A 42,871-nucleotide genomic window follows, 5' to 3' on the forward strand; every position below is an offset into this window, starting at 1 on the left:
CGAAGCTTGATTGTGCTGACGGTCTGGGGTGGCTTGTCAAGGCGGGAAAGATGCCTTGACAAGCCACCCCAGACCGCAGGAGAGCTTCGTATCGGGGTGCGGGGGTGGGCTGGGTGCACCGACAGTTGGGTGCACCGGCGGCGGTTTCTCGCAGTGTGGGGCTAGCGCCCCAATGTGGCATTGGGTGCATGTGACGCACCCAATGTGGCGTTCGGTGCGTGGGACGCAACCAATGCCACATTGGGGCGGCATCCCGAGCGGGCGCGGGGCGAGCGGGCGGGCCGTGAAGGGCTCCTTGAGGGAATCCAGGTCCGTGAAGGGGTCCCTCACGGACCGTCGGCTGGTCGTGAGGGGAACCCTCACGGAATCAGAGTTCCTCAGGGTGGCCCTCACGTACGCGAAAAAGCCGTGAAGGGCTCCTTCAGGGAATCTAAGTCCCTCAAGGAGCCCTTCACGGCCAAACAGGGCTCAGTAAGTCGGCAGGCTCGGGTCGATCTGCCGTGCCCAGGCCAGGACTCCGCCGCCTAGGTGGGTGGCGTCCTTGAAGCCTGCTGCGTGCAGCGCGGCCAGCGCCTCGGCCGAGCGGGCACCGGACTTGCAGTGCAGAACGATGGGCTTGTCCTGCGGCAACTCCGCCAATGCCTCGCCGGACAGGATGCGGTCCTTCGGGATCAGCGTGGCGCCCTTGATGTTCACGATCTCGTACTCGTGCGGTTCGCGGACGTCGATCAGGGCGAAGTCCTCGCCCGCGTCGAATTTGGCCTTCAGTTCCGCGGGGGTCAGCGTGCTGCCCGAGGCGGCCGAGGCGGCTTCGTCCGACACGACGCCGCAGAAGGCTTCGTAGTCGATCAGTTCGGTGATCTTCGGGGTCTCCGGGTCCTTGCGGATCTTGACCTCACGGTACTTCATCTCCAGCGCGTCATAGGAGATCAACCGCCCGAGGAGCGGCTCTCCGATGCCGGTGATGAGCTTGATCGCCTCGGTCACCATGATCGAGCCGATCGACGCGCACAGCACGCCCAGTACGCCGCCTTCGGAGCAGGACGGGACCATGCCGGGGGGCGGCGGCTCGGGGTAGAGGTCCCGGTAGTTGAGGCCCTTGCCGTTCGGGGCGTCCTCCCAGAAGACGCTCACCTGGCCTTCGAACCGGAAGATCGAACCCCACACATACGGCTTGCCCGCCAGCACCGCCGCGTCGTTGACCAGGTAGCGCGTGGCGAAGTTGTCCGTGCCGTCGAGGATCAGGTCGTACTGGTTGAAGATCTCCAGCGCGTTCGCCGATTCCAGGCGCTCGGTGTGCAGGTGCACCTTCACCAGCGGGTTGATCTCGGCGATCGATTCCTGCGCCGACGCGGCCTTGAGCTTGCCGAGGTCGGACTGGCCGTGGATCACCTGGCGCTGCAGGTTGGATTCGTCGACAACGTCGAAGTCGATGATGCCGAGCGTGCCCACGCCGGCGGCCGCCAGGTACAGCAGCGCCGGGCTTCCGAGGCCGCCCGCACCGATGACCAGGACCTTCGCGTTCTTCAACCGCTTCTGCCCGACCACCCCGACGTCCGGGATGATCAGGTGACGGCTGTACCGGGCCACCTCTTCCTTGGTGAGCTCGGCTGCCGGCTCGACGAGCGGCGGCAGTGCCGTGTCTGACATCGGGTCCTCCATACTCGCGCGGGTCGCGTAGTCGATCCCAGTATGTTCAACGCCCGCCCGCAAGGGACACTTCCCTGCTCTCAGATCGTGGGACGTTGTTACGGGCCCTGCGGAGTCGGGTTCGGCCACCCGTTCGGCTTGCACACGTGGTGGTCCGCGGCGACCTTGCCCTTGTCGCCGCCGGGGATGTCGTTGAGCTTCGCGACGTAGTCGTCCGCGACGCCGAACGTCTGCTGCATCATCACCGGGGCCGGTTTGCCGTCTCCGGGACAGCCCACGTGATGGTTGCCCAGCGCGTGCCCGACCTCGTGGTTGATGGCGTACTGCCGGTACCCCGTCATGTCCGGGCCGTAGGCCTTCGCGCCGCGCACCCAGCGCGACAGGTTGATCAGCACCCGGCCCATGCTGCTCCGGTAGCACGAGGCCTCGAATTTGATCTGGAACCCGCACGCGTCCGGCCGGTGCGTGGTGTCCGGCGTGGTGAGGCTCACCCGGAAAGTCGGGTTCGGATAGCTCGCGTCGACCCGCTGCAGCCGGAGCTCGCCATTCCAGGTCCAGCTGCGCGGATCGGACAGAATGCCCTGCACCGCGGTGCCGAAGCTGTCGTCGCCCGCGTAACTGGCCGGGTCGATGCCGTCCTCGACCTCGACGGTGTAGGTGTAGAGCTTCCCGCCCTTGCCCACGACGTCGCCGGACCCCGGCACGACGTGCCAGGTGCCCTTGCCCGTCTGCGTGTAAGGGCCGCCGGCGGGCAGATCCGCGGTGGGCACGTTGAGGTCCACCGGCTGCGCGGGGTTCTCCGGGATGCCGCCGCCGCTGTCGATCGCGCCGGAGGACGTGTCGCCGGACGCGACCTCGCCGCTGCTGCCCGCGACCCCGGCGTCGGACGGGCCGGAGGCGGTGTTGACCGCGACCAGCACGGTGATCACGGCCAGGATCGGCAGCGCGTACACGCGCCAGCCGTAGGTCTTCACGAACCGCGCGAACGGCGACTGCTTCTTCTTCGGCGCCGGGCGCTTCTCGGAGCCGCCGTCCTTGGGTTTCCAGGAGGCGGCGAGCGGCTCGGCGCTGGTGCGTCGCCCGCCCGGCCGGTACCGGTCGTCGCCTACGCGCTGGGCGGGCTTGCGCGCGGGCCGGTACTGGCCGACACGCGGAGAGTCGGCCTCCGCATCGCCGGAGCCCGCCGACCCCGAGGACGCTGAACGCCGGGCCGACCCGGCGGTCGGGCCCCGCCGGTCCTTCGCTCGCGCGTCCTGCTTCAGCCGGTCCACCGACCCAGGGTGCCACACGACGGCGACGTTCCCGGCAGCGACTGGCGGGCTCCCCGGCGATCCGCGGTCCCCCGTCCGGGCTACCAGGAGCCCTTGTCCGCGCCCTCCCACAGACCCAGCACGGCCTTGGCCACCACCTGCGGACGTTCCATCTGCGCAACGTGTCCGGTGCGCGGGAGGACCAGCATCCGGGCGTGCGGAATCGTCTGCGCGGTCCGCAGCGCGCGCTTGACCGAGATCACCCGGTCGTGGAGTCCCCAGACGACCAGCGTCGGGGCCTGAACCTGTTTGGCGACCGACCACAGCGACGCGGCGCCGAGCGCGGTCCAGCGCCGGAAGATGCCGAACGTGCTGCGCTCCATCGCGGCCAGCGCCCACGGGAACCCGGCGCGCGCGGCGTGCTCCTCGACCAGTTCGTCCAGCCGGGCGTCCGGGAAGCGGGACGGATCGTGGAAGCACAGCTTGATGACCTGCGCGGCGCGTTCGCGGGCGGTCATCCCGGCCATCCGGCGGCGCACCCGCGCCCCGACCACCGGGAGGTAGGCCAGCGCCATCAGCGGATCGGACAGCCGGCGCGGGTCCGGGCGGCGGTCCGGCATCGCCGGGGAAATCAGGGTGAGAGTTCTCACCAGCTCCGGCCTCCGCGCCGCGACCAGCAGCGAGATCGCGCCGCCCATCGAGTTGCCGAGCAGGTGCACCGGCCCGCCGAGCCGTTCCAGCCTGCTCGCGATGACGTCGGCGTGGTCGTCGAGGCTGTAGGCGAATCCTTCCGCGGGCTCCGAATAACCGAATCCGGGCAGGTCAACGGCCTGTCCGGCCGCGGTCGGGGCGAGCAGCGCGGCGAGGTCGGTCCAGTTCGTGGACGACCCGCCGAGCCCGTGCACGTACACCGCGGGCGTGCCGTCCGGACCGGGCGTGTGCCGGATGTGGAGGCCGTCCTCGACCGTTCCCGGCCAGGCAGGCAGCGCCCCGTCGAGCGGCGGAAGGGGCGTAGTCGACAATGGCACCTGGGTCACCGGCGGGCGGACCGCCGCCGCGGCGGCGGGGCGGGAGGTCGTGGTGGTCACCGGTCCAGGATGCCTGACCCTTGGCATTTCGGGCGTACCCACGGGTAATGTCAGATTCACTTCACGCGGTGGTGAACCCGCCCGGCGAAGGCTGCGGACGGAGGAAGAATGACGGAGATGGCGCGACTGCAACGAGGCGTCCGGTTGCCCCGGACGGAGCGCCGGGCCCAGTTGCTGACGGCCGCGCAGCGCGTCTTCGCCGAGCACGGCTACCACGCGGCGGCGATGGACGAGATCGCCGAGGAGGCCGGGGTCAGCAAACCGGTCCTCTACCAGCACTTCCCCGGCAAGCTCGACCTGTACATCGCGCTGCTGGAAAGCCACGTCGACGACCTCGTCGGCCGCGTGCAGGGCGCGCTGAACTCCACCACGGACAACCGCCAGCGCGTCCCGGCCACGGTCGGGGCGTTCTTCGACTTCGTGAACAACGACGCCGGCGCGTTCCGCATGGTCTTCGAATCCGACCTCCGCGGCGAGCCCGCCGTGCAGGAGGCGGTGGACCGCGCGACCTCGGCGAGCGTCGAGGCCATCACCGAGACGATCACCTCCGACGCCGGGCTGGACGAGGAGAAGGCCCGCCTGCTGGCGGTCGGCCTGGTCGGGATGAGCCAGGTCAGCGCGCGCTACTGGCTGCAGCACAACCAGTCGATGAGCCGCGAGGACGCGGTGGCGCTCACCGCGAACCTCGCGTGGCGCGGCATCGGCGGCGGTTTCCCGCTCAAGGACAACTGACGCCCGTGCGCGTGGTCGCGGTGCCGGGCACGTTGTGCAGCCCGCTGATCTACGCACCGCTGGCGGCCGCGCTGCCGGGAGGACTGGACGCGGTCGACTGGATGACCGCACCGGGTCCGTGGCGGATCGAGGACATCGCGGCGCGCGTCGCCGACCGGATCGAACAGCACGGCGGCCCGGTCACCCTGATCGGGCACTCCACGGGCGGCTGCGTCGCGGCGACGGTCGCGGCGACCCGGCCGGACCTGGTTTCCGCGCTGCTGCTCGCGAACACCGGCGCGCACATGCGCGGCCACGGCGACGTCGACCGGATCCTCGCCACGATCGCCACCGAATGGGGTCCCGACCTGCACGCAGCCGTCCTCGACCGGTCCTTCGCCGCGCCGTTGCCGCCGGATCTGCGGGCTCAACTGCTCGATTACGCCGCCCGCGTCCCGGCCGAAGCCGCGCTGGAAGTCCTGACGAGCCAACGGGATCTGGACCTCACGCCGCGGCTCGCGGCGATCCGCTGCCCGGTCACGGTGCTGCACGGAATCCGCGACCGCGCCCGCACGCTCGCGGACGCCCAGCACCTCGTCGACCACCTGCCGGACAGCGAACTCGTCACCGTCGAGACCGGGCACTCGCCGATCTGGGAGGACGTCCCGGCCACCGTCGCCGCGCTCGAACGGCTCCGCTAGCTCATTCGCGCGGTTTTCGCTGGCGGGGCACCGATCTCGCCGCTCCGGGCAGTTCGACCAGCAGCTGTTCGAGATGGTCCGGCAGCGCGCCGTGCGGATCGGTCAGCCAGGCGTCGGCTTTGCTTCGCCGCGACGGTCGTTCACTGTCTGACAACAAGGCGACGTAACAGCCGTAGTCGATGGCGAAACCGTCGTAGAGCGTTCCCGGCCGCTTGCGGTTGACGATCCCGCGCCGCACCAGGTGAACGAGCCGGGCGTCGTGCAGATCGCGCATGGTCTCGTCGTGTGCGCCGCTGGCGTGCTCGAGCAGGAAAGTACGCGAGCGGCGCCGGCCGACCACCTCGTCCACCAGCCAGCGAAGCGTCGTCAAGGCCGGTTCGTTCCCGGCGATGGCGGCGTATTTGTCGCGCAGGTACCAATCTTGCGCGGCCTGCCGGACGTGCCGGATCCCGATCGTCGCGGTATTCGCGTGCTGCGCGGCCAACGCGGCGATGTTGATCGCGTCGCGGGGCACGCCCTCGGCCGCGCGCACGAGTTCGGGAAACGCGGTGCGGCTGAACGCCGTGGCCACGAATTCCGCCGGGTCGTCGGTCATCGGCATCCGCGGTCGTACGTGATTGAGGAAGAGTTCGGCGAAAAACTGTCTCGACTGGGTCCGGCCGTGATCGAACAGGAGCACGTCGTCGAAGCTGACCGCGGAGGCCGCGTCCGCGCCGACCTCGATGCCGACGTAATCGCCGTCGCGGCCCGGTTCGCGGAACCGGGACCGGCGTTCGATCGCCGCGATCTTGACCGTCGTCCCGCGCGTCGGCAGCACGCTGCGGCGCAGCAGATCCGCCAGCAACGGTTGCAGCTCAAGGGGAATCGAGCTCCACTCGTCCAGCAGCAGCCACAGCCGGGCCGGCGCCAACGCGGCCGTGACCCGGGCCAGCGCCCGGCTGAGCGGCCCGAAAATGACCTGGTGATGCTCGGTTCCAGTGCGCCGCAAGCGATCCGAGGCCGTCACCGATTGCCGGCTGCTGCCCGACATCGTCACCCGACCGCGCGGACCGCCCGGTCCCCAGGACGCCGAAGCCCCGGCGCTGGTCGCCTGCTCGGCTGAACCGCCGACGGTCGTCTCCCGCTCGACATTGCCGACGACCTCGACCGTCGTCGCCGCCTCGGTCAGCTCGTCGAGGCCCTGCAGCAAGCCTCCTTGATCGGACACCTGTGTCTCGATCGCCGTGGTCAGCAGCTGTTCGTGCACCGCCTCCAGCGTGTCGACCAGCAGCTGAGTGCCTCGAAGCGACACCGGCAGTTGCTGATTCGCATACAGCCCGCTGGTGGACCCGATCGTGCGGAGATCCAGGTACACCGCGACATCGTGCGTTTCCTCGACCAGATCGGCCAGGTACAGCAAGGCGTGCGTTTTCCCGGTGCCGCGGCGGCCGTAAAAGATCTGGTGGTCAGCCGAATGCAGCATCGCCGAAAACGACCCGGCCACCACGAAGGTCTTGGCCAGCGTGTGCCGGTCCACGCTCTCCGCCCGCCGGGAAATCGCCATCAGGCTGCGGTTGACGTGCGCGCTCAGCGGCTGGCCCATGCACCCGTCCTGTCTGTCGGCGACATCCCAGCCACCCAGCGTGACAGCGCCGAGCGGCCGGGAACAGCCGACAGACAGGTATGAGCGCGAACGCGAAGGGTCACGAAACCCGCAGCAGCGCCCCGATGCGTTTCGCGACCTCGCCCGCTCGCTCCTGCGGCAACATGTGCCCAGCGCCGGGAAAACGGACAAACTCCGCGTCCGGCAGCTCGTCCGCGATCACTTTCGCGTGCGGCAGCGGGCAAAGCCGGTCCTTCTCCCCCGCCAGCACCACGGACGGCGTACCGCGCAGGGTCGCCAGCGCGACGCGGCGGTCGTGCGTCGAAATCGCGTCCTGGAACGCGCCCAGGCTCGCCGGATGCGCGCACAACAGCTGATCCGCGACCAGCCGCAGGTCCGCGCGGCGCGGATGCTCCCCGAACACGAGGAACCGCGCGCCCGAACGCACCATCGCCGGGCTCAACGGCAGCCGCTCGCCCTTGCGGTGCGACAACGCTTTCGCCAGCCTGCGCTCGAACCGCGCGGAGAACTGGCCCGCCATTCCGGGCAGCCCCAACGTGATCCGGTCCATCTGCCCCGAGGACGTCGCCACGAACGCCGCCCCGACCACCCGGTCCCGGACCAGTTCCGGATGCCGTTCGGCCAGCGCCATCATGGTCATGCCGCCCATCGAATGCCCGGCGAGCACCAGCGGACCCGACGGCACGCGCGCGGCGATCAGCTCGGCCAGATCGTCGGCCAGCCGCGGAATCGTGCCGGTTTCCTTGGTCGCGGGCGCGGAACCGCCGTGCCCGCGCAGGTCGTAGCGCAGCGTCCGGACGCCGGGGCCGAGGTGGTCCATGACGCCGTCCCACGTGCGGTGGTCCTGCGTCCAGCCGTGCACCAGCACCAGCGTCACGGCGGCATCGGCCGGACCGCTCAGTTCGACGTGCAGCGCACAGCCGTCACTGGTCACGAACCGGTGCTCACGAGCCGGATTGCGCAGCCGTTCTACGGTAGTCATTTGCCCTCCGGCAACAGGAAAGACTTGCGCCAGAACGGTTTCCCTGGCAACCCGACCAGACCGGACTCCTGCAGGAACGGCATGATCTTCTCCCCGGCCCACGCGATCGTCGCGCGCCAGTGCGGGTTGTTCAGCGCCGTCTCGACGCCCTCGCGCGGCCGGATCCCGACCGCCTTGTAGACGTTCGGGTTGATGAACGCCCGCGTCACGAAGTACGAGATCAGCGCGATGCTGAACTGCTGGTAGGCGACCTCCGCGCGGCCGAGTTTCGCCATCCCGCGGGTGACTTCCTCGCGGGCGAAGGTGACGTGCCGCGCCTCCTCCAGCACGTGGATCCGGTTGACCATCCGGACCAGCGGCTGGATCTGGTCGTCGTTCATCTGCTCGCGCTGCAGCCGGTCGAGCACCTCCTCGGCGACCAGGATCGCGCCGTAGCGCGCCGGACCGTAGGAGATGGTCGGCATCAGCTTCGCGAACTGCCGCAGCACCGGCACCGGACCGTAGGTCGGGCAGCCGATCCGCGCGGACATCCGGGCGAACATCGTGGAGTGCCTGCACTCGTCGGCGATCTCGGTGAGCGCGAACTGCGCGTGCGCCGTCGTCGGGTCCTGCGCGTAGACCTCCTTGAGCAGCATCTGCATCAGGAGGATCTCGAACCACAGCCCAGTGGTCGCGATGCTGGCCATCTCGTGCTTGCCCAGCTCGATCCGCTGTTCCGGGCTCAGCCGGTCCCACAGCGGGGTGCCGTAGAGCGACGAGCGCTCCGGCAGGATGTACCGCTTGCCCTCGACCAGCGGCGCGTCCCAGTCGATGTCGACGTCCGGGTCGTAGAACTTGTTCGCCGCCGACTTCAGCAACCGCTGTGCCGTCGCCTCCCGGTCGGTCACCTTGAGCGTCCGCGTCATCATCAGCCCCTTCCAGCGCCTGACTCGCCGTTGAATCGAGAAGCCGCGTCCCGCCTGCCCCCACGGACTCTGTGGCCTAGAACATGTAACCCGTGGTAACAGTTACCTCTGGTAGCATGACCGCCGTGATCGAACGTGTCAAGCGCTCCAGCAAGCAGTCCGGCAAGCAGGCGGCCGACACCGAAACGAGCACCGGGGACGCGCGCCGCGATCGCTGGCGCAAGCACCGCATCGCCCGTCGCGCGGAGTTCGTCGAAGCGGCCCTGCGCGCGCTCGACGCGCACGGTCCAGACCTCGGCATGGAGGACGTCGCCGCGGAAGCGGGCGTCACGAAACCCGTGCTGTACCGGCATTTCGAGGACAAGGCCGACCTGTACGTCGCACTCGGCCAGCGCGGCACGGAGATCCTTTTCGAACGGTTGATCCCGGCGATCAACGCGGAACTCGCGCCGGTGCCGCGGATCCGGATGGCGCTCGACGCGTTCTTCGGCGTCATCGAAGAGCACCCGAACCTGTACCGCTTGCTGGCACACGGCGGACTGCCGGGCAAAACCACCGATTCGGACGTCGTCGCGGAGGACAAGGAGGTCATCGCGACCGCGCTGACCGCCCTGCTCGGCGACTACATGCGGATGTTCAACATGGACTCCGGCGCGGCCGAACCGTGGGCGCACGGGATCGTCGGCATGGTCCAGAGCACCGGCGAATGGTGGCTGGACCGGCGTTCGATGGGCCGCGATTCGGTGGTCGAGTACCTCACCCAGATCATCTGGGCGGCGATCGACGGGCTCACCCGCCAGCAAGGCGTGGTGATCGACCCGAACCTGCCGCTCGAGGAGAACAAGGTCGTCCAGCTCGGACGCACCGAGAACGACACCGCCGCCGGCGACGAGGCCGGCTGACGAGAGGACCCCGGATGAGCGACGAAGACGGCTACACGGGCTCGGCGACGCTGGTCGTCGACGGCACGGAGATCGCCGCGGACCTCGATCTGCGCGGCTATTTCCAGCCGATCGACGGTTACTACCACTGGTACGGCCGCGTCGCCGCGAACCCGAAGCTGGCCGAGGCGGTCGGCGGGCGCAAGAAGGCCTGCGAGGTGCGGGTCGGCGAGCACACCGCCGAGGGCGAGCTGTCCGATCCGGACCCGTGGGGCCGCTACCGGCTCACCGGCACGTCCACGCCCCCGTTCTCGGTCCCGAAAACGCTGGCCGAGGTCGAAGAAGCAACAGCCTGACCACGAAAAAGGCCGCTCCGGAAGCTGTGCTCCGGAGCGGCCTTTCGCGTGTACGGCTGAATCAGTCGCCGACGCCGAACCCGACCTTGCGGACGTCGGACGGGGCGATCTCGACGTACGCGATGCGGTCGGACGGGACCAGGTACTTGCGGCCCTTCTCGTCGTTGAGGCGGAAGAGCCCGTCACCGGCCGTCAGCGCCTCGGCGACCAGCTTCTCCACCTCTTCGGGAGTCTGGCCACTGGACACCACCAGCTCGCGCGGCGTGTCCTTGATGCCGATCTTGACCTCCACGTGGGACCTCCGCTGGAAACTCGTTGTGACTACGCCCGGCAAGGCTAACCGAAGCGGGCCGCCGCGGTGGCGCGCGACCAGCAGGTGATTCGCGACCACTCGCTCAGCCCAGCCCCAGCGCCTGCATGCGCTTGGTGTGCCCTTGCTGCAACCGGCGGAACAGCGCGCCGATTCCCGCGAGATCGCCGGACCCGGCGACGATCAGTTCGGCCAGGCCATCGCGCTCGGCCACCACGTACTGGGCCTGCGTGAGCGCCTCGCCGAGCAGCCGGCGGCCCCACAGCGCGAGCTTGTCGCGGGCCTTCGGATCGGCCTTGATCCCGGCGGCGACTTCGCGTTCGGCGAACGCGGAGTGCCCGGTGTCGGCGAGCACGGTCAGCACCAGGTCCTTGGTCTCCGGATCGAGCCAGTTCGCGATCTCGCGGTAGAGATCGGCCGCGAGCCCGTCCCCGACATACGCCTTGACCAGCGACTCCAGCCACGATTTCGGCCGGGTGGAGCCGTGCCAGGCGTCCACTTGCGACACGAACGGGGCCATCGCGTCCTCGACCGCGACGCCGTTCGCCGCGAGATGCTTCGTCAGCAGGTCGAGGTGCCCGATCTCGGCGGCCGCCATCGACGCGAGCGCGGCGCGGCCGGCCAGCGTCGGCGCGCTGCGGGCGTCCTCGGCCATCCGGTCGAACGCGGACAGTTCGAGGTAGGCGATCACGCCGAGCAGGTCGACGACGCCTTCGCTGATCGCGGGCGGGGAAGTTGCGGGCGCGGCTTCGGCGGGGTCGGTCACGGCGACGAGGGTATCGCCGAACCGCAGGCCCGCGCCGCGAAGAGACCGATCCCACGCCGCGCCGCCCGCTCCCGGTATTCCCCGGAAAACACCTGACCAGGTACAGTGGGGTCGGATAAACAGAGCTTCGCCGCGCCGGACCGCCCTTTTTCGAGGGCCCCGACAGCGGCGGGAACCAGGCGAACGGCCGGTGCCACCAGGGCGGCCGGGGTTCGCCGCAAGTGTGCGTGCACGCCTCCTAGCGGCATTCCCGGGAGGGCGGCTCCGGCGCCACAGGCCTCCGCAGACGAGGCCGCGGCGTGAGTCAGGCCCCCGGTCGAGTGTCGAGTGACAACCGGCCTGTGCGCGCTGGTCACGAGAGAGGCGATCACCCTGACCGCAGAACAGTCCACAACCGAACAGACCGAAACCGCGCAGGCCACCGCCGCTGTCGCTCTCGAGCACAGCGAAAACGGACCGGCCGCGCTGGACACGTCGCACCCGCTGCAGGCCGGTGCCCCGGTGACCGAAGAGGCGCCGACGTTCGAGTCCTTCGGTGTGAAGCCGGAAATCGTCAAAGCGCTCGCGGAAGCGGGCATCGTGCACACGTTCGCCATCCAGGCGCTCACCCTGCCGCTCGCCATGGCCGGCGACGACCTCATCGGCCAGGCCCGCACCGGCATGGGCAAGACGCTGGGCTTCGGCGTCCCGCTGCTGCACCGCGTGCAGGTGCCCGGCGACGGCACCCCGCAGGTGCTGGTCGTGGTGCCCACGCGCGAACTGTGCATCCAGGTCGCGAACGACCTGAAGGGCGCCGGGAAGCACCTCGGCATCCGCACGCTGGCGATCTACGGCGGGCGGCCGTACGAGCCGCAGATCGAGGCGCTGCGCAAGGGCGTCGACGTCGTCATCGGCACGCCGGGACGGCTTCTCGACCTCGCCGAGCAGCAGCACCTGGTGCTGGGCAAGATCCGCGGGCTCGTCCTGGACGAGGCCGACGAGATGCTGGACCTCGGCTTCCTGCCGGACATCGAGCGGATCCTCCGGATGGTGCCGGACGAGCGGCAGACGATGCTGTTCTCCGCCACGATGCCGGGCCCGATCATCACGCTCGCGCGGACGTTCCTGAACCAGCCCACGCACATCCGGGCCGAGGAGAACGACGCGGGCGCGATCCACGAGCGCACCTCGCAGTTCGTCTACCGGGCGCACTCGATGGACAAGACGGAGCTGATCGCGCGGGCGCTGCAGGCCGAGGGCCGCGGGCTCACGATGATCTTCAGCCGCACCAAGCGCACCGCGCAGAAGATCGCCGACGACCTGGTGGAACGCGGTTTCGCCGCGGCCGCGGTGCACGGCGACCTCGGCCAGGGCGCCCGCGAGCAGGCACTGCGCGCGTTCCGCTCGGGCAAGGTCGACGTCCTGGTCGCCACGGACGTCGCGGCGCGCGGCATCGACATCGACGACGTCACGCACGTGATCAACTACCAGTGCCCGGAGGACGAGAAGACCTACGTGCACCGCATCGGCCGCACCGGCCGCGCGGGCCGCACCGGTGTCGCGGTCACGCTCGTCGACTGGGACGAGGAACCGCGCTGGAAGCTGATCTCGGACACGCTGAACCTCGACCTGGCAGAGCCGGTGGAGACGTACTCGTCGTCGCCGCACCTGTACAGCGACCTGGGCATTCCGGAGGGCACGAAGGGCCGCCTGCCGCTGTCGAAGCGCACGCGAGCCGGCCTGTCCGCCGAGAAGGAAGAGGACCTGGGCGGCAAACGCCGAGGCCGTCGCGGTGGTAATGGTCCTTCGTCGCCCGCCGCGGAAGAGGAAGCCCCGCGCAAGCGCAACCGCGCCCCGCGCAAACGAACCCGCGGCGGTGCCCGCTCCGCCGCGGCCATCGAAGCCGCCGACGCCGCGTCGGCTGCCTCGGACCAGCAGGAAGACCGCCCCCGGACCCGCCGCCGCACCCGCTCGGGAGCAGACGCGACGGGCCCGGCGACCTCCGCGGGCAACGCCACCCCCGCGACGACGTCCGACTCCGGAGAAACCGGAGACCGCCCGGCACGCCGCCGCCGTCGCCGTCGTCCGTCCGCATCTGATACACCTGCGTCGGCAGACTGAGCGACACACCGGGAGTCAGTTACGTGAACGACCACGGGAACGGCACCGACGAAACGCCCCCCGAACCCGGATCGAACGTAGCGGGCACTCCCGCGAATCCCGACGAACGCCCCCGGCCGGATAATCCGGCCGGGGAGCACGTCTCGGACGAGGCCCCTGCTGGGGCGGGCGGGGCGCCTTCCGCTGAGCGGGGCGTTTCGCTGTCTGGGGATTCCGCTGTTGTGGGCTCTGATTTTGGTGGAGACGCTTCGGGGTCGCAGGCCGGGGGCTCGGCCGCTTCCGCTGCCGACGGTGCTTCCGCCGCGGCAGAGGAGCCGTTTGCGGGCTCTACCAGGGCGGCTTCGGGTGCTGCTGGAAGCGCTTCCGCATCGACTGCTGCTGGCTCGCAGTCTGGAGACTTCGTCGCGCGTGATGCCGACGAAGCTCCCGCCGAACCCCAACGGCCCTCCAGCACCGCCGGAAACACTCCCGCAGCACCGGCCGCTCCCGGCACACAGCCCGGAGACACCGCCGAGGAAGCTCCCGCTGAGCCCCGCAGGTCCTCTGCAGTCTCCAGCGCTGCTGGAAACACTCCCGCAGCATCAGCCGTTCCGGGCTCGCAGGCCGGAGACTCCGCCGCGCACGCCGCCGACGAAGCTCCCGCCGAGCCTCATCAGTCCCCCGCAGCGGCCTCCCGCCCGGCCGGAGACACTCCCGCCGCGGCAGGCTCGCAAACCGGCCAGCCGATCGAGCCTGCGCACGAAAAGGCTTCCCCCGCCGGTGCCCACGCCGCGATCCCCCCGGTCACTCCCGAGGAACAAACCGGCCCGATCGCGCGCGTCACCGACGAACCCGTCGGGGTCAGCAGCACCTCCGCCGAGTCCTACGGTTCCGAAAACCTCCTCCCCCGCCCGCCCGCCGCCGCGGATTCCGTTGCGCCGACGGGGAAAGCCCGTCGCTCGCCGTGGAATCGGGGGCGGGACCGGGTGATCGCGGGGGCGATCGTGGTCGTGGTCGCGGTGGTCACCGCGATCGTCTCGGTGAACAGCGACAATCTGCACACCAGCCGTGCGCTCGCGGATCCGCCGCATGCCCTCCCCGCGCCGCCGACCTCCGTGCCCGGGTCGATGACACAGCTGTGGCAGGCCCCGAGTTCCGCGACGCCGATCCCGATCGGACAGTCCGACTCCGTCGTGACCGCGGACGGCAGCGAGGTCGCCGGCCGTGATCCGCTCACCGGGCAGATCCGCTGGCACTACACCCGCGAAAATCTGCAACTGTGCACTGTGGACACCGCATGGGGCCGAGTGAACGCGGTGTACCACAAGTCCATGGGCTGCAGCGAGGTCACGCAGCTCGACCCCGCCACCGGCCGCATCACCGCTCAGCGCAACGGCGACGCCGAACTGGGCACCCGCCTGATCAACGACGGCAGCCACGTCACGACGACCGGCAAACATCTCCTCGACACGTGGCGCGACGATCTCGTGAAGAGCATGGAGTACGGCAAAGTCCCCTTCCTGCAAAACGCGAACAAACAACCCCGCCCCAACTGCACTTACGGCACGGTAGCAGCGGGTGCCGACAAAATCGGCGTGATCGAACGCTGCCCCGGCGATCGCACGGACCGCCTGACCGTCTACAAGGCGACCGCCGAGCACGAGGACGAACCGAAGGTCACCTACACCGCCCTGCTGGCCGGCAAACGAGCCCGGGTCATCGCGATGTCGGGCGACCTCACCGGAGTGCTGCTGCCCGACCAGAAGCTGTATGTCGTGTACGGCGCGGACGGTTCGCAAAAAGCCGCCTACCCCATGGATCTCCCCGCCGCGGACACCGCGAACGACCCGGTCGGCGGCACCGAGGCGACGACCCGCACCGCTGCGGGGATCTACTGGTACACCGGCTCCAAAACCGTTGCCCTGTCCCGAGACGACCTGTCCCCGCGCTGGACCTTGGACGGCACGCTCGGCCCGGGAATCACCTTCGCGACCCAGTTGGTCGTGCCCATCCGCGGCGGCCTGGCCGTGCTGAACGAAACGAACGGCGCAACGCTGCGCACAGTCGGCATCGACCGCGGTGCCTACGCGGGCCCAGTCCGCCTCACCGCACTAGGCCCGGTGCTGCTGGAACAACGCGGCCCGACCCTCGCCGCCCTGCGCTGACTTCCCTCAGAACCACCACAACAGAATGAACGCCGCTCCCGCGACGACCAGCACCCCGACGCCCGCCCCGACCGCCACTTTCCCGACGCGACGGTCGGCAACCCGTTGCAGCACAAGCGCAATCACCGCGGCGACGGGATGCCCGACCAGCTTAAGCGGGCCTGGCCCGGGTGCTCCGTTGACGAGGCACAACACGCCGACCACGAGCACGCCGAGGGCCAGGACCGCCAGCCCCGCGGCGACCGACCCGGTGAACCCGCGCCACCACCGCCCACGCGGCTTGCGTGACGACTCATGGCGCTCGGGTGCCGCCTTGACTGGCGCTTCGTCTTCCCCGGTCGCGCGGTCGCGCGCGGGCGATTCATGGATAACCGCATCCTCGCCAGGCACAAGACCATCGGCGGCGGTCGAGTCATGGATAACCTCGAACCCGGCGCTGTCCTCTGCCGCTGAACTCCGCGACGCCATCGCAGCGCGCTTCGCCTCAGAACCAGTCAGAGCAGCACCCTCCGCCACTGAACTCCGCGACGCCATCGCAGTCCGCTTCGCCTCAGAACCAGTCAGAGCAGCATCCTCCGCCGCAACACCGCTGCCCCATGCCGCGCTATCGCTTCCACCATGCGACATCGCGGCACCGCGCGTGTCCGCACGGCCGTTCCCCGCCGTGCTGACCGCATGCGAGCTGGCGTCCTTGACACGACGACCGTCACGAACCCCGCCAGATCCCGCGGCAAGATTCGTCGACACAGCAGCAGAATCCTTCCTTGCTACGCCGTGAACCGACCCGTCGCCCGCGACGCCACGGCCCCGGCCAGCGTCGCGACCATGCGCAGCACCAGCCCCGCCGCGGGACGGTTTTTCGATGTCCGGTGACGCCACGATCCTCGGGTCCAATCCACGTCTCGGGAAACCCCCTACGGCGCAAGCAAATCCCACGGTTGCGCGGCAGGGGCGGTCTGCTGTCCCGCCACGCAGCTCGGGCGGAAGTCGCACCATGCGCAGCGGCGGTCGGGGCGGGCGGGGAACAACGTGTCTCCGTCGCCGCCTGCGTCAAGGGTATCTGCTGCCAACCGCAAATCCCCCGCGGTCTCCTCGGCGCGTTCCAGGTGGCGCTTCAAGGTTTCCGGCGTGTGTTCCGCCGCGGCGATCGTGCCGGACGGCAAATGGTGCAGCTCGACCTTCGTGCACGGCATGCGCAACGTGCGCGTGGCCGCCACGGCGTACATCGCCAGCGCTTGCGACGCGCGGGCCTCGTGTTCGTCCGGGGCTCGGCGGCCGGTTTTGTAGTCCACGATCACCAGTTCGCCGCCGCGCTGGTCGATCCGGTCGGCTCGGCCTTCGATGATCATCGTCGGACGGCCGCCGGTGGTGCTGACCGGGGCGGACACCCAGCGTTCCAGGCCGACCGGGTCGTCGCTGACGTCGTTGTCCTCCACGTACTCCGCGACCCAGCCCTTCGCGCGCGCACGATAGCGCGCGGCCTGGTCGTCGTCGGCGAAACCGGCGTCTTTCCAGTGCTCGGCCACCAGCGCGATCCCGCGCTGCGGCGTCCGTTTCGCCACCGGCAGGTCGAAAAGCGCCCGCAACGCGTTGTGCACCACCGCGCCCAGCGTGCTGTGCGCCCACGGCCCGGTGCGCTGCGGTGTCGGCCGGTCGAGATAAGCCAGCCGGTACCGGCGCGGGCAATCGTCAAAGGTGCTCAGCCGTGCGGGCGAGACCTTGGTGAGCCGCTGCGGTTGCTCGACGCCGAAGTCGAACCCCATCTGTTCTTTCACGCCGCCCCCTTCCATCGACGCCCACGCTACGCACCACCACCGACACTTTCCGGCGTGGGCTAGCCGCCCGCGATGAAGCCCTGCACGGAATTCGCGACCAGCTCGACGGCGATCGCGGCGAGCAGCAGGCCGGCGATCTTCGCCAGCAGCGTGATGCCGCTTTCCTTGATCAGCCGGATGACCACGCCCGAGAACCGCATGCAGGTGTACAGCACGAAATGCACGGTCACGATCGCGAGCGCCAGCGCGATGTACGCGCCGAGGTGCCCGTCGGCCTGCCGGACGAACACGATGGTCGCCGCGATCGCGCCCGGACCGGCCAGCAGGGGCGTGCCGAGCGGAACGAGGGCGACGTTGACGTCCTCGGCCGCCTCGGGCTCGTTGCTGCCCGCGTTGCTGGTGAGCAATTGCAGCGCGATCAGCAACAGCAGCAAGCCGCCCGCGCCCTGCAGTGCCGGGATGCCGATGCCCAGATACGCCAGGATCGCCTGCCCTGCCACCGCGAACAGCGAGATGACCAGCAGCGACACCAGCACCGCCTGCCGGGCCGCTTTCACCCGCGTCGCCATCGGCTTGCGGCCGACCAGGCTCAGGAACACCGGCACGGTGCCCGGCGGGTCCATGATCACGACGAGGGTGATCGTCGCGCTCATGAAGAGCTTCGCGTCGAAGAAATCCGAGACGGCCATCTCAGCCTTTCACCACTTGGAAGCCGGTCGCCCGCCCCACCAATTCCTCCAGCTGGTCCGGTTCGGTCGTCTCCTGGCCGAGCCCGATGGTCTTGTTCGTGCCGTGGTAATCGCTGGACCCGGTGCGGACCAGGCCCAGCTCGTCGGCCAGTTCCCGGGTGCGCACCCGGGTGGCCGGATCGTGGTTGGGATGGTTGACCTCGACGCCGGTCAGCCCGCGCGCCGCCAGGTCACGCAGGGTGTCCTCGCTGATCGTCGCGCCGCGGCTGAAGGCGAAGGGGTGCGCGATCACGGTAACCCCGCCTGCCGCGGTCACCATGTCGATCGCGTCCTCGACCGGGGTGTCGCGGCGCGCGACGTAATAGCCGCGACGGCTGTGCAGATAGTCGCTGAACGCCTCGTCGACGGAGCTGACCAGCCCCGCGCGGACGAGCGCCTGCGCGAGGTGCGGCCGCCCCGCGGGCGAGTCCGCCGGCAGCAGACCCAGGATCTCGTCGGCGTCGACCGGGAGGCCGTCGGCGGCCATCCGCTCGGCCATCCGCCGCAACCGGGTGCGCCGCTCGATCCGCAGCCGCGTCTGTTCCGCGACGATCGCGGGCGCGGCCGGGTCGAAGAGGTACGCGAGCAGGTGCACGCTGATTTCGTAGCCGGTGTCCGGGTCGATCGAGACCGTCGACAGTTCCGCGCCCGGCACCAGCGTCAGGCCGGCGGGCAGGGCCTCGGCGGCCGGTTCCCAGCCCGCGGTGGTGTCGTGGTCGGTGATCGCGACGACGTCGAGACCGGCACGCGCGGCAGCGCCGACGAGCTCGGCAGGGCTGTCGGTACCGTCGGAGGCCGTGGAGTGGGCGTGCAGGTCGATGCGCATCGGACCCATTCTCGACGATGCGCTGCGTCACCTCGGCACCGGGACCAGGGCCGACGCGCCCGGAGGTCAGCCGACCGGCTTCTTGCCCCGCGCCGCGCGCTGCGCCTTGATCATCGAGAACCGTTCGGCCTGCTTCTGCTTGTCGCCGAACACGAGCTCGGAGATCGTGTCGTAGAACTCCTCGGGCCGCGGCAGGTAGTCGATCCGGTTCAGCGCCTGGATCTGGCCCGCCGATTCGACGACCATCGTGCCGTAGCCCAGCATCCGGCCCCAGGCCGAACGCTGGTAGGTGAGGTCGGTGACCTTGCTGATCGGCATCATCAGCACCTTGGTGGTGAAGACGCCGGTGGTCATCACGAACCGTTTGTCGGTGACGACCAGCCGTTCGACCCACCACTCGATGATCACGTAGGCGAACCGCAGCACCACCGCCAGCGCGACGTACCAGAGGATGTTCTGCACCACCCACAGCGAGGGCGGCAGCAGATACGACACCAGCACGCACACGATCAGCAGCGCGGCTGCCTCGAACGTGTCCCAGAGGAGCACCGCCCAGTGGCGGCGGATCCGGATGACCCGCCGCTCGGTGTCGAGAAGGTACTCGTCAGGGTCGCGTGGCGCGAACATGGTTCGAGGGTATCCCCTGTCGTCAGTGGAAGATGTTGCTGACGAACGTGATCACCGATTCGGCCGAGCTGCGGAGGAAGTCCACGATGTTGCTGACAAGACCAGCAGCATGGCCCGGCTGAGCGATCACGAAGAACAGCACCAACGCGATACCCACGAGTCCCGCAAGCTTCTTCGCGTTCACAGCGATCAATCCCGTCTCTTCCATGACACCCGGAAAACTGACTTTCTACGTTGTACCGCACTGACCACTCACGCGGGAGGAAAGTCCCGCGCATGGGTCAGCCAGGCGCTCGAAGTGTACCGTACGGCTACTCTCCGTGTACAGGTTCCCGAACGCTAGGGGGCGCGGCCGGGTTCGGCTACCTTCGTGGCATGGACGGCCTCGAGCGCTGCGTGGGCGGAATTGTGTTCGACGACCAGGGCAGACTCCTGCTCATCCGGCGCGCGAACGATCCGGGCAAAGGCCAGTGGTCGCTGCCCGGCGGCCGGGTGAAACCGGGCGAAACGGACCACGAAGCCGTGGTCCGGGAGCTCCGCGAGGAGACCGGGCTCGACGTGAGACCGCACACACTGGCCGGCTCGGTCGTCCGCGGCAACTACGACATCCACGACTACGAATGCACGTGGACCGGCGGAATCCTCACCGCGGGCGACGACGCCACCGACGCGCGGTGGGTCAACTCGGCCGAACTGGTCAATCTGGACGAAGCGGGCCACCTGGTGGACCAGTTGCTCATAACGCTGCGTGACTGGAATGAGTGGCCCGCCGCGTAATCCGGAGCGGTTATTTCCGTATTGCCTCCGGCGGCGTCCGCGATTGCGAACGCATTGCGGAGTTGTCGGAAAGTTTCCCCATCGTTCAAGCATCCGCGATGAGCACGGAAAATGCGCGGAACGCGTATTCGATATCGCGGGACATGCATCAGTCCTGCGGCGCGGGCGCGCACGGGACAGTGTGACTGATGGGGTGAATGTGACACACGTTACTCACGGCGCCCGAGCGATGCCGAGCGCCACCGAGCGACGTCGTGCGCGGCGATCACGGTTCCAGCCGCGGTCGCCGCGCACGAATCAGCTCACGGCAGCCAGGTCATCCGCTGCCCGTGCGGCGCCGTCCTGGCCAGCGCGCGGGCCTCGGGTTCCCCGCCGACCCAGCTCGTCAGCCCCAGCACCGCCATCGCGGGCTCGCCGGCGGCCGCGTCGTCCGAGGACAGGTCGTCCCGGCCGGGCAAGACGGTCTCCAGCCCGGCCCGGTAGAACTCCTGGCTCACCCACCACACCGGCCGGGACGAGGACAGCCGCGCCAGCTCGGCCACGAAGTCCGCCCGCCGGTCCCCGAGATACGCCAGCGCGTGACTCGTCAGCACCACCAGCGGCAGTTCCTCGGGCAAGCGCGACGCCGCCGAGGCCAGATCGTCCACCGCATCCCCGGCGATCAGCTCCGGCGCGTGCTTCCGCTGTTCCGCGGCAGCCGTGCGCAGCAACCGGATCCGATCGACCTGGTCGGCCCAGACGCATGCCTCCAGCCACGCCAGTTCGTCCTCGTCCGAGAGGTCCACGGGTGCCCGGTCCAGGCCCGCTCGGGCCGCCACAGCGACCTTCTTCGGCAGCTTGGGCAGCTTCGCGCCAGGCGCGACGTCGATCGCGCAGTGCAGCCCGACAGCGGCCTTCGCCGGACCCGCCGCGAGCTGTTCGCCGCCGTCGCACTGGTAGCGGTAGCCGAACCGGTCGAGCCCCAGCAGCAACCCCGCGCTGCAGCCGACCTCGAGCAGCGCGATCTTGCCGCCCGCTTCCTTCGCCGCCGCCGTGACCGCCGGGTACAGCAGCGCGGCGCGGCGCACCTCGTTCGTCTGCGTGTAGCGGGTCGAGATGATCTCGCGGGCCTGGTCCGCGCGTTCCAGCAGGAACGAGCGGAACAACGGCCACGTCTCGCTGTCGACGCCGTCGAAACCGCCGACCGACGGGTAGTACCGCGACAGCGGATGGATCGGATCCGCCTGCACCAGCCGGTGCGCGGCGGCGAACAGCAACGTCCCGCGCGCTTCGCCGCCGCGAGCGTCGGTCAGCAGCGCGGCGACGTCGTCGTCCTCGGCCGCGTGCGTGGCGAGGTGGTCATACAGCGGCGAAACCCCGCGCGCCTCCACCTCGGCGAACTTGCGCAGCGTCTGCTTGATCTTCTCCAGGGCGATGGCCACCCGTGCTCCCCTTCGGCGGATCGATCACTCGTGCGGCGTCGGACGGCCGGGCTGCTCCCCGCCGCGGGTGTCGCCGTAGGACCGCTTCGGCACCATCACTTTGCGCCGGAAAATGCACACGATGGTGCCGTCCTGTTTGTACCCTCGCGTCTCGACGTACACCACTCCCCGGTCGTCCTTGGACTTCGACGGGGTCTTGTCGAGCACCTCGGTCTCGCCGTAGATCGTGTCGCCGTGGAACGTCGGCTTGACGTGCTTGAGCGATTCGACCTCGAGGTTCGCGATGGCCTTCCCGGACACGTCGGGCACCGACATGCCGAGCAGCAGCGAGTAGATGTAGTTGCCGACCACGACGTTCTTGCCGAAATCGGTCGTCTCGCCCGCGTAGTGCGCGTCCAGGTGCAGCGGGTGGTGGTTCATCGTGATCAGGCAGAACAGATGGTCGTCGTATTCGGTGACGGTCTTGCCGGGCCAGTGCTTGTAGACCGCGCCGACCTCGAACTCCTCGTAATACCGGCCGAATTGCACGCTTGCGCCTCCTGTCCGGGTAACACCTGCCGAACCAGGTGCGACACGTATCCGTGGTGAGGAGTACCCTCGACCATCGGTGATCGCGCGTCAACGCGACCCCTGCCACTTCGCACGCCCTGGCGTGTCCCGGCCGAAAGGAGGTGAGGAACCGCTCATGAGCAGTGGTGATAGTCCGCTCCCTAGTAGCCCGGCTGCCGCCCCACCCCCGCCCTCAACGGTGCGGCTGCGCCGCGCAGCTTTGCCCAGTGTTCCCGCCTCGCCGGCCGGCCTTTCCCCTTCCTGGTAGGCCCGCGTCCGGGAACTCACGGTGCCGCCGGACGGACCCCCGCAGTCCGCCTGGCCGTCGTCTTCGTGCTTCACGACGCCTGCCCAGGAGAACCCATGCCTGCCATTCCCTCGCTAGGCGGCCTTCGCGGCCGCGGCAACAACCGGGCCAAGGCCAATCTCGACCGGCCGATCCCGGTGCCGCTGTCGGCCTATGTCGTCGATTGCGCGGTGTATGTCGACGGCAAGCGGCTGCCCGGGCGCTGGACGCACGCCGAGGCGATCCGCGAGGTGCGCAAGCGCCACGCGGGTTTCGTCTGGATCGGCTTGCACGAGCCCGATTCCGACCAGATCCAGGGCATCGCGGACACCTTCGGCCTGCACGAACTGGCGGTCGAGGACGCGCTGGAGGCGCATCAGCGGCCGAAGCTGGAGCGCTACGACGACACGCTGTTCCTGGTGCTCAAGACTGTCCGTTACGTCGAGCACCAGTCGCCGACCACGGCGAACGAGATCGTGGAAACCGGCGAGCTGATGGTGTTCCTCGGCCGCGATTTCGTGATCACCGTCCGGCACGGCAACCACTCCGGGCTCGCCCGGCTGCGCCGCGACCTCGACGACGACCCGGAGCGGCTCGCCCTCGGCGCGGCGGGGGTCGTGCACGCCATCGCCGACCACGTGGTCGACCACTACCTGGAGGTCACCAGCCGGATCGAGGCGGACATCGACGAGATCGAGGCGCAGGTGTTCGCGCCGCGTTCGTCGGTGAGCGCCGAGCAGATCTACCTGATGAAGCGGGAAGTGCTGGAACTGCGGCGCGCGGTGGTCCCGCTCGCCACGCCGGTGTCGCGGCTCGCCGAGGGCTACACGCGGCTGGTGCCCGACGAGGTCCGCTCGTATTTCCGCGACGTCGCCGACCACCTCGCCACCGTGTCCGAACGCGTGGCGGCGTTCGACGAACTGCTCAGCACCCTGGTCGACGCGACGGTCGCGAAGATCTCGCTGCAGCAGAACACCGACATGCGCAAGATCACCGCGTGGGCGGCGATCATCACGGTGCCCACGATGGTCGCGGGCATCTACGGCATGAACTTCGACTACATGCCCGAACTGCACTGGCAGTTCGGCTATCCGATCGTGGTCACGATCATTCTCGCGATCTGTCTGCTGCTGTACCGAATATTCCGGAAGAACGGCTGGCTGTAGCCGCCCTCGCGGTCCCCTTTTCTTCCCCCGGTCGCAGGAGGTTTGTCTCGTCATGTCCCGGTTGCTGTCCAACCTCAAGTTCTGGGCTCTCGCCCTCTGCCTCGTCTGGATCGTCGGCATCGTCGCGATGATCGCGCTCAACCCCGGGTTCGCGCACGGCATGAAGTGACGCCGCGTGCGCCGTAACCTTGGCGCATGCCGAAAGCGCTGGTGGTGGCCGACGAGGCCGACGAGCGGCTGTGGACCTCCGCGGTCCGCTCGCTGCGGGTCGACCTCGTCGTCGCCGCCGGCGATCTGCCGTTCGCGTATCTCGAGTTCCTCGCCGGCATGCTCGACGTGCCGTGCGTGTTCGTCCCCGGCAATCACGACCCGGACCTGAGCGGCTTCACCCGCTACGGCGGACTGTCCATGAAGGACGGTTTCCCGACCGAATGGCCGGGCCCGGCAGGCGGGATCAACGCCGACGGCCGGATCGTCGACGTCGCCGGGCTCCGCATCGCCGGGCTCGGCGGTTCGATCCGCTACCGCGACGGCCCGAATCAGTGGACGCAGCGGCAGCAGGCGCGCCGGGCCCGGCGGCTGGAGCGCCGGTTCCGCTGGCGGAAATGGCGCGACGGCAACGGAATCGACATCCTGCTGACGCATTCGCCGCCGCGGCATCTCGGCGATCGCGAAGACCCGCCGCACCAAGGTTTCACCTGTCTGCACCGAACGATCGACACCCTGCGGCCGCAGTGGCTGCTGCACGGACACATCCACCCGCACGGCGAACCGGTGCCCGATCGCGTGGCAGGCCGTACCCGGATCCGCAATGTGGTGGGCTATCAGGTGATGGAGTTCCCGCGATGACCCGACCGACCGGTTTCCCGCGTGCCGACGCCGAAAACGACTTCCTGCGCGCCCGCCGCAGGCAGGTGCTGTCGCGGCTTTCCACGTGGCTGCGCCGCGAACCCGACGACGTCAACATCATGCTGCCGTTCCACGAAGTGGTGCAGGCGCTCGGTTACGTCAGCGAGACGCGGATCGGGACGCGAGTGATCACTTTGGACTCGATCGTCGGCACCGTCGACCGGAGCCGCGATTTCGACCGCCGCTTCCGCCCGACGTCCGCCCGCGTCCGGCAACGCTGGGAACGGCTCGCACTGGCCGCCCGCCGCGGCGAAGCGATCCCGCCGATCGAGGTGTACCGGATCGGCGAGCTGCACTTCATCATCGACGGCCACCACCGGGTTTCGGTCGCGCTGGCGCAAGGACTGTCCACAATAGAAGCTTCGGTGACGGTCGTGCGCACCAAACTGGACCCGAGCGGCATCCGGTATCGCGGCGACCTGATCGTGAAGGACTACCGGCGGCTGTTCCTGGAACGAGTCCCGCTGTCCGGCCATGCTCGCGCGTCGGTGCTGATGACGGATCCGTGGAACTACGCGCAACTCGGCGAGCACGTCGAAGCGTGGGGTTTTCGGCTCATGCAGGACGAAGGCCGGTTCACCGACCGCGCGACCGTCGCGCAACGCTGGTTCGACGAGGAATTCACGCCGGTGGTGGCGATGCTGCGGCAAGCGGATCTGATCGGCGACCGCACCGAGGCCGAGGCGTACCTGTGGGTCGCGTGCGAGCGGTACCGGCTGATCCGGACGCATCGCTGGGACGAGGAGGTCATCGAGACGCTGCGCGCCCAGCAGTGACTTGTCAGGCCACTCCTGACGTGTCAGGATGATCCTGACACTAGGAGGTTGCCGATGACTTCGTACTGCTCGTTCTGCCTCAAACCGGCCGACGAGGTGGCCAAGCTGATCGCCGGCTCCGGCGTCTACATCTGCGACGGCTGCGTCGGATTGTGCGAACAGATCCTGGCCGGGAAGCACGAGCCGGGAACGCCCGAGGTGACGCTGTGGGAGCGGAAGACGGACGAGGAGATCCTGGAGAGCATCCCGCGGATGGCGAAGGTCAGCGCGCAGACGGACGCGCGGATCCAGGAACAGGTGGACCTGCTGCGGACGCGCGGAGTGGCGTGGGCGCGGATCGGCGAGGCGCTCGGGGTGACGCGGCAATCGGCCTGGGAGCGGTTTTCCGCCGAGCGGAAATGAGAAGGGCCCCCTCCCGTCTGGCGGCGGGAGGGGGCCGATCGAGCTCGAGGGTCTGCTCAGTCGTTGGGGATGATGGCCCAGAGGATCAGGTACGCGACGAACTGCGGCCCCGGAAGCAGGCACGACAGCAGCGCGAGCACCCGGACCTTGCCCGGCGTGGTCCCGAAGCGACGGGCGAGCCCGGCGCAGACGCCGCCGATCATGCGCCCCTCCCGCGGCCGGCTCAACCGGCGAGTGACAGGTGCGGTCATCGTGTTCCCCTCCCGTTTGGGTTCGTATCTCCATGTCACCACGTCCGGCGTCCGGGCACATCGCTCCGGGGGACGATCTGGACCCCTAAGGGGTTGGGGCGCGGCGGTGGGGAGAAGTCGGGGTCGGGGCGGGAACTCGCAGGTCAGCCCTCGGCTTGACCGGAGTCGGGGACTGGCCGGCGGCCCTTCCCGGAAACGACAGCCCGGGCCACGTTCCTGCCGACCGCGCCACAACCCGTCCCCCATGAGGTTTCTCGGCAGCGCGGTATGCGGCGGGTTACTAGCGGTCGGGGCACTAACGTCCGTGAGGGCCACCCTGACGGAATCAGATTCCCTCGGGGTTCCCCTCGCAGACATCGACAGCAGAGGTGCGTCAGAGGTGCTCGATCCCATTTGGCCGGCGGTGTGCCAGCCGCCCATTCCGCGGAGCGTTCGAACTCTCCCGTTTCCGGCGAAACCGCCCGACCAGCGGTGATGACGCAGCGAAGTGTGGGATTTCCCGGCGGGGGCTGGATTTTTCGCCACTCACGGTGATACTGCACCCCGTGCGTAACCCACTCGGAGTCCTCGCAGTCGGCTGTTCGGTGCTTCTCGCCGCAGCGGCCGGATGTTCCGCGGAATCTGCCCCGACGACGGCGCCGACGCAGTCCACACCGGTGCCCTTGACCGCGATCTCGGCGCTCGGGGACTTCGCCACGCTCGACTACTGCAGCCTGCTCGACCCGAAGCGGCTCAAGAACAGCACTGCCGACACACCGGATTCCTCGTTCACCGCTTGCCAGGCGGACTTCGTGCAGGCCGGGCGGCCCCGGACGGTCACCATCGGGCCGCTCGCCGCTGATCGCGATCCCAATGTGCAGGCTTACGCGTACCCGGGTCAGGTGCCGGACGGGGTTTCGGTGCAACAGGCCGGGTTCGTGCCCCCGCGGACGTGCGGGCGGGCCGTCACGTTCGCCGACGGGGTTCGGCTTGCTGTCTCGATCACGGACAAGGACGACAGCGGCAGTGCGGAGGATCGGTGCACCGCGGCGGACGACGTGGTCGGCGGGGTGCTGGACGCGGTGACCGGCAACCGGGTGCGGCATCCGCAGTTGCCGGACCGGTCGTGGGGGCGGGTGGATTCCTGCGCGATCCTCAGCGCGTCCGGGGCGCAGGGTGCCGACGCGACGGCCGGGTTCGCCGGGCATTCCTGCATCCTCGACAAGGTGAGCCTGGAGTTCGCGGTGGTGCGGCAGGCTCCGGCGGGGCCGTCGGAAACGCTCGGCAACCGGACCGCGCGGGTGGCGGCCGACGGAGCGTTCTGCCGCGTCCGGACGGTGCAGCCCTCCCCGGCCACTCCGGGACGCGCGGAGCAGGCGACGGTGAGCGTGGTCGACACCAGCGGCGCAGGCGGGGAAGCTGCTTGCCCCGCCGCCCGCACCGCTGCTGCCACGATCTTTTCGCGCATCCCGTGAAGGGCTCCTTGACGGAATCTGATTCCCTCAAGGAGTCCTTCACGGACCGGCGGCTCAGTCGGAGTAGGTGACGTTCCGGCCGTCGGACGGGTCGAAGAGCTTCACCTTGTCCGCGTCGAACCACATCTGCAGGTCCTGGTTCTCCGCGGCCGCCGATTCGGCCGACAGGCGGGCCACGATCAGCGATTCCGCGCCGGGGACGTCGGCCGAACCGCTGTCCGCGGCCAGTTCCGCCAGTTCGGCCGAGGTCGCGGCTTCGCCGTCCACGGTGAAGTGCGCGAACTTCTCCGAACCCATCGACTCCAGGACGTCCACGTGCGCGGTGAACGTCGCGCCCTCCCGGCCCGATTCGACCAGGGCGGCGTCCTCGAAGTGCTCCGGGCGGATGCCCATGATCACCTCGCGCGGGGCGTTCGCCGCCTCGGCCATCCGGCGGATCCGGTCGGTCAGCGGGGTCGTGCCCAGCGAACTGCGCAGCTCGCCGTTTTCCAGCGTCGCGGGAACGAAGTTCATCGACGGGGAGCCGATGAACCCGGCCACGAACAGGTTCGCCGGGTTGTCGTAAAGGAACTGCGGCGAACCGATCTGCTGCACGTACCCGGCCCGCAGCACCACGACGCGGTCGCCGAGGGTCATCGCCTCGGTCTGGTCGTGCGTGACGTACAGCGTGGTCGTGCCGAGCTGCTTCTGGATCTTCGACACCGACGTCCGCATCTGGCCGCGCAGTTTGGCGTCCAGGTTGGACAGCGGCTCGTCCATCAGGAACGCCTTGGGGTTGCGGACGATCGCCCTGCCCATCGCCACCCGCTGCCGCTGCCCGCCGGACAGGTTGGCCGGTTTGCGGTCGAGATGCTGGGTCAGGTCGAGGATCTGCGCCGCTTCCTCCACTTTGGACCGGACGATCTTGTCGTCCACTTTGGCCAGCCGCAGCGGGAACGCCATGTTCTCCCGCACGCTCATGTGCGGGTACAGCGCGTACGACTGGAACACCATCGCGATGTCCCGGTCCTTCGGAGCTTTCTCGTTGACCCGCTTGCCGTCGATGCGCAGTTCGCCGGAGGAGATGTCCTCCAGCCCGGCGACCATGTTGAGCGTGGTCGACTTCCCGCAGCCGGACGGGCCGACGAGGATGATGAACTCGCCGTCGGCGATCGTGATGTCCACTTCGGACACCGCGAGCGCACCGTCGGGGTAGCGCTTGGAAACCTTGTCGAGAACGATTTCAGCCATGGGTCAGCCCTTCACCGCACCGGACGTCAGCCCCGCCACGATGCGACGCTGGAAGAACAACACGAACAGGATGATCGGCACCGTGATGACGACCGCGGCCGCACACACCTGGCCGGTCGGGTCCTCGAACTGCGAGGACCCGGTGAAGAACGACAACGCCGCCGGCACCGTGCGCGACGACTCGGTGGACGTCAGCGAGATGGCGAACAGGAAGTCGTTCCAGCAGAGGATGAACACCAGGATCGCCGTGGTGAACACGCCCGGCGCGGCCAGCGGCGCGATCACCTTCCGGAACGCCTGTGCCGGCGTCGCGCCGTCCATTTTCGCCGCCTTTTCCAGTTCCCACGGGATTTCCCGGAAGAACGCGGACAGCGTGTAGATCGACAGCGGCAGCGCGAACGTGATGTAGGGCAGGATCAGCCCTGGCCAGGTGTCGAAAAGGCCGAGCCCGCGCTCGATGTTGAACAGCGGGGTGACGAGCGATACCTGCGGGAACATCGCGATCAGCAGGGAAAGCCCCACCAGCACCTGTTTCCCGGGGAAATCCAGCCGGGCGATCGCGTACGCGGCCATCGTGCCCAGCACCACCGCGATGACCGTGGAGATCACCGCGATGCCGATCGAGTTCACCAGCGCGCGCAGGAACTCCGTGGTCTGGAAGATGTCCGCGTAGTTCTTGAGCGTCCATTCCACCGGGATGAAATTGCCGTCGGTAAGCGTCGCTTTCGTCTTGAACGACAGCGAAAGCACCCACAGCACCGGGACGATCGCGAACACCAGCACCAGGATGTCCAGCAGGCCCCAGCCGACCTTGCGGCCCGTGGTGGCCGCACCTCCGATAGCCATCAGCGCTTCCCCCCGTCGTCCGTGCCGGGCGCGGCGGTGCCGAACACCTTGATGAAGAGGAACGCGATGATCGCCACCGTGATGAAGATCAGCACCGCCATCGTGGAGCCGATCCCGAGGTTGAGCCCCTTGACCAGGTTGTCGTAGGTCTGCATGGACACCGATCCGGTGTCCTGCGCGCCGCCGGTGAGCACGTAAATGTTGTCGAAAATGCGGAACGCGTCGAGCGTGCGGAACAGCAGCGCGACGAGAATCGCCGGTTTCATCACCGGCAGCATCACCTTGGTAAACCGCTGCCACGCGGTCGCGCCGTCCATCGCCGCGGCCTTCAGCAGGTCGTCGGGCACCAGCGCCAGCCCGGCCATCAGCAGCAGCGCCATGAACGGCGTCGTCTTCCACACCTCGGCGAGAATGATGATGAACAGCGACGGCCACTGGTCGGTGAGCGGCGCGACGCCCTCGCCCAGCGCGTTCGCCAGGTAGCCGGTTTTGGGCGTCCACGCGAAATACCACGAGAACGCGGCCACCACGGTGACGATGCCGTACGGGATCAGCGCGACGGTGCGCACCAGTCCGCGGCCGACGAGCGTGCGGTGCATGATCAGCGCGAGGCCCATGCCGAGCACGAACTCGATCGCCACCGACACGACGGTGAGGAACATCGTGGTGCCGAACGCGGTCCACCAGTAGGAATTCGTGAGCACCGCGGCGTAGTTGTCGAAGCCGATGAACTCGTGCTTCGCCGGGAACCGCAGGTCGTAACGCTGCAGCGAAAGCCAGACCGAATAGACGATCGGGTATCCGGTCACCGCGATCATCACGAGGAACGCGGGCGCGCACAACCACAGCCCGAGCCGCCGTTCCGCCTTCTTGCCCTCGGAGAGCTCGGGCTTTCCCTTGCGGTGCGCCGCTTCCTTGGTGGCGGCGGCGGGATCCTGGACGGTCACGGGATCACTCCCTTCGACTGGAGCGCGTCATCGAGCTGTTCCCGCAGTTTCTGCGCGGTCGTCTGCGGATCGATCGCCGAGGGCGGGGAAAGGATTTTCGACATCACCGTGGACAGGTTCTGGTAGACCGGCGTGAGCGGCCGTACCGCGGCGGTTTTCAGCGCCGACAGAATGGAGTCGCGCATCGGGTACTTCTCGGCCATGTTCGGGTTGTCCGCCGACGCCGGCTTCGAAGGATCCAGCGGGGTGTCGTCGTGGTACACCGACTCGATCGTCGGCGGCACGCCGTCGTTGATCGCGGACACCTTCTGGTTTTCCTTGCTGCGCAGGCACAACGCCGCTTCGTACGCCTCGGGCTTGTGCTGCGAGAAGGCGCTCACCGCGAGATCGAACCCGCCGATCGTGCTCTTCGACGGAATGCCCGCCTTCGCCTGCGGATACACCGCCCACTTGAAGTGCGACAGGTCCTGCGGCTTTTCCTCGGCGTAGGAGGCGTAAACGAACGGCCAGTTGAGCTCGAACGCGGCGCCGCCGCCCTGGAAGGTCCGCCGGACGTCGTCCTCCTTCTGGTTCGTCAGCGACGGGTCGGTGATGCCCGACGACGTGACCTTCTTCAGCAGCTCCAGCGCCTGCACCGCGCCCTCGTCCATCACGACGGATTTCCCGTCGTCGGACAGGATGTGCCCGCCGAGCGATTCGACCAGCGTGTTGTAGATGACGACCAGGCCCTCGTACTGCGCGCCGGTGAACACGACCGAATACGGTTTGTGCTCGCTCTTGAGCCGCTGCGACATCTGCATCATCTCGTCCCACGTCTTCGGCGGGGTCGGGGTGAGGCGGTCGTCGTACCAGAGCAACTGCACGTTGGTGTTCTTCGGCGCGGCGTAGAGCTTTCCTTGATACGTCGCGGTTTCCAGCGGCCCCTTGAGCACGCCCTCGGACGCGGCCGCCTTGTTCTGCCCGGTCCACTCGTCGACCCAGCCCGCCTCGGCGAACTCCGAAACCCAGGTGACGTCGAGGCCGAGCACGTCCATCGACGTGTCGCCCGCGGCGAGCCGGCGCGCCATCTGGATCCGCTGGTCGTCCGAGCCGCGCTGCAGCTTGTTGTAGACGATCCGGTACCGCCCGGCGGCGGTCTTGTTGCAGTTGTCGACGACCGTCTGGAAATGGTCTTCCGGGGAGTAGTAGACGTTGATCGTCGTCCCGGAAGCCGATCCGCAGCCCGCTATCAGGCCGCTGCCCGCCAAGCCCGCGGCGAGCAGCGCCGCCGCGCGGGCAGGTCCTCGTTTCTTTCCGCTGGGCCGTTTCTTCCCCATTCAAGCCTCCTCGCCATGTGCACACGGCACCGTCCGGCGCCGCCCCCAGACAGCACGCCGCGACGAGGCGGACCCGAGCCAGCACCCCGACGTGCCAGTTGCCGGCAGGCCGCGCTGGAGGACACGACCGGCCAACCGGTGTCGGTCAACCTATGCCCGGCGATCACCGGCCGCAAGCAGGGTCGGTAACGATTCAGCCAGGTGCGCGCGAACCATCGGAAGGACGGGTGAAAAAGTCCCGTGGGTAGTTATGCGGTGGCGGGCGAGGGAAGGCACTGGGCCGGTCTCGCGAGTTCAGGCAGTCGCAGGCGGCGGACGCAACGCCAGCTTCGCCAGCAACTCCCGACCCTGCTCCGCACTGCGCGGCTGGCACAGCACGTCATACCGACCAGCCACAAGCTGACTCGCAGACGAGAAATCCCGACGCCCGCGCGACGTGCGGTAACCGATCGCGGAGAACGCCAGCCCGGACAGCACGCCCAGCACCAGCCCGGTCAGCAGTTGCAGCGTGAATCCGCCCTGGTTGACGAACATCCCCAGCAGCAGCCCGGCGAACAGGCCGAACCACGCGCCCGACATCGCGCCCGCGGCGAGCACGCGGCCCCACGACAGCCGTCCGATGACGCGTTCTACCAGCATCAGGTCGACGCCGACGATCGTCACGTCGGTGACCGCGAACTCGCTTTCGGCCAGGAAATCGACCGCCTGCTGCGCTTCGCCGTAGGTCGAGTACGACCCGATCGGCCAGCCGGTGGGCGGCGTCGGGAGCCGCGGCAGCCCGGCCGGGCTCTGGCCGCCACCAAAGGGACTGCTCACCATCATCACCTGCGCTCGTCCGGTCCGAGGGTTCCATCTTGTCAAGAACCGGCGGAGCGCGCGAACTCCGGCGAAGCGCGGGTCAGGCTTTGTAATCCCGCAGGAGGCCGCGGCTGATGATGGTTTTCTGGATTTCGCTGGTGCCCTCGCCGATCAGCAGGAACGGGGCCTCGCGCATCAGGCGCTCGATCTCGTATTCCTTCGAGTAGCCGTAGCCGCCGTGGATCCGGAACGCTTCCTGGGTCACCTCGGCGCAGTACTCGCTGGCGATCAGCTTCGCCATCCCCGCCTCGACGTCGTTGCGGGCGCCGGAATCCTTCAACCGGGCCGCGTTCACCATCATCAGGTGCGCGGCCTCGACCTTCGTCGCCATCTCGGCGAGCTTGAACGCGATCGCCTGGTGCTGCGCGATCGGCTTGCCGAACGTCGACCGCTGCTGCGCATACGCGATCGCCAGCTCGAACGACCGGATCGCGATCCCGCACGCCCGCGCGGCCACGTTCACCCGGCCGACCTCGACGCCGTCCATCATGTACGAGAAGCCCTTGCCCGGCGCCTCCCCCAGCACCTTGTCCGCGCCGATTGTGAAGCCGTCGAACACCGCTTCGGTGGTGTCGACGCCCTTGTAGCCCATTTTGTCGATCTTGCCCGGGATCGTCAGCCCGGGAAGCACCTCTCCGAACCCGGAGGGCTTCTCGACCAGGAACGTCGTCAGGTTCTGATGCGCCTTCTCCGCACCCTCGTCGGTCTTCACCAACAAGGCGATCAGGTTGGAGGAGCCGCCGTTGGTCAGCCACATCTTCGCGCCGTCGATCACGTAGTCGTCGCCGTCGCGCCGCGCCCGGGTCTTGATCGCCGCGACGTCCGACCCGAGGTCCGGCTCGGACATCGAGAACGACCCGCGGACCTCGCCGGTCGCCATCCGGGGCAGGAAATGCTGCTTCTGCTCCGGCGTCCCGTGCTGCTTGATCATGTGCGCCACGATGAAGTGCGTGTTGATCACGCCGGACACGCTCATCCAGCCCCGCGCGATCTCCTCCACCACCAGCGCATAAGTCAGCAGCGACTCGCCCAGGCCGCCGTACTCCTCCGGGATGGTGAGCCCGAACAGGCCCATTTCCTTCATGCCCTCGACGATCTCCGCCGGGTACTCGTCCGCGTGCTCCAGCGCCTGCGCGTGCGGGATGATCTCCTTGTCCACGAACGAGCGCACCGTGGACAGAATCTCCTGCTGTACATCGGTCAGGCCGGCGGTCCGGGCAAGACGGGCCATCTCTGGGCTCCCTTCGGCGGCGACGCCGGCTCCCGGCGCTGGGTTACCGGGGAGTATGACTGGTTCGCGCCCGAGCGGCTATGAGGGTGCTCACGCCCGGCCCCGGTTTCCCCCGTTAAGGTGCGGATAAGGTGCTGATCCACCCGAAACCGCGAAGGATCCCGATGAGCGAGGGCAGCGAAGAGCCTGCTGGCCGCGACAGCTACGAGCACCCGTCGTACGAGCACCAGCCCTATCCGCCGCGGGGTCCGGCGCCCGGCGCTGGGCTCGCGATCGGGTCCCTGATCTGCTCGATCGCCGGGTTCGTGGTGTGCGGGCCGATGGCCATCGCGGGGATCGTGATGGGCCACGTCGCGTTCTACCGGGCCCGGCGCGGCCGCGGCACCGGCGGCGCGCTGGCGGTCGCGGGGTTCGTGATCGGCTACGCCGCGCTGATCGTCTGGGGCATCGCCGTCCCGCTGGTCGTGCGCGCGCTGGTCCAGTCCGGCGTTTTCGGCTGATGCCGCCGCGAAACCCGGTAGCGTCGTCCTCCGAACCCGGCACCGTGAGGGAGCCCCGATGACCACCCCGTCCGACCGCGATCCGGTGCCGTACGAGCCGCCGCCGACCGCGGACCCCGCTCCGTACGAGCCGCCGGCCACCGCCGATCCCACGCCGTACGAGGCTCCGGCGGACGCCGTGTCGTCCACCGCGGAGACCGACTCGCCCGTCCCGCCGCCGGGCTGGACCGCACCCGATCCCGGCCCGGTCGCGGTGCTGCCCGGTGAGCAGCCGGCTGCCGCCGCGGAACCACCCGCGACCCCGTATCCCGTTGCGGCGCAACCGGATCCGTTCGCGCCGCCGCCCGCGTACCAGGGCTTCCCGGCTCCGCCTCCGTACGGCGGTGCCTACCGGCCGTACCCGAACACCAGCGACAGCGGGCTCGCGACCGGCGCGCTGGTGTGTTCCGTGCTCGGCCTGGTGACCTGCGTTCTCGCGATCCCCGGCATCGTGATGGGGCACGTCGCGCTGGCCAAGGCCAACCGCAACGAGGCAGGCGGCCGCACGATGGCGTTGTCGGCCGTCGTGGTCGGCTACGTCACGGCCGCGCTGTGGGGCAGTTTCTTCGTGACGCTGCTGGTCCTCGGCATGAACGGCTACCTCGACCGCTGATCCGGCACGTCGCTCGCCTCGCTCGCGGGCGGCGCGACCTGTCCGTTGCCGGCCGCTTCCGACGCCGACGGTGCTCGCGGCTCCGGCGGTTTCGCGGCCGGTGCCGCGGGGTCGGTCCGCGCGTCCAGGAACCGCAGCAACTCCACCGGGAACGGCAGCACCAGCGTCGAGTTCTTCTCCGCCGACACCTGCACCACGGTCTCCAGCAGCCGCAACTGCAGGGCCGCCGGGGTGTCCGCCATCGTCGCGGCGGCCTGGGCGAGCTTGTGCGACGCCTGCAGCTCGCCGTCCGCCGAGATGACCCGGGCACGGCGTTCGCGTTCGGCCTCCGCCTGGCGCGACATCGAGCGTTTCATCGACTCCGGCAGCGCGACGTCCTTGATCTCGACCCGGTCGATGTGGATGCCCCAGTCGAGCGCCGGGCTGTCGATCATCAGCTCGAGGCCCTCGTTGAGCCGTTCGCGGTTCGACAGCAGGTCGTCCAGGTCGCTCTTGCCGATGATGGACCGCAGCGACGTCTGCGCGACCTGGCCGATCGCCGACCGGTAGTCCTGCACGTGGACCGCGGCCAGCACCGGGTCGATCACCTTGAAGTACACGACCGCGTCCACCCGGACGGTGACGTTGTCGCGGGTGATCCCGTCCTGCGCGGGTACCGGCAGCGTCACGACCTGCATGTTCACCTTCTGCATGCGGTCGGCTATCGGCAGCAGCAGCGCCAGCCCGGGATCCCGGACCTCCGGCCGCACCCGGCCGAACCGGAACACCAGCCCGCGTTCGTACTGTTTGACCACGCGCACCGCGGAGGCGAGCCACACCCCGCCCGCGACGACCACCGCGCTGACAATCTCGACGATCATGGCAGCTCCCGGGTTCGCCAAACCCCTATCCGTTCACTGTACGCGCGCGAAACAGCCCCGGAAACGGTTTGCGCGCCCGACCAGGATGGGCGTTGTGACCGTTTTGGAGATCCCGCCCGTCTTCGCTGAACGCGCCCCCAAGGTGCTCGGTCCGGAAGCCGTCCCGTGGCTCGCCTCGCTGCCCGCGCTCGCGCAGCGGTACGCCCGGAAGTGGGGGCTGGAGTTCGAGGACACCGCCCGGCACGGCTACGTCGGCGTCGTCCAGCCCGCCCGGCGCGCGGACGGTTCCCGCGTCGTGCTGAAACTCGGCTGGGTGGAGGAAGAATCGCGCGACGAGCCGCTCGCACTGTCCACATGGGCCGGTCGAGGATCGGTGCTGCTGCTCGAATCCGCGCCCGAGGACGGCGTGATGCTGCTGGAACGCCTCGACGACAGCCGGACGCTGGAGGACGAACCGCTGCTGCCCGCCGTCGAGATCATGAGCGAACTCGCCCGGCGGCTCGCCGTGCCCGCGCCCGCCGAGCTCACCCGCACGTTGTCCGCGGTCGCGGAGGAACTGCTCGAAGAACTGCCCAAATCGTGGCGGGAGCTGGCCGAACCGCTCCCCCGCCGAGAGCTGGACGCGGCGCTCGAGGTCTGCCGTGACCTCGGCCCGGAAGCCGGAAACGCACTGGTGAACGAGGATCTGCACTACGAGAACGTGCTGTCCGGCATTCGCGAGCCGTGGCTGGTGATCGACCCGAAGCCGCTCGCCGGCGACCTCGAGTACGGCGTGCTTTCGTTGCTGTGGAACCGGTTCAGTGAATCCACACTGGACTCGAAGCTCGCCGCGAGCGGGCTGGACCGCGACCGCGCCAAGGCCTGGACGCTCGTCCGGGCGGTGCAGAACAGGCTGTGGCACGCCCAGGATCTGGTCGATTTCGGCGGATTGCCCGAGGATGACGACGGCCCGTCCGCGGACGCGCTGCCCACGCTCACCCGGTGGGCCATGGCAGGCTGAGAATTCGCCGAGTCGCGGCACGAGCGCACTCGGGCGCCAGCCGATAGTGTCGGCGCCATGGCAGGCACAAACCGGGTTTACGCAGCACAGCTCGCGGGTCTGCCGGTGTTCGGGCCCGACGGGGAGTCGATCGGCAAGGTCCGCGACGTGGTCGCCGGGCTGCGGCTGGACCAGCAGCCGCCGCGGATCCTCGGCATGGTCGTGGAGCTGGCGACCCGGCGGCGGGTGTTCGTGCCCATGCTGCGGGTCACCTCGATCGAACCGAACGCCGTGACGCTGGCCACGGGTTCGGTCAACATGCGGCATTTCCACCAGCGGCCCAACGAGGTGCTGGTGTGCGGCCAGCTTCTCGACGCGCACGCGACGCTCACCGGCGCGGACACCCGGGTGACCGTGGTCGACGCGGCGATGGAGCCGACCCGCACCCGGGACTGGGTGCTGGCGAAACTCGCCGTCCGCGAACGGCCGACCCGGCTGTCCCTGAGCAGGCGGCGCACCGCGATGCAGGTGCTGCCGTGGAACGAGGTCGCCGGGCTCGGGCTCACCGACCTCGCCGGACAGCCGCAAGGCGCGGGCCAGCTGCTGATGCTGTTCGACACGATGCGTGCGGTCGACGTGGCCGCGACCCTGCGCGACCTGCCGATGAAGCGCAGGCACGAAGTCGCCGACGCGATGGACGACGAACGGCTCGCGGACGTCATCGAGGAGCTTCCCGAGGACGACCAGAAGGAACTGCTGTCCTACCTCGCCGAGGAACGCGCCGCGGACATCCTCGAGGCGATGAACCCGGACGACGCCGCCGACCTGCTCGCCGAACTCGCGCCCGCCGAGCAGAGCAGGCTGCTGGAACTGATGGAGCCGGAGGAATCCGCGCCGGTCAAACGGCTGCTGGCGTATTCGTCGGACACCGCGGGCGGTCTGATGACGCCGGAACCGGTGGTGCTGACGCCGGACGCGACGATCGCCGAGGCGCTGGCGCACATCCGCAACGCCGAACTCCCCGCCGCGCTCGCCAGCATGGTGTTCGTGTGCCGTCCGCCGACCGAGACGCCGACCGGCCGGTTCGTCGGCGTCGTGCACTTCCAGCGGCTGCTGCGCGAACCGCCCGCCGAACTGGTGGCCAGCGCGGTGGACACCGACCTCACCGCGTTGCGCCCGCAAGCGACGCTGTCCGAGGTCACCCGGTATTTCGCGGCGTACAACCTGGCTTGCGGCCCGGTCGTCGACGCCGAGGACCACCTGCTCGGCGCCGTCACCGTCGACGACGTGCTCGACCATCTGCTGCCCGACGACTGGCGCGAAACCGGGCTGCACGACGTCACCGATGGCGCCGACGGCGCTGATCTGGAGGAGGCCGAACGTGCCTGAACTCAGGACCGGCCGCAGGCTCGACCAGCCGCGCAGCCAGGCCCGTCTGCGGCTGAACATCGACCCGGACACCTTCGGCCGGTTCACCGAGCGGATCGCGCGGTTCCTCGGCACCGGGAAGTACCTGTTCTGGCAGACGCTGATCGTGGTCGTCTGGATCGTGCTGAACCTGGTCGCGGTGTCGCTGCGGTGGGACCCGTACCCGTTCATCCTGCTCAACCTGGCGTTCTCGACGCAGGCCGCGTATGCCGCGCCGCTGATCCTGCTCGCGCAGAACCGCCAGGACGACCGGGACCGGGTGTCGCTGGAAGAGGACCGCACGCGCGCCGCGCAGACCAAGGCGGACACCGAGTACCTCGCCCGCGAACTGGCGGCGCTGCGGCTGGCGGTCGGCGAGGTCGCGACCCGCGACTACCTGCGCAGCGAGCTCGACCGGCTGCGCGACGATCTCGACGTGGACTCCAAGCCGCGCAAGGCCAAGCAAAGCTGAACTGGGCAGTACGTACGATGGAAGCGTGACTGGTACACAGCAGCTCCCCAGCGTCGACGACGTCCGCACCGCGCTGAAGGACGTGTACGACCCGGAAATCAAAAAACCGATCACCGACCTCGGCATGGTCAAGGACGTGGCGGTCGGTGACGACGGGCTGGTCACCGTCGGGATTTACCTCACGGTCGCGGGCTGTCCGCTGAAGGCGACGCTGACCGCGGACACCAAGAAGGCCGTCTCGAAGCTCGACGGCGTCGCCGACGTCAAGGTCGAGCTGGACGTGATGAGCGACGAGCAGCGCACTGAGCTGCGCAAATCGCTGCGCGGCGACGCGGCGGAGCCGGTGATCCCGTTCGCGCAGCCGGGTTCGATGACGCGGGTGTACTGCGTGGCGTCCGGCAAGGGCGGCGTGGGCAAATCGTCGGTGACGGTGAACCTCGCCGTGGCGATGGCCGAGCGCGGCCTGTCGGTCGGCGTGGTGGACGCGGACATCTACGGCCACTCGGTGCCGCGCATGCTGGGCGCGCGCGAGAAGCCGACGAAGGTCGACACGATGATCATGCCGCCGCAGGCGCACGGCGTGAAGGTCATCTCGATCGGCATGTTCACCCCGGGCAACACCCCGGTCGTGTGGCGTGGCCCGATGCTGCACCGCGCGCTGCAGCAGTTCCTGGCCGACGTGTTCTGGGGCGACCTGGACATCCTGCTGCTGGACCTGCCGCCGGGCACCGGCGACATCGCGATTTCGGTGGCGCAGCTGATCCCGAACGCGGAAATCCTCGTGGTGACCACGCCGCAGCAGGCCGCCGCCGAGGTGGCCGAGCGCGCGGGCGCGATCGCGATGCAGACGCGGCAGCGCGTCGCGGGCGTGATCGAGAACATGTCGTGGCTGGAAACCCCGACCGGCGAACGCATCGAGGTCTTCGGCGCGGGCGGCGGCCAGACGGTGGCGGATTCGCTGTCGAAGTCGGTGGGCTCCACGGTGCCGCTGCTGGGCCAGGTCCCGCTGGACCCGCGGCTGCGCGAACAGGGCGACGAGGGCACGCCGATCGTGCTGTCCGATCCGGAGGCACCGGCGGCGCTGGTGCTGAAGGACGCGGCGAAGCAGCTGTCGGTCCGGGCGCGCGGGCTGGCCGGGATGATGCTGAACGTCAGCCCCGCCGGACGCTGATCCTGCTCAGCAAAGAGGCGTGCACCTGATCCAGGTGCACGCCTCTTTTTTGTGCTTTTTAGGACGCGTGGATCGTCACCAGGAGGGCACCGGACTCGCGGAGCGTCACCTTGGTGTCGCCCGGCTTGCTCACGGTCCAGTCGATGTCCTCGGGCTTCTTCGCGGACACGTCGCCCGACTTGTCCGGCAGGTCCTGGACGTCGATGTTCTGCGGCTGGTCGGACGACACGAGGATCTTCACCTTGTTGCCGACCTTGACGTCGACGACCTCAGCCGGCGGCGTGACCTTCCCGCCCTGGTAGGCGACGGTGACCAGCACGTCGACGCCCGCCTCGCCGGTCTGCGCGCCGCGCTTGACGTTCGGCTGCTCACCGGTGGCACTGCCGTTCCCGGGAGCGCTCGACGGAGCGTTCGACGGGGCCGAAGAAGACGGCATCGCCGGGGCGGGCACCGAAGTGTAGGTGGCGGGCGCCTTGGTGCTGGGCTCGTCGTCGGCACTGCACCCGGCGACGGCGAAGGCGGCCGCAGCGATCGTTCCGGCCAGCGCAGCCGCACGGCGTGACATATCGGGAACCTCCAGGGTCGGTTGAGCTGATGCCCTGAGGCTACCCAGCCTGATCAGCGCGTCGCCCGGCTGGTCGTACGAGAAATCAGGTCGCGTCCGGATCCACCGGCGGACGCTCACCCGGCTTCAACGGCTCCGGCTGCGGCAACGCGGTCTGCGGCTTGATCGTCGGAGCACCGTTGGAGCCGTTCCCGTTCGACCCGTTCAGCTCGTTCTTGAACCCGTTCAACCCCAGCGGATCCGAATCCCCGTCGAACAGATGCTGCGCGACAACCCGCTTCGGGTCGAGGTTGCGCAGGCCACGCAGGTCTTCCAAGGGCTTCCGCAACTGGTCGAACTCGGGGCCCATTTCCTCGCGCAGCTGCTCGCGCGCGCCGGTCGCGAAGTCGCGGGCCTTGCGGACGCTCCTCGCCATCCAGGCCGCCGCTTCGGGCAGCCGTTCGGGTCCGAGGATGAAAAGCCCCGCGATGATGATCACGAGGATCTCGCCCCAGCCGACACTGTCGAACACCCGTGAAACCTCCGCTCGGTGCTGCCCCGCCCAAGACTACCCGGGCCTGTTCTCGTCCTGGCAGGCCCGAACGTCGCACGGGAGCTTAAGAACGGATGTCAGTCCGACCCCAGCGTGACGTCCACCACCAGCAGCGCGCCGTCGCGGGCCAGTTGCACCGGGACAACCTGGCCCGGATCGTGGCTGCGCACCGCGACGGTCAGCTCTGCGGAGTCGCGCACGACGTGGTCGCCGACCTTGGTGATCACGTCGCCTTCCTTGATCCCCGCCGACGCCGCCGGTCCGCCCGGGGCGACGTTGCGCACCTGCGCGCCCATCGTGGTCGAGCCGGCGACCGTCGAGGCCGCGTTGATCCCGATGTCGGCATGCTTGACCTTGCCGTCCTTGATCAGCGCCTTGGCGATCTTGATCGCGTAGTCGCTGGGAATGGCGAACCCGATGCCGATGCTGCCGCCGTCGGAGCTGGACGAGCGGATCGCGGAGTTGATCCCGACCAGCGCCCCGGTCGAGTCGACAAGCGCACCGCCCGAGTTGCCGTGGTTGATCGCCGCGTCGGTCTGGATGGCCGAATAGGTGACCGGAGCCGCCCCGTTGTCGCCGCCTGCGGTGACCGGCCGGTCGAGCGCGCTGACGATGCCCGCGGTGATCGAGTTCTGCAGCGCGAGCGGCGAGCCGACCGCGATCACCGCGTCCCCGACCTGCAGATCCGACGACTTCCCGACCTGCATCACGACCGGGTTGGTCACGTTGACCTTCACCACGGCGAGGTCGGTCTTCTGATCCGCGCCCACGATCTTGGCCTCGGTGCGCGTCCCGTCGTTGAACACCGCGGTGATCTTCGTAGCCGCGTCGCCGACCGCCGTCGCGACCACGTGCTCGTTGGTCAGCACGTACCCCTGCGGATCGATCACCACGCCGGAGCCCTGCTCGCCGCTGTCCGCGCCAGGCTTAACGACCTCCAGCGAAACCACCGCGGGCGACACCCGCCGCGCGATGTCCGCGAGCGACCCCGGCGGCCGCTCCTTGGCCGCCTCCGCCTCGGAAATCGTGGCGCTGCCGGTCAACGCGGACCCTGTGTCCGCGACCCACCAGCCGACCAGCCCGCCCACCGCGCCGATCACCAGCGCGACGACCCCCAGCAGCGCCAACGCCTTCGGCTGCACCCGCCGCCCGAACAACACCTCGGGCAAGCTCAACTGCGCACCCTTGGGCAGCTTCGGCTTCTCGGCCTCGTCCTCCTCCGGAGCGACCGCAGGCCCAGCCAACACCGCCCCGGCCGCCGGATCCCGCCACGGATCGCTGGCGTCAGTCCACAACGGATCTTCGGAAGTGCCGTTCTCACCGGAAGCCTCGAGCGGCCGCTGCAGCCGCACTCCCTCAGCCCCCGCGGGACGGCTGAACGCCTCCGCCAGCGACTCCGGCGTAGGCGGCGCGAGATTGAGCTTCTGCCCGTTCCCGTTGGGCGCAGGGGTGTAAAGCTTGTCGAACGCCCCCTCGACCCCGTGCGGCCGCCCGAAGACAGCCGCCTGCTGCTGGTCGACCGCGGGCCGCTCAAGCGGCCGAGGCCCCAACCGGTCCGTTCCGACGGCACCGGACTGATCAGAATTAGCGTTCGGCTGGTCGGTCATCATTCCCCGGGATGCGGTTCAGTCTGGCTGGGAGTCGACGATACCCAAGCCTAGGGATGAGTGTGCCCAGGCCGCAGTGAAATGCCTGTTGCCTGCACTCCCACTCCCACACCCCGACCCGCCAGCCGCCCGTCAGTGAGGGGCCCCTTCACGGACCTGGATTCCCTCAAGGAGCCCTTCACGGACCACCCCCGCCCCGCCACCCGGGATGCGCCCCAATGCGGCATTGGGTGCATCTGACGCACCCAATGCGGCGTTCGGTGCGTCCCACGCACCCAATGCCACATTGGGGCGCTAACCCCAC

At 69.0% G+C, this 42,871-nt stretch carries 45 protein-coding genes; 18 read left to right on the forward strand and 27 right to left on the reverse strand.

The window, feature by feature from the left end:
• Positions 1-468: 468 nt before the first annotated feature.
• The 3 genes from moeZ to PUT80_RS40530 form a co-directional block, all read right to left on the reverse strand.
• A complete protein-coding gene (gene moeZ, locus PUT80_RS40520; protein WP_037816386.1) occupies positions 469-1,650 on the reverse strand; it encodes an adenylyltransferase/sulfurtransferase MoeZ in 1,182 nt (393 codons plus the stop codon).
• Between the two features lie 98 nt (positions 1,651-1,748).
• A complete protein-coding gene (locus PUT80_RS40525) occupies positions 1,749-2,921 on the reverse strand; it encodes a DUF3152 domain-containing protein (protein ID WP_275295305.1) in 1,173 nt (390 codons plus the stop codon).
• An 80-nt stretch (positions 2,922-3,001) separates the two neighbouring features.
• The gene (locus PUT80_RS40530; protein ID WP_051729137.1) at positions 3,002-3,988 is read right to left on the reverse strand and encodes an alpha/beta fold hydrolase; all 987 of its coding nucleotides are present in this window, start codon (positions 3,986-3,988) and stop codon (positions 3,002-3,004) included.
• 108 nt (positions 3,989-4,096) lie between these two features.
• On the opposite strand from PUT80_RS40530, the gene PUT80_RS40535 reads away from it, so the two are divergent.
• On the forward strand, positions 4,097-4,720 hold the full coding sequence (locus PUT80_RS40535) for a TetR/AcrR family transcriptional regulator (protein ID WP_009072985.1): 624 nt from the start codon (positions 4,097-4,099) through the stop codon (positions 4,718-4,720).
• 5 nt (positions 4,721-4,725) lie between these two features.
• Positions 4,726-5,400: an alpha/beta hydrolase gene (locus PUT80_RS40540; protein ID WP_275295306.1), complete on the forward strand. Its 675-nt coding sequence runs from the start codon at positions 4,726-4,728 to the stop codon at positions 5,398-5,400.
• A gap of 1 nt (position 5,401) precedes the next feature.
• Here PUT80_RS40540 and PUT80_RS40545 read toward each other — a convergent pair whose 3' ends face one another.
• From PUT80_RS40545 to PUT80_RS40555, 3 genes are all read right to left on the reverse strand, one after another.
• Entirely contained in the window at positions 5,402-6,982 is a 1,581-nt protein-coding gene (locus tag PUT80_RS40545; protein ID WP_275295307.1) for a hypothetical protein, read from the reverse strand.
• A gap of 100 nt (positions 6,983-7,082) precedes the next feature.
• Positions 7,083-7,985, reverse strand: coding sequence for an alpha/beta hydrolase (locus tag PUT80_RS40550; protein WP_037815858.1), 903 nt, complete (start codon positions 7,983-7,985; stop codon positions 7,083-7,085).
• Entirely contained in the window at positions 7,982-8,890 is a 909-nt protein-coding gene (locus PUT80_RS40555) for a diiron oxygenase (RefSeq protein WP_037816391.1), read from the reverse strand. The genes PUT80_RS40550 and PUT80_RS40555 overlap by 4 nt, the downstream gene beginning before the upstream one ends.
• A gap of 116 nt (positions 8,891-9,006) precedes the next feature.
• On the opposite strand from PUT80_RS40555, the gene PUT80_RS40560 reads away from it, so the two are divergent.
• Both PUT80_RS40560 and PUT80_RS40565 read left to right on the forward strand, forming a co-directional pair.
• Positions 9,007-9,792 (forward strand): TetR/AcrR family transcriptional regulator, encoded by a 786-nt coding sequence (locus PUT80_RS40560; RefSeq protein ID WP_037815860.1) that lies wholly within the window; start codon positions 9,007-9,009, stop codon positions 9,790-9,792.
• Positions 9,793-9,806: 14 nt separating this feature from the next.
• Positions 9,807-10,127: a DUF4873 domain-containing protein gene (locus PUT80_RS40565; protein ID WP_037815862.1), complete on the forward strand. Its 321-nt coding sequence runs from the start codon at positions 9,807-9,809 to the stop codon at positions 10,125-10,127.
• 61 nt (positions 10,128-10,188) lie between these two features.
• Here PUT80_RS40565 and PUT80_RS40570 read toward each other — a convergent pair whose 3' ends face one another.
• Together PUT80_RS40570 and PUT80_RS40575 are read right to left on the reverse strand one after the other, a co-directional pair.
• Entirely contained in the window at positions 10,189-10,419 is a 231-nt protein-coding gene (locus PUT80_RS40570; RefSeq protein WP_009072973.1) for a DUF3107 domain-containing protein, read from the reverse strand.
• Between the two features lie 103 nt (positions 10,420-10,522).
• Complete coding sequence (locus tag PUT80_RS40575) at positions 10,523-11,203, reverse strand: ferritin-like fold-containing protein (protein ID WP_199817816.1); 681 nt, start codon at positions 11,201-11,203, stop codon at positions 10,523-10,525.
• A 501-nt stretch (positions 11,204-11,704) separates the two neighbouring features.
• On the opposite strand from PUT80_RS40575, the gene PUT80_RS40580 reads away from it, so the two are divergent.
• On the forward strand, positions 11,705-13,303 hold the full coding sequence (locus PUT80_RS40580; RefSeq protein WP_275295323.1) for a DEAD/DEAH box helicase: 1,599 nt from the start codon (positions 11,705-11,707) through the stop codon (positions 13,301-13,303).
• Positions 13,304-14,268: 965 nt separating this feature from the next.
• The gene (locus PUT80_RS40585; protein ID WP_275295308.1) at positions 14,269-15,447 is read left to right on the forward strand and encodes a hypothetical protein; all 1,179 of its coding nucleotides are present in this window, start codon (positions 14,269-14,271) and stop codon (positions 15,445-15,447) included.
• A 6-nt stretch (positions 15,448-15,453) separates the two neighbouring features.
• Here PUT80_RS40585 and PUT80_RS40590 read toward each other — a convergent pair whose 3' ends face one another.
• The 6 genes from PUT80_RS40590 to PUT80_RS40615 all read right to left on the reverse strand — a co-directional run bounded on the left by PUT80_RS40590 (position 15,454) and on the right by PUT80_RS40615 (position 19,611).
• Positions 15,454-15,915, reverse strand: a complete 462-nt coding sequence (locus PUT80_RS40590) for a hypothetical protein (RefSeq protein WP_275295309.1) — start codon at positions 15,913-15,915, stop codon at positions 15,454-15,456.
• Between the two features lie 446 nt (positions 15,916-16,361).
• Positions 16,362-17,210: a PD-(D/E)XK nuclease family protein gene (locus tag PUT80_RS40595; RefSeq protein WP_037816395.1), complete on the reverse strand. Its 849-nt coding sequence runs from the start codon at positions 17,208-17,210 to the stop codon at positions 16,362-16,364.
• Between the two features lie 71 nt (positions 17,211-17,281).
• Positions 17,282-17,911, reverse strand: a complete 630-nt coding sequence (locus PUT80_RS40600) for a MarC family protein (RefSeq protein WP_009072963.1) — start codon at positions 17,909-17,911, stop codon at positions 17,282-17,284.
• 1 nt (position 17,912) lies between these two features.
• Positions 17,913-18,785, reverse strand: coding sequence for a PHP domain-containing protein (locus PUT80_RS40605; protein WP_037815866.1), 873 nt, complete (start codon positions 18,783-18,785; stop codon positions 17,913-17,915).
• 57 nt (positions 18,786-18,842) lie between these two features.
• A complete protein-coding gene (locus PUT80_RS40610; RefSeq protein WP_037353298.1) occupies positions 18,843-19,403 on the reverse strand; it encodes a PH domain-containing protein in 561 nt (186 codons plus the stop codon).
• Between the two features lie 22 nt (positions 19,404-19,425).
• Positions 19,426-19,611, reverse strand: coding sequence for a hypothetical protein (locus PUT80_RS40615; RefSeq protein ID WP_037815868.1), 186 nt, complete (start codon positions 19,609-19,611; stop codon positions 19,426-19,428).
• Positions 19,612-19,778: 167 nt separating this feature from the next.
• On the opposite strand from PUT80_RS40615, the gene PUT80_RS40620 reads away from it, so the two are divergent.
• A complete protein-coding gene (locus PUT80_RS40620; protein ID WP_275295310.1) occupies positions 19,779-20,180 on the forward strand; it encodes an NUDIX hydrolase in 402 nt (133 codons plus the stop codon).
• A 302-nt stretch (positions 20,181-20,482) separates the two neighbouring features.
• On the opposite strand, the gene PUT80_RS40625 is transcribed toward PUT80_RS40620, so the two are convergent.
• Both PUT80_RS40625 and PUT80_RS40630 read right to left on the reverse strand, forming a co-directional pair.
• Positions 20,483-21,601, reverse strand: a complete 1,119-nt coding sequence (locus PUT80_RS40625; RefSeq protein ID WP_275295311.1) for a DUF2332 domain-containing protein — start codon at positions 21,599-21,601, stop codon at positions 20,483-20,485.
• A gap of 24 nt (positions 21,602-21,625) precedes the next feature.
• Complete coding sequence (locus PUT80_RS40630) at positions 21,626-22,129, reverse strand: MaoC family dehydratase (RefSeq protein WP_037815874.1); 504 nt, start codon at positions 22,127-22,129, stop codon at positions 21,626-21,628.
• 384 nt (positions 22,130-22,513) lie between these two features.
• On the opposite strand from PUT80_RS40630, the gene corA reads away from it, so the two are divergent.
• From corA to PUT80_RS40650, 4 genes are all read left to right on the forward strand, one after another.
• Positions 22,514-23,602, forward strand: a complete 1,089-nt coding sequence (gene corA / locus PUT80_RS40635; RefSeq protein WP_275295312.1) for a magnesium/cobalt transporter CorA — start codon at positions 22,514-22,516, stop codon at positions 23,600-23,602.
• Between the two features lie 195 nt (positions 23,603-23,797).
• Entirely contained in the window at positions 23,798-24,451 is a 654-nt protein-coding gene (locus PUT80_RS40640) for a metallophosphoesterase (protein ID WP_043836938.1), read from the forward strand.
• Positions 24,448-25,287: a chromosome partitioning protein ParB gene (locus PUT80_RS40645; RefSeq protein WP_275295313.1), complete on the forward strand. Its 840-nt coding sequence runs from the start codon at positions 24,448-24,450 to the stop codon at positions 25,285-25,287. Before PUT80_RS40640 ends, PUT80_RS40645 begins: the two co-directional genes overlap by 4 nt.
• Before the next feature lie 54 nt (positions 25,288-25,341).
• Positions 25,342-25,689, forward strand: coding sequence for a ClpX C4-type zinc finger protein (locus PUT80_RS40650; protein WP_275295314.1), 348 nt, complete (start codon positions 25,342-25,344; stop codon positions 25,687-25,689).
• Between the two features lie 56 nt (positions 25,690-25,745).
• Here the strand turns inward: PUT80_RS40650 and PUT80_RS40655 are convergent, their stop codons facing one another.
• A complete protein-coding gene (locus PUT80_RS40655; RefSeq protein ID WP_051172855.1) occupies positions 25,746-25,940 on the reverse strand; it encodes a PspC domain-containing protein in 195 nt (64 codons plus the stop codon).
• A 545-nt stretch (positions 25,941-26,485) separates the two neighbouring features.
• On the opposite strand from PUT80_RS40655, the gene PUT80_RS40660 reads away from it, so the two are divergent.
• The gene (locus PUT80_RS40660; protein ID WP_205673480.1) at positions 26,486-27,394 is read left to right on the forward strand and encodes a hypothetical protein; all 909 of its coding nucleotides are present in this window, start codon (positions 26,486-26,488) and stop codon (positions 27,392-27,394) included.
• Between the two features lie 54 nt (positions 27,395-27,448).
• Here the strand turns inward: PUT80_RS40660 and ugpC are convergent, their stop codons facing one another.
• The 6 genes from ugpC to PUT80_RS40690 all read right to left on the reverse strand — a co-directional run bounded on the left by ugpC (position 27,449) and on the right by PUT80_RS40690 (position 33,822).
• Positions 27,449-28,624, reverse strand: coding sequence for a sn-glycerol-3-phosphate ABC transporter ATP-binding protein UgpC (ugpC, locus tag PUT80_RS40665; protein ID WP_134668964.1), 1,176 nt, complete (start codon positions 28,622-28,624; stop codon positions 27,449-27,451).
• A gap of 3 nt (positions 28,625-28,627) precedes the next feature.
• Positions 28,628-29,470 (reverse strand): carbohydrate ABC transporter permease, encoded by an 843-nt coding sequence (locus PUT80_RS40670; protein ID WP_134668966.1) that lies wholly within the window; start codon positions 29,468-29,470, stop codon positions 28,628-28,630.
• On the reverse strand, positions 29,470-30,417 hold the full coding sequence (locus PUT80_RS40675; protein ID WP_037815896.1) for a sugar ABC transporter permease: 948 nt from the start codon (positions 30,415-30,417) through the stop codon (positions 29,470-29,472). Before PUT80_RS40675 ends, PUT80_RS40670 begins: the two co-directional genes overlap by 1 nt.
• Positions 30,414-31,733: an ABC transporter substrate-binding protein gene (locus PUT80_RS40680; RefSeq protein WP_275295315.1), complete on the reverse strand. Its 1,320-nt coding sequence runs from the start codon at positions 31,731-31,733 to the stop codon at positions 30,414-30,416. The genes PUT80_RS40675 and PUT80_RS40680 overlap by 4 nt, the downstream gene beginning before the upstream one ends.
• A gap of 294 nt (positions 31,734-32,027) precedes the next feature.
• Complete coding sequence (locus tag PUT80_RS40685) at positions 32,028-32,555, reverse strand: general stress protein (RefSeq protein ID WP_037815899.1); 528 nt, start codon at positions 32,553-32,555, stop codon at positions 32,028-32,030.
• 76 nt (positions 32,556-32,631) lie between these two features.
• On the reverse strand, positions 32,632-33,822 hold the full coding sequence (locus PUT80_RS40690) for an acyl-CoA dehydrogenase family protein (protein WP_275295316.1): 1,191 nt from the start codon (positions 33,820-33,822) through the stop codon (positions 32,632-32,634).
• Between the two features lie 164 nt (positions 33,823-33,986).
• Here PUT80_RS40690 and PUT80_RS40695 point away from each other — a divergent pair, with 164 nt between their 5' ends.
• A complete protein-coding gene (locus PUT80_RS40695) occupies positions 33,987-34,322 on the forward strand; it encodes a DUF4190 domain-containing protein (protein WP_275295317.1) in 336 nt (111 codons plus the stop codon).
• Positions 34,323-34,380: 58 nt separating this feature from the next.
• Entirely contained in the window at positions 34,381-34,974 is a 594-nt protein-coding gene (locus PUT80_RS40700; protein ID WP_134734419.1) for a DUF4190 domain-containing protein, read from the forward strand.
• Here PUT80_RS40700 and PUT80_RS40705 read toward each other — a convergent pair.
• Complete coding sequence (locus PUT80_RS40705; protein WP_275295318.1) at positions 34,959-35,834, reverse strand: slipin family protein; 876 nt, start codon at positions 35,832-35,834, stop codon at positions 34,959-34,961. The genes PUT80_RS40700 and PUT80_RS40705 overlap by 16 nt on opposite strands.
• Before the next feature lie 94 nt (positions 35,835-35,928).
• On the opposite strand from PUT80_RS40705, the gene PUT80_RS40710 reads away from it, so the two are divergent.
• The 4 genes from PUT80_RS40710 to PUT80_RS40725 are packed head-to-tail and all read left to right on the forward strand — an operon-like array spanning position 35,929 to position 39,863.
• Positions 35,929-36,834 (forward strand): aminoglycoside phosphotransferase family protein, encoded by a 906-nt coding sequence (locus tag PUT80_RS40710; protein ID WP_275295319.1) that lies wholly within the window; start codon positions 35,929-35,931, stop codon positions 36,832-36,834.
• A 57-nt stretch (positions 36,835-36,891) separates the two neighbouring features.
• The gene (locus PUT80_RS40715; protein WP_037815906.1) at positions 36,892-38,202 is read left to right on the forward strand and encodes a CBS domain-containing protein; all 1,311 of its coding nucleotides are present in this window, start codon (positions 36,892-36,894) and stop codon (positions 38,200-38,202) included.
• A complete protein-coding gene (locus PUT80_RS40720) occupies positions 38,195-38,692 on the forward strand; it encodes a DUF1003 domain-containing protein (protein WP_037815909.1) in 498 nt (165 codons plus the stop codon). Before PUT80_RS40715 ends, PUT80_RS40720 begins: the two co-directional genes overlap by 8 nt.
• 25 nt (positions 38,693-38,717) lie before the next feature.
• On the forward strand, positions 38,718-39,863 hold the full coding sequence (locus PUT80_RS40725) for an Mrp/NBP35 family ATP-binding protein (protein WP_275295320.1): 1,146 nt from the start codon (positions 38,718-38,720) through the stop codon (positions 39,861-39,863).
• 58 nt (positions 39,864-39,921) lie between these two features.
• Here the strand turns inward: PUT80_RS40725 and PUT80_RS40730 are convergent, their stop codons facing one another.
• The 3 genes from PUT80_RS40730 to PUT80_RS40740 form a co-directional block, all read right to left on the reverse strand.
• The gene (locus PUT80_RS40730; RefSeq protein WP_037815913.1) at positions 39,922-40,428 is read right to left on the reverse strand and encodes a hypothetical protein; all 507 of its coding nucleotides are present in this window, start codon (positions 40,426-40,428) and stop codon (positions 39,922-39,924) included.
• A gap of 85 nt (positions 40,429-40,513) precedes the next feature.
• Positions 40,514-40,939 carry a Sec-independent protein translocase protein TatB gene (tatB, locus tag PUT80_RS40735; protein WP_275295321.1) on the reverse strand — a complete coding sequence of 142 codons (426 nt, stop codon included), beginning with the start codon at positions 40,937-40,939 and terminating at the stop codon, positions 40,514-40,516.
• A 98-nt stretch (positions 40,940-41,037) separates the two neighbouring features.
• Positions 41,038-42,567, reverse strand: coding sequence for a trypsin-like peptidase domain-containing protein (locus PUT80_RS40740; RefSeq protein WP_275295322.1), 1,530 nt, complete (start codon positions 42,565-42,567; stop codon positions 41,038-41,040).
• Positions 42,568-42,871 lie beyond the last annotated feature (304 nt).

The sequence above is a fragment of the Amycolatopsis sp. La24 genome, assembly GCF_029087445.1.
Lineage (GTDB): Bacteria > Actinomycetota > Actinomycetes > Mycobacteriales > Pseudonocardiaceae > Amycolatopsis > Amycolatopsis nivea.

Bases quoted from the DNA above. Each gene is read 5' to 3' on its own strand.
- moeZ (WP_037816386.1), bottom strand. From the start codon at position 1,650: ATGTCAGACACGGCACTGCCGCCGCTCGTCGAGCCGGCAGCCGAGCTC.
- PUT80_RS40535 (WP_009072985.1), top strand. From the start codon at position 4,097: ATGACGGAGATGGCGCGACTGCAACGAGGCGTCCGGTTGCCCCGGACG.
- PUT80_RS40545 (WP_275295307.1), bottom strand. From the start codon at position 6,982: ATGGGCCAGCCGCTGAGCGCGCACGTCAACCGCAGCCTGATGGCGATT.
- PUT80_RS40550 (WP_037815858.1), bottom strand. From the start codon at position 7,985: ATGACTACCGTAGAACGGCTGCGCAATCCGGCTCGTGAGCACCGGTTC.
- PUT80_RS40555 (WP_037816391.1), bottom strand. From the start codon at position 8,890: ATGACGCGGACGCTCAAGGTGACCGACCGGGAGGCGACGGCACAGCGG.
- PUT80_RS40560 (WP_037815860.1), top strand. From the start codon at position 9,007: ATGACCGCCGTGATCGAACGTGTCAAGCGCTCCAGCAAGCAGTCCGGC.
- PUT80_RS40565 (WP_037815862.1), top strand. From the start codon at position 9,807: ATGAGCGACGAAGACGGCTACACGGGCTCGGCGACGCTGGTCGTCGAC.
- PUT80_RS40590 (WP_275295309.1), bottom strand. From the start codon at position 15,915: ATGGCGTCGCGGAGTTCAGCGGCAGAGGACAGCGCCGGGTTCGAGGTT.
- PUT80_RS40595 (WP_037816395.1), bottom strand. From the start codon at position 17,210: ATGGGGTTCGACTTCGGCGTCGAGCAACCGCAGCGGCTCACCAAGGTC.
- PUT80_RS40600 (WP_009072963.1), bottom strand. From the start codon at position 17,911: ATGGCCGTCTCGGATTTCTTCGACGCGAAGCTCTTCATGAGCGCGACG.
- PUT80_RS40605 (WP_037815866.1), bottom strand. From the start codon at position 18,785: ATGGGTCCGATGCGCATCGACCTGCACGCCCACTCCACGGCCTCCGAC.
- PUT80_RS40610 (WP_037353298.1), bottom strand. From the start codon at position 19,403: ATGTTCGCGCCACGCGACCCTGACGAGTACCTTCTCGACACCGAGCGG.
- PUT80_RS40615 (WP_037815868.1), bottom strand. From the start codon at position 19,611: ATGGAAGAGACGGGATTGATCGCTGTGAACGCGAAGAAGCTTGCGGGA.
- PUT80_RS40620 (WP_275295310.1), top strand. From the start codon at position 19,779: ATGGACGGCCTCGAGCGCTGCGTGGGCGGAATTGTGTTCGACGACCAG.
- corA (WP_275295312.1), top strand. From the start codon at position 22,514: ATGCCTGCCATTCCCTCGCTAGGCGGCCTTCGCGGCCGCGGCAACAAC.
- PUT80_RS40640 (WP_043836938.1), top strand. From the start codon at position 23,798: ATGCCGAAAGCGCTGGTGGTGGCCGACGAGGCCGACGAGCGGCTGTGG.
- PUT80_RS40645 (WP_275295313.1), top strand. From the start codon at position 24,448: ATGACCCGACCGACCGGTTTCCCGCGTGCCGACGCCGAAAACGACTTC.
- PUT80_RS40650 (WP_275295314.1), top strand. From the start codon at position 25,342: ATGACTTCGTACTGCTCGTTCTGCCTCAAACCGGCCGACGAGGTGGCC.
- PUT80_RS40655 (WP_051172855.1), bottom strand. From the start codon at position 25,940: ATGACCGCACCTGTCACTCGCCGGTTGAGCCGGCCGCGGGAGGGGCGC.
- ugpC (WP_134668964.1), bottom strand. From the start codon at position 28,624: ATGGCTGAAATCGTTCTCGACAAGGTTTCCAAGCGCTACCCCGACGGT.
- PUT80_RS40670 (WP_134668966.1), bottom strand. From the start codon at position 29,470: ATGGCTATCGGAGGTGCGGCCACCACGGGCCGCAAGGTCGGCTGGGGC.
- PUT80_RS40680 (WP_275295315.1), bottom strand. From the start codon at position 31,733: ATGGGGAAGAAACGGCCCAGCGGAAAGAAACGAGGACCTGCCCGCGCG.
- PUT80_RS40685 (WP_037815899.1), bottom strand. From the start codon at position 32,555: ATGATGGTGAGCAGTCCCTTTGGTGGCGGCCAGAGCCCGGCCGGGCTG.
- PUT80_RS40690 (WP_275295316.1), bottom strand. From the start codon at position 33,822: ATGGCCCGTCTTGCCCGGACCGCCGGCCTGACCGATGTACAGCAGGAG.
- PUT80_RS40695 (WP_275295317.1), top strand. From the start codon at position 33,987: ATGAGCGAGGGCAGCGAAGAGCCTGCTGGCCGCGACAGCTACGAGCAC.
- PUT80_RS40700 (WP_134734419.1), top strand. From the start codon at position 34,381: ATGACCACCCCGTCCGACCGCGATCCGGTGCCGTACGAGCCGCCGCCG.
- PUT80_RS40705 (WP_275295318.1), bottom strand. From the start codon at position 35,834: ATGATCGTCGAGATTGTCAGCGCGGTGGTCGTCGCGGGCGGGGTGTGG.
- PUT80_RS40715 (WP_037815906.1), top strand. From the start codon at position 36,892: ATGGCAGGCACAAACCGGGTTTACGCAGCACAGCTCGCGGGTCTGCCG.
- PUT80_RS40730 (WP_037815913.1), bottom strand. From the start codon at position 40,428: ATGTCACGCCGTGCGGCTGCGCTGGCCGGAACGATCGCTGCGGCCGCC.
- PUT80_RS40740 (WP_275295322.1), bottom strand. From the start codon at position 42,567: ATGACCGACCAGCCGAACGCTAATTCTGATCAGTCCGGTGCCGTCGGA.